The organism is Fibrobacter sp. UBA2449 (genome assembly GCF_002342555.1).
In the GTDB taxonomy this organism is placed as follows: domain Bacteria; phylum Fibrobacterota; class Fibrobacteria; order Fibrobacterales; family Fibrobacteraceae; genus Fibrobacter.
On sequence record NZ_DDQF01000005.1, the window covers coordinates 172211 to 219716 of the forward strand.

At 53.2% G+C, this 47506-nt stretch carries 46 protein-coding genes (1 of these 46 only partly in view); 17 read left to right on the plus strand and 29 right to left on the minus strand.

All coding sequences use genetic code 11. The features are described from left to right. Positions 1–1198: the 3' portion of a M23 family metallopeptidase gene (locus B4B27_RS02280; protein WP_290723257.1), read on the plus strand. It extends 800 nt beyond the left edge of the window; 1198 of the gene's 1998 nt are visible here — the last part of the coding sequence; its start codon lies beyond the left edge, outside the window; the stop codon is at positions 1196–1198. Between the two features lie 19 nt (positions 1199–1217). On the opposite strand, the gene B4B27_RS02285 is transcribed toward B4B27_RS02280, so the two are convergent. Further along, on the minus strand, positions 1218–1931 hold the full coding sequence (locus B4B27_RS02285; RefSeq protein WP_290723259.1) for a DUF2334 domain-containing protein: 714 nt from the start codon (positions 1929–1931) through the stop codon (positions 1218–1220). Positions 1932–1966: 35 nt separating this feature from the next. On the opposite strand from B4B27_RS02285, the gene B4B27_RS02290 reads away from it, so the two are divergent. From B4B27_RS02290 to htpG, 3 genes are all read left to right on the plus strand, one after another. Further along, on the plus strand, positions 1967–2815 hold the full coding sequence (locus tag B4B27_RS02290) for an undecaprenyl-diphosphate phosphatase (protein WP_290723261.1): 849 nt from the start codon (positions 1967–1969) through the stop codon (positions 2813–2815). A 6-nt stretch (positions 2816–2821) separates the two neighbouring features. Then, positions 2822–3586 carry a hypothetical protein gene (locus B4B27_RS02295; RefSeq protein ID WP_290723263.1) on the plus strand — a complete coding sequence of 255 codons (765 nt, stop codon included), beginning with the start codon at positions 2822–2824 and terminating at the stop codon, positions 3584–3586. A gap of 167 nt (positions 3587–3753) precedes the next feature. After that, positions 3754–5640 carry a molecular chaperone HtpG gene (gene htpG / locus B4B27_RS02300; protein WP_290723265.1) on the plus strand — a complete coding sequence of 629 codons (1887 nt, stop codon included), beginning with the start codon at positions 3754–3756 and terminating at the stop codon, positions 5638–5640. Between the two features lie 80 nt (positions 5641–5720). Here the strand turns inward: htpG and B4B27_RS02305 are convergent, their stop codons facing one another. Further along, on the minus strand, positions 5721–6188 hold the full coding sequence (locus B4B27_RS02305) for a hypothetical protein (protein ID WP_290723267.1): 468 nt from the start codon (positions 6186–6188) through the stop codon (positions 5721–5723). 107 nt (positions 6189–6295) lie between these two features. On the opposite strand from B4B27_RS02305, the gene B4B27_RS02310 reads away from it, so the two are divergent. The 6 genes from B4B27_RS02310 to B4B27_RS02335 all read left to right on the plus strand — a co-directional run bounded on the left by B4B27_RS02310 (position 6296) and on the right by B4B27_RS02335 (position 9888). Then, on the plus strand, positions 6296–6733 hold the full coding sequence (locus tag B4B27_RS02310; RefSeq protein WP_097035177.1) for a Fur family transcriptional regulator: 438 nt from the start codon (positions 6296–6298) through the stop codon (positions 6731–6733). Beyond that, positions 6726–6992: a hypothetical protein gene (locus tag B4B27_RS02315; protein WP_290723271.1), complete on the plus strand. Its 267-nt coding sequence runs from the start codon at positions 6726–6728 to the stop codon at positions 6990–6992. The genes B4B27_RS02310 and B4B27_RS02315 overlap by 8 nt, the downstream gene beginning before the upstream one ends. An 84-nt stretch (positions 6993–7076) precedes the next feature. Continuing rightward, positions 7077–8132: a metal ABC transporter substrate-binding protein gene (locus B4B27_RS02320; protein ID WP_290723272.1), complete on the plus strand. Its 1056-nt coding sequence runs from the start codon at positions 7077–7079 to the stop codon at positions 8130–8132. A 1-nt stretch (position 8133) separates the two neighbouring features. Further along, a complete protein-coding gene (locus B4B27_RS02325; protein WP_290723274.1) occupies positions 8134–8790 on the plus strand; it encodes a metal ABC transporter ATP-binding protein in 657 nt (218 codons plus the stop codon). A 50-nt stretch (positions 8791–8840) separates the two neighbouring features. Beyond that, positions 8841–9686, plus strand: a complete 846-nt coding sequence (locus tag B4B27_RS02330) for a metal ABC transporter permease (protein ID WP_290723276.1) — start codon at positions 8841–8843, stop codon at positions 9684–9686. Position 9687: 1 nt separating this feature from the next. Continuing rightward, positions 9688–9888: a hypothetical protein gene (locus B4B27_RS02335; RefSeq protein WP_290723278.1), complete on the plus strand. Its 201-nt coding sequence runs from the start codon at positions 9688–9690 to the stop codon at positions 9886–9888. Between the two features lie 232 nt (positions 9889–10120). Here the strand turns inward: B4B27_RS02335 and B4B27_RS02340 are convergent, their stop codons facing one another. The 16 genes from B4B27_RS02340 to cysT form a co-directional block, all read right to left on the minus strand. Beyond that, positions 10121–11605 (minus strand): DUF1846 domain-containing protein, encoded by a 1485-nt coding sequence (locus B4B27_RS02340; RefSeq protein WP_290723281.1) that lies wholly within the window; start codon positions 11603–11605, stop codon positions 10121–10123. Positions 11606–11830: 225 nt separating this feature from the next. Beyond that, complete coding sequence (locus tag B4B27_RS02345; RefSeq protein WP_290723284.1) at positions 11831–13444, minus strand: glycosyl hydrolase family 8; 1614 nt, start codon at positions 13442–13444, stop codon at positions 11831–11833. 209 nt (positions 13445–13653) lie between these two features. Continuing rightward, positions 13654–14064, minus strand: coding sequence for a M67 family metallopeptidase (locus B4B27_RS02350; protein WP_290723285.1), 411 nt, complete (start codon positions 14062–14064; stop codon positions 13654–13656). Between the two features lie 67 nt (positions 14065–14131). After that, positions 14132–14941, minus strand: coding sequence for a HesA/MoeB/ThiF family protein (locus B4B27_RS02355; protein WP_173448892.1), 810 nt, complete (start codon positions 14939–14941; stop codon positions 14132–14134). Next, positions 14941–15147: a sulfur carrier protein ThiS gene (gene thiS, locus B4B27_RS02360; protein ID WP_290723286.1), complete on the minus strand. Its 207-nt coding sequence runs from the start codon at positions 15145–15147 to the stop codon at positions 14941–14943. Before thiS ends, B4B27_RS02355 begins: the two co-directional genes overlap by 1 nt. Before the next feature lie 14 nt (positions 15148–15161). After that, on the minus strand, positions 15162–15407 hold the full coding sequence (locus tag B4B27_RS02365) for a sulfurtransferase TusA family protein (RefSeq protein ID WP_072810168.1): 246 nt from the start codon (positions 15405–15407) through the stop codon (positions 15162–15164). A 126-nt stretch (positions 15408–15533) separates the two neighbouring features. Then, entirely contained in the window at positions 15534–16493 is a 960-nt protein-coding gene (locus B4B27_RS02370; RefSeq protein ID WP_072810166.1) for a serine O-acetyltransferase, read from the minus strand. A 99-nt stretch (positions 16494–16592) separates the two neighbouring features. Beyond that, the gene (locus tag B4B27_RS02375) at positions 16593–18338 is read right to left on the minus strand and encodes a SufS family cysteine desulfurase (protein ID WP_290723291.1); all 1746 of its coding nucleotides are present in this window, start codon (positions 18336–18338) and stop codon (positions 16593–16595) included. Beyond that, on the minus strand, positions 18325–19290 hold the full coding sequence (locus tag B4B27_RS02380; RefSeq protein ID WP_072810161.1) for a family 2A encapsulin nanocompartment shell protein: 966 nt from the start codon (positions 19288–19290) through the stop codon (positions 18325–18327). The genes B4B27_RS02375 and B4B27_RS02380 overlap by 14 nt, the downstream gene beginning before the upstream one ends. A gap of 85 nt (positions 19291–19375) precedes the next feature. Next, entirely contained in the window at positions 19376–20854 is a 1479-nt protein-coding gene (locus B4B27_RS02385) for a ThiF family adenylyltransferase (protein WP_290723294.1), read from the minus strand. 119 nt (positions 20855–20973) lie between these two features. Next, positions 20974–21351, minus strand: a complete 378-nt coding sequence (locus B4B27_RS02390) for a M67 family metallopeptidase (RefSeq protein ID WP_290723296.1) — start codon at positions 21349–21351, stop codon at positions 20974–20976. 9 nt (positions 21352–21360) lie between these two features. Next, positions 21361–22218 (minus strand): 4Fe-4S binding protein, encoded by an 858-nt coding sequence (locus tag B4B27_RS02395; RefSeq protein WP_290723299.1) that lies wholly within the window; start codon positions 22216–22218, stop codon positions 21361–21363. Positions 22219–22267: 49 nt separating this feature from the next. Further along, positions 22268–23494 carry an O-acetylhomoserine aminocarboxypropyltransferase/cysteine synthase family protein gene (locus B4B27_RS02400; RefSeq protein ID WP_290723301.1) on the minus strand — a complete coding sequence of 409 codons (1227 nt, stop codon included), beginning with the start codon at positions 23492–23494 and terminating at the stop codon, positions 22268–22270. A gap of 122 nt (positions 23495–23616) precedes the next feature. Then, positions 23617–24675, minus strand: coding sequence for an ABC transporter ATP-binding protein (locus B4B27_RS02405; RefSeq protein WP_290723303.1), 1059 nt, complete (start codon positions 24673–24675; stop codon positions 23617–23619). 17 nt (positions 24676–24692) lie between these two features. After that, the gene (gene cysW, locus B4B27_RS02410; RefSeq protein ID WP_290723305.1) at positions 24693–25535 is read right to left on the minus strand and encodes a sulfate ABC transporter permease subunit CysW; all 843 of its coding nucleotides are present in this window, start codon (positions 25533–25535) and stop codon (positions 24693–24695) included. Next, on the minus strand, positions 25535–26365 hold the full coding sequence (cysT, locus tag B4B27_RS02415; RefSeq protein ID WP_073115760.1) for a sulfate ABC transporter permease subunit CysT: 831 nt from the start codon (positions 26363–26365) through the stop codon (positions 25535–25537). Before cysT ends, cysW begins: the two co-directional genes overlap by 1 nt. A gap of 143 nt (positions 26366–26508) precedes the next feature. Here cysT and B4B27_RS02420 point away from each other — a divergent pair, with 143 nt between their 5' ends. Beyond that, a complete protein-coding gene (locus B4B27_RS02420; RefSeq protein WP_290723309.1) occupies positions 26509–27084 on the plus strand; it encodes an HD domain-containing protein in 576 nt (191 codons plus the stop codon). Between the two features lie 115 nt (positions 27085–27199). Here B4B27_RS02420 and B4B27_RS02425 read toward each other — a convergent pair whose 3' ends face one another. Then, positions 27200–28249 carry a sulfate ABC transporter substrate-binding protein gene (locus B4B27_RS02425; RefSeq protein ID WP_290723311.1) on the minus strand — a complete coding sequence of 350 codons (1050 nt, stop codon included), beginning with the start codon at positions 28247–28249 and terminating at the stop codon, positions 27200–27202. A gap of 244 nt (positions 28250–28493) precedes the next feature. On the opposite strand from B4B27_RS02425, the gene B4B27_RS02430 reads away from it, so the two are divergent. From B4B27_RS02430 to bioB, 4 genes are read left to right on the plus strand one after another with little or no spacing between them, the layout of a single operon-like run. Continuing rightward, positions 28494–29033, plus strand: coding sequence for a DUF6803 family protein (locus B4B27_RS02430; RefSeq protein ID WP_290723313.1), 540 nt, complete (start codon positions 28494–28496; stop codon positions 29031–29033). Positions 29034–29057: 24 nt separating this feature from the next. Next, positions 29058–30065 carry a DsrE/DsrF/DrsH-like family protein gene (locus tag B4B27_RS02435; RefSeq protein WP_290723314.1) on the plus strand — a complete coding sequence of 336 codons (1008 nt, stop codon included), beginning with the start codon at positions 29058–29060 and terminating at the stop codon, positions 30063–30065. Positions 30066–30079: 14 nt separating this feature from the next. Next, positions 30080–31252 carry a MalY/PatB family protein gene (locus tag B4B27_RS02440; protein WP_290723316.1) on the plus strand — a complete coding sequence of 391 codons (1173 nt, stop codon included), beginning with the start codon at positions 30080–30082 and terminating at the stop codon, positions 31250–31252. 3 nt (positions 31253–31255) lie between these two features. Then, complete coding sequence (gene bioB / locus B4B27_RS02445; RefSeq protein WP_290723318.1) at positions 31256–32206, plus strand: biotin synthase BioB; 951 nt, start codon at positions 31256–31258, stop codon at positions 32204–32206. On the opposite strand, the gene pdxT is transcribed toward bioB, so the two are convergent. After that, on the minus strand, positions 32195–32797 hold the full coding sequence (gene pdxT / locus B4B27_RS02450) for a pyridoxal 5'-phosphate synthase glutaminase subunit PdxT (RefSeq protein WP_290723320.1): 603 nt from the start codon (positions 32795–32797) through the stop codon (positions 32195–32197). The two genes, bioB and pdxT, sit on opposite strands and share 12 nt — an antisense overlap. Further along, on the minus strand, positions 32797–33675 hold the full coding sequence (gene pdxS / locus B4B27_RS02455; protein ID WP_290723322.1) for a pyridoxal 5'-phosphate synthase lyase subunit PdxS: 879 nt from the start codon (positions 33673–33675) through the stop codon (positions 32797–32799). Before pdxS ends, pdxT begins: the two co-directional genes overlap by 1 nt. A 140-nt stretch (positions 33676–33815) precedes the next feature. Here pdxS and B4B27_RS02460 point away from each other — a divergent pair, with 140 nt between their 5' ends. Then, a complete protein-coding gene (locus B4B27_RS02460) occupies positions 33816–35240 on the plus strand; it encodes a PLP-dependent aminotransferase family protein (RefSeq protein ID WP_290723324.1) in 1425 nt (474 codons plus the stop codon). Positions 35241–35303: 63 nt separating this feature from the next. Here B4B27_RS02460 and metE read toward each other — a convergent pair whose 3' ends face one another. Next, a complete protein-coding gene (gene metE, locus B4B27_RS02465; RefSeq protein ID WP_290723326.1) occupies positions 35304–37571 on the minus strand; it encodes a 5-methyltetrahydropteroyltriglutamate--homocysteine S-methyltransferase in 2268 nt (755 codons plus the stop codon). A 156-nt stretch (positions 37572–37727) separates the two neighbouring features. On the opposite strand from metE, the gene B4B27_RS02470 reads away from it, so the two are divergent. Next, positions 37728–38633: a LysR family transcriptional regulator gene (locus B4B27_RS02470; protein ID WP_290723328.1), complete on the plus strand. Its 906-nt coding sequence runs from the start codon at positions 37728–37730 to the stop codon at positions 38631–38633. 51 nt (positions 38634–38684) lie between these two features. On the opposite strand, the gene B4B27_RS02475 is transcribed toward B4B27_RS02470, so the two are convergent. From B4B27_RS02475 to B4B27_RS02505, 7 genes are all read right to left on the minus strand, one after another. After that, positions 38685–39764 (minus strand): hypothetical protein, encoded by a 1080-nt coding sequence (locus B4B27_RS02475; protein ID WP_290723330.1) that lies wholly within the window; start codon positions 39762–39764, stop codon positions 38685–38687. 148 nt (positions 39765–39912) lie between these two features. After that, positions 39913–41598 (minus strand): sulfate adenylyltransferase subunit 1, encoded by a 1686-nt coding sequence (locus B4B27_RS02480; protein ID WP_290723332.1) that lies wholly within the window; start codon positions 41596–41598, stop codon positions 39913–39915. After that, entirely contained in the window at positions 41598–42497 is a 900-nt protein-coding gene (gene cysD / locus B4B27_RS02485; protein WP_290723334.1) for a sulfate adenylyltransferase subunit CysD, read from the minus strand. Before cysD ends, B4B27_RS02480 begins: the two co-directional genes overlap by 1 nt. 58 nt (positions 42498–42555) lie before the next feature. After that, the gene (locus tag B4B27_RS02490; protein ID WP_290723336.1) at positions 42556–42882 is read right to left on the minus strand and encodes a 4Fe-4S dicluster domain-containing protein; all 327 of its coding nucleotides are present in this window, start codon (positions 42880–42882) and stop codon (positions 42556–42558) included. Beyond that, on the minus strand, positions 42866–44650 hold the full coding sequence (locus B4B27_RS02495) for an adenylyl-sulfate reductase subunit alpha (protein WP_290723338.1): 1785 nt from the start codon (positions 44648–44650) through the stop codon (positions 42866–42868). Before B4B27_RS02495 ends, B4B27_RS02490 begins: the two co-directional genes overlap by 17 nt. A 262-nt stretch (positions 44651–44912) precedes the next feature. After that, on the minus strand, positions 44913–46391 hold the full coding sequence (gene ilvC / locus B4B27_RS02500) for a ketol-acid reductoisomerase (protein ID WP_097035145.1): 1479 nt from the start codon (positions 46389–46391) through the stop codon (positions 44913–44915). 390 nt (positions 46392–46781) lie between these two features. Continuing rightward, a partial coding sequence (locus B4B27_RS02505; RefSeq protein ID WP_290723341.1) for a fibrobacter succinogenes major paralogous domain-containing protein occupies positions 46782–47506 on the minus strand: 725 nt, incomplete at its 5' end.

The window sequence follows — 47506 nt, forward strand, 5'->3', positions numbered from 1 at the left end:
CGTACACATCGCCTTCAAGATTGCGGACTACAGCCGCGAGCCCAAGGAAAACCCGATGTCCATCCGCAGGCTCGAAGTGTTCCGCTACGACGAGAAGATGTTCAGCAAGGTCCAGGACACCATCCCCTTCAGCAAGCAGCTGCGCATCCGCGACGAGCTCCTGTGGGCGGAGGAAGCCGACACCGCCGGCGACTGGCACTACGTCAACGTCCCCTTCCCGCCGCAGTCCGAATACCGCATCGAGGTGGAAGACTACGCCGGCAACGTGACCACGAAGAAGTTCTCCATCCGCTCCCACTGCAAAGACAACTCCGAATTCCAGAAACAGAACTTCCAGAAGACACCCCTCATCACCTACCTTTCGAGGCCGGCGCTCGACCTCGGCCGCTGCGATTCGAGTTTCACCTTCGCGGCTCTCGACAAGAACGGCAACACGCTCAGCGAGAATCTCTGCAAGGTGTTCCCCCACAAGTTGACGTTCCTCGGAAAGATTGCGGCAACCTTCCCTGCCGCCACGAAGATCGCCTACTCCAACGGCAATAGCGAGAACACCATCTACATGACCACGCTAAACAAGGGAGCATCTTCCGCCAGCTGGACCGTCAAGGATGAAGATTTCGAAATCTCGCAGAAGGTGACCGGAATGGCCGTAAGGACGAACGACGGGACTCCCGTCCTCGCTTTCACGAAAAACATCACCGACAGCCTGAACTTCTACGAGTTCCACCCCAAGGGACTGCAGTTTACCGGCAAGTGGGAAGTCTGCATCGATGCGCATACGGCCCAGGCCCCGCTCTACTGGCTTGGAGAGACGAGCCGCAACTGGTTCATCTTCAGCAAGCAGACCTCCGGCAAGAAGCGTTGCGCCAGCATGAACGAGCTCCGCGACATCGCAACAATCGACAACCAGGATCCCCCCACGCTCGGGTTCCCCTACTGGGACAACATGATTATCGGGGGACTGCACCAGCCCGCTCTCAAGATTCCAGTCAACTTCAAATACGACGGAATCTCCGACGGGAACTCCATCACCGTAAAATCCGGCAAGAACTGGATCGCCGCCGAATACGACTCCGAACCGCGCGAGATTATCCTGGAAGGAGCGAGACTCCCGGACGAGGGTGAAAAGATTACCATCCAGATAGTCGACGAAGGCAGGCACAAGGCCACCTACACCGTGACCATTCCGGGCATGTAGCGGCTAGGGTTCGCCGCGGCTAGAGTTCGCTGTAAAGCGCAAGCTTGCGGTCGCTGCCGAGCGCCGCACGCACCAGGTCATAGACCTTGGCCTTACGGTCCGGGAAGTCGACCGGATGAAGCGCGATCCGCGGAAGCCCCACCGGCAGGTCCAGAATAAACTTGCCGAACCCGAAGGCCGTGTTCATCAAGGCATCGGGAATGCCCGCAAAACTCGTCACCGGCGAAAAATAGCGTTTGCCGTTGGCCTTCACCACCATGAACCTGTTCTCGTACAGCATACCCATGTTCCGGACCTGATGGGGCAGGAACCTGTTGCTGTACCAGGTGGGCGGGATAAAGGCGGCAGGCCTCTCGCCCCCCGCAAACAGTTGCTTCCATGCGGATTCCGCCTCGCGCAGGAGCCTCCCGGATTCGAACTCGCTAAGGCCGGCAAATTCCGCCTCGCCTCCCGTGAGGTTCATGCTCATGAGACCAAAATAGCTGCGGCCCTGGCTGAATTCGGCATTGTGCTTGTAACCGTGGAGCGAAAGTTCAAAGCCGTCAGCGACAAGGAGATGCAGCGCCTCCCGGAATTCAGCGACAGTCCGTTCGTCTGCTCCGTCCGTGCAGGGAATCACGAGGACGCTGAACGCACGTCCGCAAAGGTCTTTCAACGTTCCCAAGACCGGAACCACCGTCCGGAAATTCCAGACGCTCAAATCGTGAAAGCACAGGAGAAAACGTTTGCACATGTCGCTGAAGATAGCAAAATACTATATTTCCATCCATGATTGAATCCATCATCCTCGGCCTTTTGCAGGGCCTCGCCGAATTCCTCCCCATTTCCAGCTCCGGCCACCTCGTGCTGGGCCACGAACTCCTTGGCATGAACGAGGCGGGCATGTTCTTCGACATCATGCTCCACGCCGGGACGCTCCTTTCCATCTTCGTGGTGTTCCACAAGAAGATTACCGACATCATCGTGGGCTGCATCCGCCGTAATCCGGACCAGTTGCGCGAAGCAGGCTACATCATTCTAGCAAGCATCCCGACAGCGATGATCGGCCTCGGCTTCAAGGACTTGCTCGAAGGCCTTTTCGAGAACCCGCGCGCCGTGTGCGTGGCCGAACTCTTTACCGGCTTGCTCCTGTTTACCTCGCAGTGGGGCCCGACCGGCGCCAAGCATCCGGAGAGCGTTGGCGTCAAGATGAACTGGTGGCGCGCGCTCGTAACCGGTATCGTCCAGGGCATTGCCTGCATTCCGGGCATCAGCCGCAGCGGCTCGACCATCAGCGCCATGATGTTCATGGGCGTGAACCGCAAGTACGCCGGCGAATTCAGCTTCCTCATGAGTATCCCTGCCGTGGGTGGTGCAGCCCTCCTCGACGTCATCAAGTGGGCCAAATGCCAGAGCGCCGAGAAGGTCGCGCAGATGGCCCTCGAGAACCCGGAAAAGGCATTGAAGTGCGCCGACGCCGGCAGCTTCACTCCCGAACTTTTGGTAGGCATGCTGGTGTCCTTCATCTTCGGCATTATCGCCCTCAAGTGGCTCATGACCTTCTTGCAGAAGGGCAAGTTCCAGCACTTCGCCTGGTATGTGTGGGCCGTGGGTATTCTGGGGTTGATTTTCATCTAGGGCTACATGATTGTCTGTAAGAAATGCGGCGAGAAATACGAAGACGATATGCCGCGCTGCCTTTGGTGCGACGCTCCGAATCCGGAGCACCCGCTGAATAAAGCCAAAGTGGTCGCACCTTCCGTAGTCGTCACCACACAAGCAACGCCCCCCATGTCTGCCGTAACGTGCCCGGGCGTCACCGAACAATCTGCTGACGAGCCAGCCTCGCCTGTGCCAACCGATGCCAGCGAAGCAGATTCTAAGGCCGACAAGACTTTACCTGAATCGGGCGAAACCGTTGCCGTCATAGGGCCCGGGCAAGAACAGGACATCGCCATAGAGCAACAGTTCCGTCAAAAAGGCGTCCTGTGGAGTGTCATTCTGGCCGGGGTTTTCGTCTCGTGGCTATGCCACTACAAGTACCTTAAGAAAACCGACAAGTTTAGCACAAAGTTCTTTTTGCCCCTATTCGGCATTGAGTGCGTGTCCAAATCTTTATTCTACATGCTTTCAAAGGCTAATTATTCTGGATTAGCCTTCGGTCCCTTTTTATATGCCATCATTGTCATTATCGTCTGCCTGTTCTATTGGTTTTTCATCGGAAAACTCGGCCTCGTTCTACTCAAGAAAGCCGTTCCAAACTATGACCAAAAGGCTTTCAAAAAACGGGAACGCATCGGGATAGCTATCGGCATCCCCATCTTCGCTTTAGAATTTATCGCCGGATACCTTCAATACGGCACTGCCGCTAGAATGTTGGGAGTTTGGCTAGGCAACGCCCTCCGGTAGTTTTCCCACCATTTTTGGCACGGTTCTTGCATCTTCTATAGCGAAAACAAGGCAGGACCGTTGTTTTGTTTCATTTTGAAACATCTTGACAGTCTAAGCCGCTCGAAAATTAAACATAACGGAGATTCCCGCCTGCGCGGGAATGACAAAAAGGAAAAGGACGTAAAATGGCAACAGAGAAGATGGAATTCCAGACCGAAGTTCGCGACATGCTGAACTTGATGATCAACTCCCTTTACAGCAACAAGGAAATCTTCCTCCGCGAGCTCGTCTCGAACGCGGCGGACGCACTGGACAAGCGCCGTTTCCTCTCGCTCTCGAACGCAGACTTACTTCCGCAGGGCACGCAGCTCCGCATCGATATCTCGGTGAACAAGGAAGGCAAGCGCATCGTTGTCGAAGATAACGGTATCGGCATGAACAAGGAAGACTTGATCAACTGCCTGGGTACCATCGCCCGTAGCGGCACCAAGAACTTCATCAAGAATTTGAAGGAAGGCGACAAGGGCAGCGTCGATCTCATCGGCCAGTTCGGTGTGGGCTTCTACTCCGTGTTCATGGTCGCAAAGAAGGTCGAAGTGCTGACCTTGAAGGCCGGCGAAACTCAGGGTTACCTGTGGTCTTCCGAAGGCACGGGCGAATTTGAAATTTCTGAAGCCCCGCGCGACAAGGTGGGCACCAAGATTACCTTGTACCTGAAGGACGACGAAGACGCGGGCGACTTCGCCAGCGAATGGAAAATCAAGGACATCGTCCAGAAGTACAGCGGCTTCGTGAGCTACGGCATCTACTTCCACCCCGAAGCAACGAAGAACGACAAGGGCGAACTGGAAGAAAAGCCCGAAGAACGTTTGAACGAAAAGCAGGCCCTGTGGCGCCAGAGTGAAAAGGAAGTCACCGAGGAACAGTACAAGGACTTCTACAACGTCATCAGCCACGAAGCCGACGAACCGGCCGCATGGAGCCACAGCCACGCCGAAGGTTCCCAGGAATTCTGGAGCCTCGTGTACATTCCGTCGAAGGCTCCGTTCAACATTTGGCACAACGACGCGTTGCACGGCCTCAAGCTCTACGTGAAGAAAGTCTTTATCATGGACGACTGCAAGGATTTGCTGCCGCCTTGGCTCCGCTTTGTGCGCGGCGTGGTCGATAGCGAAGACTTGCCGCTGAACGTGTCCCGCGAAATCTTGCAGAACAACAAGATTATCACTAATATCCGCAAGCACGTGATCAAGAAGGTGCTCGACTCCCTGCAGAACATGGCCGATAAGGATGCCGCGAAGTACAACGCCTGGTGGCGCGAACTTGGCATGGTCTTGAAGGAAGGCTTCTACATGAACTGGGAACATCTTGACGAACTCAAGAAGTTGCTCCGTTTCGAAAGCACCAAGACCGAAGGCGACGCTCTCGTGGGCCTCGACGAATACGTAAAGCGCATGCCGGAAGGCCAGAAGGAAATCTACTACCTCATCGGCGACAAGAATGCCGTGAAGTCCAACCCGATGCTCGAAGCCTTCAAGGCGAAGGGCTACGAAGTGCTGCTCATGAGCGACGGCATCGACGAGTTCATGATGTCGAGCCTCACCGAATTCGGCGACAAGAAGTTCCACGACATCGCCCGCGGTGACGTGGACTTCGAAAAGACCGAAGACGAAAAGAAGGCCGAAGAAGCCAACAAGGGCATTTTCAAGGGCCTCTGCGAAAACTTGCAGAAGGTCTTGGACGAAGACATCAAGGAAGTCCGCGTGTCTAGCCGCTTGAAGGATAGCCCCTGCTGCCTCGTCACCAGCGAAGACGCCATGAGCGCCCAGATGGAACGCATGATGAAGGCAATGGGCCAGAAGAACTTGCCGAAGAGCAAGCGCATTCTGGAAATCAACCCGACGCACCCGATTTGCGAAATGCTCAAGAAGAAGGTCGAAGCGAAGGAAGATTTGGGTGACTGGCCGAAGGCCCTCTACGGTCAGGCATTGCTCGCCGAAGGCTCTCCGCTCCCGAACCCCGCTGAATACGTCAGTGCGATTACTAAACTGCTGACCGCCAGCGTGAAGTGACACAAGGCGCGAAGGATCTAACCCTGAACATTAAAAAGACCGCGATTCACTCGCGGCCTTTTTTCATTCTAAATTCATTTTCAGCCTAAGTCAAAAAAGATGGGAGCAAAGAACGCAATAACAAAAACAACAACTAGGATTACTACACCCAAAATAATTCCCTTGCGTTCACGGGGCTTATAGACTTCTGGCGCATATTCCGGGAGACATTCCTTTATTTTAGAAGCGCCTAATCTTCCCAAAATGAAAATGGAAACAAAAAACCAGACCATTCCCAAGATATCGTAGACATTCAAGGTTTCCGGAGATGTCATTTTAGAGCCAGCGGTTAGTGCCTTATCTACCATATTCGTCAGGATATTCCACCCAAGCATCGGCAAGAAAAAACTCTTTGCGCTCTTTTCCAGCTCCTTGCGATGGAAAAACCACGAAATAATCGGCCCGCCAAGAGCCATGCTCCACATAAATTTTCCCGCCGGATGCGCAACGGCTGCGGTTTCCGGCACAGGTTCCACGACAACAGTTTCCGGGACTTTGTCTTCGTTCATGTTTTACCTCTGTAAGTTTTTTTGAAATATACAAAAAAAAACAGGGTCGGAATGACGACTCTTTTCGTTGACACCGGGCCCATTTTTTGTTAAATTTGAATTTGCGAATGATTTGCAAATTAGAATACAAGACGAAAACGCGACAAGTCATCATGGACTTCATGGTCAAGAATCCTGACCGGATTTTCAAGGCCTCCGATATAGCCCAGGACCTGCGCTCCGTTTCCCTGAGCACCATCTACAGGAACCTCGCCCGTCTCGAAAAAGCGGGTATCGTCCAGATTGTCGGGGCCGAAGAGAACAAGGAACTCCAGTACCGCTACACTGGCCCGAGCAAGTGCCAGGAGAAAATGCACCTCGTGTGCAAGGAATGCGGCAAGTTTTTCCACCTGGAAGGCCCCGCACTCAAGATGCTGCAACTTTCGGTACAGCGCGTAAGCGGCTTTGAACTGGACCAGCAGCAGTCGGTTCTGCTCGGGCGCTGCGCCGGATGCTCCATAGCCGCGAAGAAACCCCTCCCGCGGAGGCGGATGCACCATGTTTAAGGCCCTGTTCGACAGGCTTCTGGTTATCTTGGCGTCGCTCTATGTGTCACGCCACCTGGAACACCATTGCCACGGCGAACATTGCCACGTCTGTCACCATATCCATCGCTGTCTGGAACTGATTACGGTCTGCATGGAAATGGTCGTCGCACCTTTTGAAATCGCGCTCTGCTGCGTGTTTTTCAGGCTCCCCCGCATCAAGGCTCTCGATACGTGCCGAGCCACCCTTGTTTCGCAAAAGGTCCTGTTGTTGAATTGAAGTGCGTCGCACCCAAGACGACGAGCGGTACAAAGCCGCATAACAACATCAACAACATTTGTCCATACGGACAAGGACCTTTATATGAAAAAAATTGCATCCATTGCAATACTGCTTTTTGCGTCGGTATTAATGCTGACCGCCTGCAACACGGAATCCGGGAAAAAAGATTCCGCACCGAAAAAGATTTCCGTCGTCGCGACCATCTACCCGCAGTACGACTGGTTGAAGAACGTGATCGGCGAGCATGCCGACGCGGTGGACCTGAAACTGCTCATCAAGAACGGCACCGACCTTCACAGCTACAAGCCCTCGGCACAGGACATCGCGACCATCGCCAAGGCCGACCTTGTCGTTTACGTGGGCGGCGAGTCTGACGAATGGATTGAGAAGGCTCTTGAGGTTACCCCGAAGGAAGGGCGCATCGCGTTGAACCTGATGAAGGCTCTCGGCGACCGCGTCAAGGAAGAAGAAGTCGCGGAGGGTATGCAGGTAGAGGAACATCACCATGAGCACGGCGAAGAAGCCGAAGAACATGAGCATGAACATCATGAGCATGCCGAAAAGCACGAAGACGAGCATCATCACCACGAAGAAGTCGAGAACGACGAGCACATCTGGCTTTCGCTGAAGAACGCTTGGATTTTGGTGAACGCGCTCGCCCAATCGCTTTCGAAGGTGGATTCCGCAAATTCGTCAATTTACACAGCGAACGCTATCCTCTACAACGCAAAACTCTGGGAAATGGACAAGGAATTTGCCACGGCTACTTCGGACGCCTCGCAAAAGACAGTCCTGTTCGGTGACCGATTCCCGTTTCGTTATCTGGTGGACGATTATGGCATTAAGTACTATGCCGCATTTGCCGGCTGTTCCGCCGAGAGCGAAGCGAGCTTTGAAACGGTTACGTTCCTTGCGGGGAAGATGGATTCTCTACAACTGCCCGCCATCTTCACGATTGACGGGAGCAACGGGAAAATCGCCCGAGCCATTCTCGAAGCAAGCAAGAACTCCAAGAACGCGCAGGTCTTGACGCTCAATTCGATGCAGTCGGTGACGGACGAACAGATAAAGGCCGGCGTCGATTACCTCTCCATCATGCGCGACAATCTGGAAGTATTGAAAAAGGCTTTAAAATAATATGAACGAAATAATCCCTCTGATCAAATGCCGCCAGCTGACGCTCGGCTACGGAAGCAAGGACCTGGTCCGCGACCTGGATTACGACGTGAATGTCGGGGACTACCTCTGCATCATCGGACGCAACGGTTCCGGCAAGACAACGTTCCTCCGTGGAATCGCAGGCTTGCTCAAGCCCAAGTCCGGAGATATCGAACTCTGCGAAGGGCTCAAGCGCAGTGAAATCGGTTACCTGCCGCAGATGACGCTAGTCCAGAGGGATTTTCCCGCATCGGTGGAAGAAATCGTTCTTTCCGCATTCCAGGGCAAGTTCCGCCTGCTGCCGTTTTATGGACGGGCCCAGCGGGAACGCGCCATGGAATGCATGGCGCTCACCCGCACCGAAAGCTTGCGCAAATCGTGCTTCCGCGAACTTTCGGGTGGCCAAAAGCAGCGCGTGCTTTTGGCCCGGGCCCTCTGCGCTGCCGATCGTTTATTGCTTCTCGACGAGCCCGTAACCGGCCTCGATCCCGAATCTACGGAAACAATGTACCGCGTCATCAATGACCTGCACAAGAAGGGCATGACCATCGTGATGGTCACGCACGACGTGGACTCCGCCCTGGACGATGCTACCCGCGTGATGAACTTCGACCAAATATCAGTTAAAGGAAGATAAAACCTCAAGTCAAGGAGATCCCCGCATTCGCGGGGATGACAATGTACGGTATGCCAATTGATACGCTTCTTTTCTACCTAGACTTTCCCTTCGTGCGCTACGCGATTGTCGTAGGCGTACTCGTATCGCTCTGTTCGTCACTGCTGGGCGTAACCCTCGTACTCAAGCGCTACTCCTATATCGGTGACGGCCTTTCACACGTTGCATTCGGCGCACTTGCCATTGCAGCAGTACTCAAGGTGACAAACAACATGCTCATCATCTTGCCGGCAACCATAGCCGTGGCTGTACTCCTGCTCTGCACCGGGAAAAACGCTCGCATCAAGGGTGATGCCGCCGTCGCCATGGTATCGGTCGGCGCGCTCGCCATCGGCTACCTGCTGATGAACATCTTTTCCACCTCGGCAAACATCTCGGGCGACGTGTGCACTACGCTTTTCGGTTCCACGTCCATCCTCACGCTGAAACTGGAAGAGGTCATCCTGTGCATCGTACTCTCTTGCATAGTCATCTTCTGCTTCGTCCTCTTCTACAACAAGATTTTCTCCATCACGTTCGACGAGAATTTCGCACGAGCCACGGGCGTCAACACTGCACTTTTCAACCTGCTGATTGCCGTCATCGTGGCAACGATTATCGTACTCGCCATGAACCTTGTGGGTGCGCTTTTGGTATCGGCCCTCGTGGTTTTCCCGGCACTTTCGGCCATGCGCGTATTCAAGAGCTTTTTCTCGGTAACGGTCGCTGCGGCCACCATATCCGTGATTTGCTCGCTTATCGGCATCGTAGTCGCTATTCTCGCCGGGACTCCCGTGGGTTCGACCATCGTGGCGGCGGATATCGTAGTTTTCGGTCTATTCTACCTGATAGGTATTGCACGAAACGGCGGTAACTAATTTGTCCAAATATTTCAAGAAAACAGCAATCGCATTCATTGCTGTGCTCCTGTTCGCACTGAACGCCTCCGCGAAGGAAGACCTGGGCGATTGGCCGAAGGCCCTCTACGGTCAGGCTCTGCTTGCCGAAGGTTCTCCGCTCCCGAACCCGGCTGAGTATGTGGCAGCAATTACGAAACTGCTGACGGCTAGTGTGAAGTAATTACGCGCAAAACGTCATTAAAGAAGGCCGCGAAATCGCGGCCTTCTTAATTTTTCGTATCGGATTTCAACAACATTTGTCAAAAAAAACTGGATAAGCGAGCAGAGCAAGGCCGCAACTCTTTTTAGCCAGAACGTTGGATAATCAAGCAAGACAAGGCGCGAGCCTCCGTAGCGTACTAAAGTACGCAAGGAGGCGAGCAACGCAGTATTGCGCCGATTAGCGAACGTTATTACCCGTGGTACAGATTGCCGGATTGGTAATTCGGTTCCGTCGTGAGGTTCACGCCCAGGCGGCGGAACACGCCCACATCGACCTGCGAGAGGATAACGCTGGAATGCACTTCGCAGTGGCGGAGTTCCGGCAGTTTCTCTAGGGCGATTTTCGCGTTGTAGTCCGTGAGGGCACAGACGGAAAGCGCCACGAGGGCCTCGTCCATGTGCAAGCGCGGGTTCTTGTGTCCGAGCTGTTTCGTCTTCAGATTCTGAATCGGCTCAATGACCATCGGCGAAAGCAGGCGCACTTCGTCGGGAATCTTCGCGAGGTGCTTGAGCGCATCGAGCAACATGGCAGAAGAAGCGCCCAACAGCGAAGAAGTCTTCGCCGAGATGATTGCACCGTCATTCAGCTGGATGGCAACCGCCGGGCCGCCAGTTATTTCAGCCTTTTCAACAGCAGCCGCAATCACGGGGCGGTCAACAGTGCTGATCTGCGCCTGCTCCATGATGAGTTCCTGCTTGTAAATCTGGTCCTTTTCCGCATTGCCCTTGCGCACATCGCAAAGCGTGTTGTAGTAACGGCGGATAATTTCCTGCTTGGCCGCCTCGCAAACGGCATCATCGTCGATAATGCAGTTGCCCGCCATGTTCACGCCCATGTCCGTGGGGCTCTTGTACGGAGATTCACCCAGAATGCGCGTAAACAGCGCGTTCAGCACCGGAAAAATTTCCACATCGCGGTTGTAGTTGATTGTAGTTTGTCCGTAAGCTTCCAAATGGAACGGGTCAATCATGTTCACGTCGTTCAGGTCAGCGGTCGCCGCCTCGTACGCGAGGTTCACCGGATGCTTGAGCGGGATGTTCCAGATGGGGAACGTCTCGAACTTCGCATAACCGGCCTTGATGCCACGCTTGTTCTCGTGATAAATCTGCGAGAGGCAGACGGCCATCTTTCCACTCCCGGGGCCGGGAGCCGTCACCACCACAAGTTCGCGCGTCGTTTCGACAAATTCGTTCTTGCCGTAGCCGTCATCGCTTACAACCAAAGGAATATTGCTCGGGTAACCCGCAATCGGGTAGTGGCGGTAAACCTTGAGTCCCAGTCCTTCAAGCTTCTTCTGGTAAGCAACGGCACTCGGCTGTTCCTGCCAGCGGGTCAGCACCACAGAGCTCACATAGAGGCCATAACCGCGGAACGCGTCAATCAGGCGGAGCACGTCCTGGTCGTAGGTAATGCCGAGGTCGCCGCGGACCTTGTTCTTTTCGATGTCACCCGCATTGATGGCGATAATGACTTCGGCCTTGTCCTTGATTTTTTCGAGCATGCGGATCTTACTGTCGGGCGCGAAGCCAGGCAACACGCGGGATGCGTGATGGTCATCAAACAGTTTTCCGCCAAATTCCAGGTAAAGTTTTCCACCGAACTTCGCGATGCGTTCGGCAATTTTTTCGGACTGCGTCTTGAGGTACGCTTCGTTATCAAAACCTACTTTAAACATCTTTTTCTACCAATTCAAATTAAAAATTCAACGTTCCAAAAATAAAAATTTTCAGCACGGCCGCAATCTGTTTTACGAAGTAAAAAACGCCTTTCCTAAAAATGTTTTCGGAAAATTTTTCTTTTTTCTAATTCGTTAAGTATCAAGAAATTAAGTCCTCCATCAAAAAAAAATCAGGGTCAGCGGCAAGCTCACCCCGATAGACAAGCAACAAACAACAAAATACTATTTCGCGATCTTGTGGACCTTGCCGCCGACGTTCACGAGCAGCACACCCCGAGCGCCGATGCGGATTTCCTGATTCACAGAAGTGATTTCCGAAGCCTTCAGCACACGGCCATTGAGGTCAGCAACAAAGAATTTCGTTCCGACCGCTGCGCCATCGATAAAGAGCGAGTTGCCGGACGCATGGACATTCACGTTGCCGAGAGAAGCCGTGGCAATCACCTTTTCCGGTTTCTTCACCGTCACCTCGTAGAGCTTGCACGATTCAAACGCGTGGAACGTGGTGTCGTTTTCATAACTTACGCCATTGTATTCACCTTCTGCCGTCTTTTTCTCGATCTCGGGCTTCTTCTTCCAAATCTTGAAGTTGCCGGTGAGATGGAGCATAGCGAGGTAATGCACCAGGCCGTCGTAGTAACGCTGGCTACCGACGATGGGCTTGGAATCCCAGGCCTTCTGCAGCACCTTCTTGACCAAATCCTTGTAGCCCTCTTCTTCAAGCAGGGCGTAGGTAGCAACCGCATTCGCGCCCGCCTGGCCGATGGTGAAATCGCCGTATCCATTGGTGCCGTCCCAGTTGAAGTGGCCGTGCCTGTAGCCGTCCTTCTCGAAGAAGTCGGTAATCACCTTCGCGATTTTCGTTTGGCGTTCCATATCCACGCCGAACAGGTAGCTGTCCATGCCGTAGTTCATGGGGCAACGGATGGCATCGAACGCATACTTCGTAGAATTGTCGCTAAAGGCGTAGTGCGGAGTCCCGTCGAAGTTGCTGTAGTCGCTACACAGGCCCGACTGCGGGTTTGCGGAATTGTAGATGTGGTCGCGGGTGGCCTTCGTCGCCTTTTTCCACTTGTCGGTGTTGGTGTCGGACCAGCGGCTGAACAGGTCCACGAATGCGGGCAAACTGTAAGAGGCGTCGCCCCAAGTGTTGTTGCCGTCGCTCGGCTGGAAGGTTGCAATGAAAGACTGTTCGCTGTACAGGGATTGACCGTTGCCTTTCCAGCAGGCCTTCAAGATGCTCTGTGCGTCCTTCATGTATTGAGCGTCGTCCCAGCGGTTTGCAGCAAACAAAAGCGCCATCATGAAGTAGATTTCGCCATCGGGAGCGTTGCCCCAGTCGCGCACGGAACCGTCGCGGTTAGCCTGCCAGGCGAAATAGCCGGAGCCGCCCGTGGCAGGGTCCTTCCACATGTGCTTCTTGGCCCAGTTCCAGAGTTTGCCGAACTGTTCCTTGTGGTTGGTCTGCACGGCAATCATCATGCCGTAGCTCATGCCCTCGGAGCGAATATCGTTGTTGTTTATATCGACAATATAGCCGCCGTCGTTGTCTTCGTAATACACGGTCTTGTCGTTCTGGCCGCCAAAGTAATGGTTCCAGAGTTCATCCAGCTTGTCCTGGATGTCCTTGTCCGTCTTGCCGAGGAACGTCTTGAACGGGCTCGTGTAATCGCCCGTATAGTAGGCGCCCGTAGATTGCGTGCCATCCTTTTCGCAGTCGGGGCCAAAGTAGGCTCCGCTATCGTCGAAGAATGTGCCGGTGTATATTGAATTTTCCGCCGCAATGGCCATAGAGGCACACAGCAGAGCTACCGAAAATACGGATAGGTTTTTCATTTTTCTCTCCAATCGGATTGTTTCAACCTATCCATAACAAACCCATGTATAATATAGATAAGGGAGGCCCGATTTCATCTACCGCACAGAAAAAGCCGTTGTTAGCCAAAACAACGCAAATTCGGCGTTTTTGCGTTAAAAAAAGCAAAAAAGTGCCTCCAGGGCAGGAATTTCGCATAAGCCCCGGAGGCACCGTTGTACGGAGATCTTTAGGCGATTACAAGCCCTTCGTTCGTGGCGGTATCGCCCTCGATGTGGAAAGAATTGAGCACCGGATGTTCGCGGTCCATGAGCGAAAGAATCAAGTAACTCGCCCTGCTATCGTAGGCAAGGCGCTTGTCTTCTTCCGACGGGCGCGAAGGGGATTCCGGATGGGAATGCCAGTTGCCCAGCGGCGAGAGGCCGTTTGCACGCATGTCCTTGATGGCGGCAAGCTGTTCCTTGGGGTCCAGCGAAAAATGCTCGTTCGAATGGTCGATATTCGTGAGCAGGTAGACCTTCTCGATATGCTTGTCGCTACCTTCGATGCGCCCCGCAATCAGCCCGCAGGCCTCTTCGGGGAGGTTCTTTTGGGCGTGCGCAAGGATTTTTTCATATTCAGATTTCGGTAATGTAATCATTTGAAATAATTCCTATGACCATCTATCGTCTTTCGTCTATAGGGCGAAGCCCGTTCTTTCGTCTAATTTAGTGTTTCAAGTCGCAGACCGCCTGCTCGTAGTCGATGAGCTGGGTGATGGTCGGGTGCGTGCCGCACACGGCGCAGTCTTCGGTATGCGTCGGCAGTTTCACCTTGCGGAATTCCATCGTGAGCGCATTGTAAGTGAGCAGGTAACCCGTGAGCAGGTTACCTACACCGAGAATGTACTTGACGGCTTCCATCGCCTGCAAGCTACCGATAACGCCGCCCATAGCGCCAATCACGCCCGCCTGCTTGCATGTCGGCACGGCATCTTTCGGAGGCGGCTCCTTGAACACGCAGCGGTAGCAGGGGCCCTGGCCCGGAACATACGTCATGAGCTGGCCCTGGAAGCGGATGATGCCCGCATGGGAGAAAGGTTTCTTCGCCATCACGCAAGCGTCGTTGATGAGGAACTTCGCCGGGAAATTATCCGTGCCGTCGATGATGAAATCGTAATCCTTGATGAGGTCAAGAATGTTTTCGCTCGTCACAAAGGTATGGTACGTAATCACCTTCACGTCGGGATTCATCGCTTCCATCGTCTCTTTCGCGGATTGCACCTTGGGCTTGCCCACATCCTGCGTAGCGTGGATAATCTGGCGCTGCAAATTAGAAAGATCGACCACGTCGGCATCGGCAATGCCGATGGTGCCCACGCCTGCTGCAGCAAGGTACATCGCCACGGGGGCCCCGAGGCCGCCAGCGCCAATCACGAGCACCTTTGCATTCAAAAGTTTCTTCTGGCCCTTCGCGCCCACCTCTTTCAAGATGATGTGGCGCGAATAGCGCTCCAGCTGTTCGTTAGTAAAAGCCATTAGCAGCCGCCTCCCATGAAGTAGAGAAACTCAACATTGTCACCATCCTTGAGCACAGCCTTGTCAAACGTTCCGCCCTCGACAAACGCCTCATTTACCGAAACCGTCACGTAAAGCGGGTTGTCAATTTTCTCGGCTTCAATCAGTTCTGCGACGGTGAGGCCATCCTTGTATTCTTTCTTGTTTCCTGCAACTGTAATAATCATTTTATACTCCTTGGTTAGTCGCCGACCTTCTTCACGATGAGCGTGTAGGTTCCGTCCTGGTTGTCGTCAAGTTTCAAGATTTCGTGTCCCTCTTCCTTGATGCTGCGCGGCACGTTCTGCACCGGTTCGCCGTCGTTCAGGCGGATAGAAAGGATTTGGCCTTCTTCCAGTTCCTCGAGGGCGACCTTCGCCTTCACGAAAGTAGTCGGGCACACGACATCGGTAATGTCGATGGTGTCGTCGATTTTTATTTCTGCCATTGTTGTTTCTCCGTACATTGATGTTTTAAATCTGGCCCAAATATAGAACGCGTTTTCGCACGCGTCCAATACATTGTTTTTATGCTGAATTATCAGTTTTTTCTATAGCAAGTTGCCATCTTATGATTATATAATGTAGTACCACTCCTCGCTCTGGGTAATTTCTTCCGTCTTGTGTTGCTTATCGGTAGAAACGTAGTCCATTTCGAGGCTCTTCATGCTCACGCGGGTATTGGGCGCGACAGAACTCGTGATGAATGCGCTGCCGCCGATAATCGCATTTTCGCCGACAACCGTATCGCCGCCTAGAATGGATGCATTCGCGTAAATGGTTACGTTGTCCTGAATTGTCGGATGACGTTTTTTGCCGGAGAGGCGCTGGCCCCCGCGCGTCGAGAGCGCACCGAGAGTCACGCCCTGATAAATTTTCACGTTATTGCCAATAACCGCAGTTTCGCCAATCACGATGCCCGTACCATGATCAATAAAGAAGTACTTGCCGATGGATGCACCCGGATGGATGTCAATTCCCGTCTTGGAATGCGCATACTCAGTCATGAGCCGCGGGAGAACCGGAACGTGCAAAAGGTAAAGTTCATGGGCAATGCGGAAAATCGTTGTCGCCATAAGGCCCGGATACGCAAGGATAATTTCGTCGAGGCACCCAGCGGCAGGATCGCCATCAAAAGCGGCATGCAAATCGGTTTCAAGACATTCGCGAATCCAAGGAATCTTCGCGAAAAATTCCTTGCAGATGCGGTAGCTTTCAATCTTGCGCTCGTCCGAAGTCATGGTACCACGGAGCTTGCAATAATCAAGCGCGATGGCCACCTGCTTGTGGAGGTGGTAAAAAGTATCTTCGATAATGACCGCGAAGCTATTCTTCGGGTTGTAAATTTTGTGCGAGCGGTCCCTGAAATGTCCGGGATAAACCACACGGATCAGGTTCTGCAAAATCGTCTGAATCTCGGCCTGGTCGGGTCGATTATAGATGTCAATGTTGTCGATATGCTTGCCGCGATTGTAATCGGCAAAAATCGTCTGGACAGCTTTTTCGACTTCTGATTCTTGGATAAGTTCGTGCATGTGTCAAATTTGTTGAAAGAGAATTACGGCGTTCACTTCGACAAGCTCAGTGAACTTGTTTAGGTCCCTGAGCCTGCCGAAGGGCCGTCTTTGTCTAACTTACGCGAACGTTTTCAACGCCCTCACGAGTGCGTCGATGTCGTCCGGAGAGTTGTACAGCGCAAGCGTCGGGCGAACGGTACTTTCGTAACCGAAATGCCTGAGCACAGGCTGTGCGCAGTGGTGACCTGTACGCACGGCAACACCGTAGGCGTCAAGCCTCTTGCCCACTTCTTCGTCGGAATAACCATCGAGCTTGAAGGCGAGAGCAGAAGCCTTGTTGAGTGCCGTACCTACAAGGTGCAGACCCTTGACGGTCTTAAGTTCCTTGAGGCCATACTGCAGCAGTTCATGTTCCCAGCGGAACACGCAGGGCATCCCGATTTCGGAGAGGTACTGGAGGGCTGCACCGAGGCCAACAGCGTCGGCGATGCTTCCGGTTCCCGCTTCGAACTTGTTCGGAATTCCGTTGTAGATGGTGCGTTCGAACGTGACGTCGGCAATCATGTTGCCGCCACCGTGATACGGGCGGGCCGCTTCGAGCAATTCCTTCTTGCCGTAAACGACGCCGATACCGGTCGGAGCAAACACCTTGTGTCCGGAGAACACGAAGAAGTCTGCGTCGAGGGCGGAAACGTTCACCGGAATGTGCGCGATGGACTGCGCACCGTCAATGAGGATTCTCACGCCGTGCCTGTGGGCGATGGCAATGAGTTCCTCGATCGGTGTCACGGTGCCGAGCACGTTCGAAACGTGAGTCACGGAGACGAACTTGGTGCGCTTCGTGAATAGCGCCTCGTAATCGTGCAGCTTGAGCTGGCCGGTGGAATCGCAGGGGATCACCTTGATGATTGCGCCTGTTTCTTCGGCAATGAGCTGCCATGGCACGATGTTGGCGTGGTGTTCCAAGATGGAGACGATGATTTCGTCGCCCGGCTGGAGCGTCGGCTTTACGTAGGCGTTAGCCACCAGATTGATTGCCTCGGTGGTACCGCGGACGAAAACGATTTCCTGCGAAGACGGGGCCCCGATAAAGTCGCGCACGATGTTGCGGGCGTTTTCGTAGGCATCCGTCGATGCAGCCGCAAGCGTATGGGCGCCACGGTGCACGTTGGAGTTTTCGTTTTCGTAGTAGTACTTGAGACGGTCAATCACCACCTGCGGGCGCTGCGTCGTAGCACCGTTATCGAGCCAAACGAGCGGATGCCCGTTTACCTGTTTCGAAAGAATCGGGAAGTCGGCGCGAATCTGTGCAAGCGTCTTGGAACCGATGCGGATCGATTCGTTGCGGGAATTGGAGCCGCTGTTAGCGTTGCCGGCCTTGTTCACGGAATCGCCGCCGAGAGATGTAGGAGCGTCTATCGGTCGAGCGTTCTGTGCAGCCTGCGTTTTGGACACGACCTTCGGAGAGTATCCTTGAGCCGGTGCGGGGGCCGCCGGGACATCGCCAAACTGCGACACAAATTCCGCTTCGGGAACCGCAGGGGCTTCCACGGAGTTGAGCCAGGCATCGGTGGAATTGCCGCCATAAGCGAACGGAGCCGAAGAAGTCGGCTGGTCGCCATAGGTCGCAAACGGATGTTCCCAGTCGAATGCGGGAGTCTGGTTGATGGCAGCTGCCCCTTGGGCGGCGCTCACTCCCTGAGCCGCCGAAGCGTTCTGCACTTCAGGTGCCGCGGGAGTTGCAGCATAAGCACTGTCCGTCAGGTCGGGAAAGTACTCATTTGCCAACTGCTCCAGTTCAGCCGCATTGGGAACTCCGGCGAGCTCTTCCAGCGATCTGGTATCTGGATTATTCGTAATCATAGTATTCGCCAACCTCTACGTCTTCGAGAACTGCAATGGCGTCGTCGGCAAGGATAGCCGCAGAGCAGTACAGGGAAAGCAGGTAAGATGCAACACCCTTGTTGTCAATGCCGCGGAAGCGCACGGAAAGGCCACGAGAGTGTTCATTCTTGAGACCGGCCTGGAAGAGGCCAATCACGCCGCGCTTGGCTTCGCCAGTACGCACGAGCAGGATGTTGGTCTTGCCGCCCTGGGACTTCGGATTCTTCACGCCGTCCACGAGAAGCTTGTCGGTCGGAACGAGAGGAATGCCGCGCCAGGTGAGGAACTTGCCACCGGCGATATCGACAACAACAGGCGGCACGCCACGGCGGGTGCATTCGCGTTCGAAAGCGGCAATGGCACGCGGGTGAGCGAGGAAGAAGGACGGTTCCTTCCAGACCTTCGAAATGAGTTCGTCGAGATCGTCCGGAGTCGGGCGGCCGTCGGCACGGAGCGGCTGGATGCGCTGGGAATCGGCCACGTTCTTCAGCAGGCCGTAATCATCGTTGTTGATGAGCTGGCTTTCCTGACGTTCGCGGAGAGATTCGATAGCGAGACCGAGCTGTTCCTGAACCTGGTCATACGGAGAGCTGTAAACATCTTCGATGGCCGTGTTCACGTTGATGATCGTGGAGATAGAATTCAGCTTGTATTCACGCGGCTCGGTTTCGTATTCGACGTAGCCTTCCGGAATAATGTCGGTTTTCTTGGTCTGGCTGCAAAGAACATCGAGCGGGGTTTCGCCTTCCACGACCTTGTTCACGCGGAACAGGCCCGTTTCGAGACCCTTGAATTCAAGGAACTTGGTGAGCCACTTGGGAGTCAGCGCACCAAATTGCGGCTTGGTCTTGGTGACGTTCGCCAGGTTGTAGGCAGCCTTTGCGCCAAGCGCATTGATGCCGGTTTTCTTTTCTGTAGCTTCATTTGCCATAGTGGTTTACCTCTTGGGTTTGAGTTAAGTGTTGCTTTTTTACAAATTTCCCTATCTGTTCAGTAGGTTTTGAATGAAAAAAATTTTATAGCCATGCCCCTTCGTGCGAGAACATGATATCCTTCATGGCATCGACGCCGCCCTTCAGGTTGTAAAGCGGCCCCGTGTAGCCCGCCTCGCGCAAGGTGTTGATGGCGAGAATACTGCGTTTGCCCTGCTTGCAGATGAAAACCGTATCCTTGTTCGGGTCCAGTTCTTTGTGCCTGCGGGCCAGCTGCCCGATGGGAATCACGATGGCGTTCGGGAAGCGCAAAATCGCGCGTTCATGCGGCTCACGCACATCCACGATAGTCATCGGGTCGCCATTGTCAATCTTCTTCGCGAGTTCTTCAGGAGTAAAGCCCTCCACCGGAATTTCGTTTTCGGTCTTGAGCCCACAAAGTTCATCGTAATCGATTTCCTCGACATCGGTAATCGTCGGGTTGCTCCCGCAAATAGGGCAGTTCCTGTTGCGCTCCACCTTCAAGATTCGCGAAGTCAGGTACAGGCTATCGACATGCAAAAGTTTTCCGTTCAGGTGTTCGCCAATACCGAGAATCAGCTTGAGCGCTTCGTTGGCCTGGATGCTCCCCACAATACCCGGAAGCGGGCTAATCGCGCCGCCTTCGGAACAGGAAGGAATGAGCCCTGCCGGCGGAGGCGACGGGAATTGGCAACGGTAGCACGGGCCGCCATCCAGATTGAAAATGCCCACCTGGCCTTCGAACTGGTAAATCGCGCCGAACACGACGGGAATGCCGTGCAGCGCGCAGGCATCGTTAATCAGGTAGCGCGCCTTGTAGTTGTCGGAGCAGTCGACCACCAAATCGTAACCGTCAATCTGTTCCAGAATATTCGAAGAATCGAGCTGCACCTTTTCGGCGATAAGTTCGATATTCTTGTTGATATTCTTTACTTTGTCCTTAACGGAAGCAACTTTCGGGCGTTTGATATCGCGGGAACCGTGAAGTACCTGGCTCTGCAGGTTTTCGAGCGAAACCTCGTTGAAATCGATGACCTTGATGGTCCCGACACCCGCCGCGGCTAGGTACTGGATTACAGGCGATCCGAGCGCGCCCGCACCCGCGACAACGACCTTTGCCGCCTTGATGCGCTTCTGGCCTTTCACGCCGATTTCCTTAAGCATCAGGTGCTTGCCGAAGCGTTCCACCTCGCTGTCATCGAAGGCGACTTCCTTGCGCCTCTCGTCCGAAATCAGGCTTTCGACCGCAGCGCTCTGCGTTTCTTCAACAGGTGCACCACCCGCAATCGCAGGCAGCAGCAAGATTTCCGTATCTTCGGGCAGGGGCGTTTCCCAGAGGGTTTCCACCGTCAGGTTCTTGCCGTTGACATAAATCTGGATAAAATTCCGTAATTTTCCACCATCATCGTAAAGGACGTTCTTGGCATCCGGATACATGTCCAAAAGGATGGCGAGAGCCTTCCTGACCGTACTCGCGGGAATTTCAATCCGCGCATTCCTACCAAAAAAATTTCTAAGGGTAGCCGAGATGTATATTTTCACTTTTTCCTCCGTACAAAAAAAAGTGGCTTTTTGAACAAAATAATCAACAGGATTATTTCAACGCGAAATATAGAACCGAATTTTGCCTATGTCCAATACTTAATTTTTATGCAGAATTATCAGTTTTTCTTATAACGCCTATAACTTCTGATGTCGGCAACACCCTCTCTTGTCACGGAAATTATCACGTAAACAAGCCCTGGGACCATATTTTCGACATCTTCCCTGGACGGGATCGCCTCATAATCGGGGTGCGAGTGGTAAAAACCGACGATTTCAAGCCCGCTTCCCTCGATTTCCCGCTCCACCTGGTAAAGAAAGAGAGGGTCCGCCTCGAAATGCGTCCCTCTCCCCTCTCCCTGAATCCGGTTAGGCAAAGCACGTATTTCCGTCACCTCGAACTTGCCGTCCGGGGCGTTTTTCCCGAGCAAAATCCCGCAACATTCATGTGGATAACTTTGCCGGGCCTCTTCTGCAATACGTTGCTGCCAGCTCATTTCTTAACGCTAGACACTCGCTTCCAGGATTTTCTTCGCAAACACGTCGCGACCGATGCGGTCGATGGTGTACTTGAAGCGTTCGCCGGGTTTCGCGTTCTCGGCAAAGAACGTGATGGCCGCATCGCAGATGTCCAGCAGCTTTTGCTTGTCCTCGACAAAGGGGATAATCGTTTCGCCCTTGTTGATGTTGTTGCCGAAAAGCCCGCCAAAGGACACGATGTAGCCGTGGGTATCTTCCCAGGCATCCGTCGGGCAAGACTTGTAGCAGCGACCGCAGAAGTTGCACTGCGATTCGTCGAAGATGACCTTCTTGTTTTCGACCTTGATGGCACCCTTGCGGCAAGTCTTTGCGCAGAGCCCGCAGCCGATGCACTTGTCCTCAATCCACTTGACCTTGATGGCCCCCTTGATGCCCACGTCGTTTTCTTCGGCCTTGAGGCAGTTGTTCTGGCAGCCGGTCACGCCGAACTTGAACTTGTGCGGGAGTTCGCGTGCAAAATAACGGTCGTCCAGTTCCTTTGCAAGCGCGTAGGTGTCGATACACCCGCTGGGGCAAACGGCTTCGCCCTGGCATGCCGTAATGGTACGCACGCGGGGGCCGCAAACGCCCGGTTCCACGCCGCCTTCGGCCAGGGCAGCCTTCACGTCTTCCACGTTTTCGAGCTTGATGAACGGGATTTCGACGCTCTGCCTGGAGGTCAAATGGGCGTAACCTTCGCCGTACTTGTCGGCGACTTCCGCGATTTTAGCGAGCTGGGTAGCGGTCAGGTTTCCGCCCACGACGCGCACCCGCAGCGAGAAGTTGTTCTTCTGCTTCTGGCGCATCCAACCGCCCTTTTTAAGAGTTGCATAATCCGTTGCCATATTTTTGTGTCTCCGTTTTTTTCATGCCCGAGAAGGCGGGCATCTCCGTTTAAATCTTCTTAATCGCTTGTTCGAAATCTTCCTTCAGATCCTCGATATTCTCGATACCGATGCTCACGCGGATAGTCCCTTCGAAAATCCCCGCATGTTCCTTCTGTTCCTTGGAACTGTGCGTAAAGATGGTGCTTTCCGGGTGTATCACCAGCGTGCGGATATCGCCGATATTGGTCGCGATGGTCGCGTACTTGAGCCCATTAATCAGCTTGAACGCTCGTTCCTTCGTGCCCGCGTCAATCGTGAGGATTGCGCCTCCCCTGCCGCCAAGTTGCTTCTGCACCAGGTCGTAATAGGGGCTGCTTTTGAGGGCCGGATAGTTGACAGAAACGCCATCAAAACCCTGCAAAAATTCCGAGAGTTGCAGCGCATTGCTGCACAGGCGATCCATGCGCAGCCCGAGAGTCTCGAGCCCGAGCGAATTGAGGAAAGATGTTTGGGGAGCAACGCAGCAACCCACGTTGCGCCAGATTCCGTTGCGCAGTTTCGCAATGTAGGCGAACTTGCCAAAACGTTTGTATTCTTCAAGGCCCTTGTAGCGGGCGTAATCCCAGGGGAAGTTCCCGCTATCGACAATGAGGCCGCTAATCGCAGAACCGCTGCCGTTAATATACTTCGAAGACGAATGCACCACGATATCCGCGCCGAAATCGAAGGGATGCACAAGATACGGGGTCGCCGTCGTGCTATCGACAATGAACGGGACGCCGCCTTCGTGGGCGGCATCCGCCACGGCCTTCAAATCAACGACGTTCAGTTTCGGGTTCCCGATAAGTTCGGTAAACACCGCCTTTGTCCTTTCGTTCAGCTGTTCGCGGACACTTTCAGCCGTCACTTCGGTAACAAAGCGAGTCGTGATGCCGAACGCCTCAAGGTCATGGAACAGGTCGATAGTGCCGCCAAAGAGCCCGGCGCTCGCAATCACCTCGTCGCCCGCGTGCAAAATATTCAAAAGCGAGATAGTCACCGCCGCCATGCCCGAAGAGCACGCCACCGCGCCGATTCCCTTCTCAAGCGACGCGATTCGTCGTTCAAAAGAATCGTTCGTGGGGTTCGCGATGCGCGTATACGCAAAACCCGGAGCCTTGTTGTTGAACACGGCTTCGAGTTTTTCAGCAGAATCCTGTGAAAAGGCGCTCACCTGGTAAATCGGCGCAAGCGTAGAACCGCTACATCGATCACTACCAAAATTCTGGTGCAATAAAGCAGTATTAAATTCCATTCAGCATGTCTCCGTACAATTTTTATCCGCAGCCAAATATAGAACGGTATTTCAACCCCGTCCAATACTTAATTTTTATGCGGAATTATCAGTTTTTTCTATAACGAAGCCGCATCCGTTCGTTAAATCACCACCACCGGCTCACGCAGCGACTTGTTCTCGAGTAGTGTCGCGGTATCTCCCTGGGTCACGAACATGCGATAGATGAACACGTCCACCTTCTCGCCCACCTCGATTCTCGGCTGATCGAAGGAGCGCCGCGCCGTAAGCAAGACCCCGTTCACGCGGACGCGCAGTTCGATACCGTAACCGCGGAAATCCACTTCTTCCACGACGCCTTCTTCTGCAGAATTCTTGTACTTCTGCACTTCTGTTTTCTTGGTCACCTTCACAAATTCCGGGCGCACAATCGCATTCTCCGCATTTTCGAGGATGTCGAAGCGACGGAAATTACTATAGTCCTTGAAAATGCTAGGTTGCCCGAAGAACGATGCCGTAAAGGCGGTTTTCGGGTTGCTGTAGACCTCGTAAGGCGTGCCCACCTGCTCAATGCGGCCCCTGTTCGTGATGATGATTTCGTCGGCCACCTCAATGGCTTCGTCCTGGTCGTGGGTCACGAAAATGCTGGTAACACCGAGTTTCTGGATCATGCCCTTGAGCCAGCTGCGCAATTCCTGTCGCACTTTCGCGTCAATAGCCGCAAAGGGTTCATCGAGCAGAAGGAGCTGCGGGTTGGGAGCAAGTGCACGGGCAAAAGCCACGCGCTGGCGCTGCCCGCCCGAAAGTTCGCTTGGGTAACGTTTCTCGAGCCCGGAAAGGCCCACCAGTTCCAAGAGTTCGTGGACGCGTTCCTTGATTTCATTCGCGGGCTTTTTCGCAATCTTCAAACCGAAGGCCACGTTATCAAAGACCGTCATGTAACGGAACAGGGCGTAACTCTGGAACACGAACCCGATACCGCGCTTGCTCGCGGGCACATCGTTGATGACCTTCCCGTCGATGATGATTTCGCCACTATCCGGGTTCTCGAGCCCTGCAATCATGCGAAGAATCGTCGTCTTGCCCGAACCGCTTGGGCCCAGAAGGCCAATGAGTTTCCCCTTCTCGATGCCGACAGTCACATCGTCCGAGGCCTTGAAATTTCCGAAATGCTTGTTGATATGTTTGAGTTCGACGTACATAAAATCTCCTTTCAAGGCTATTTCTTTCTTCCCTTATGTTCAATGACGCTTCTTGCAACCAGAATGAGAATGGCAAGCATCACCAGTATCGACGCCACCGCAAACGCGGGCACGTACTGGAACTCGTTAAAAAGGATTTCCACATGGAGCGGGAGCGTGTTCGTCTTACCGCGCAAGTGGCCCGAAATGACAGACACCGCACCGAATTCGCCCATGGCACGGGCCGCACAAAGCACGACGCCGTAAAGGAACGCCCACTTGATATGCGGGAAGGTGATGCGCCTAAAGATCGTAAAGCCCTTCGCACCCATCAACGCCGCGGCCTCTTCCTCGTCGGTTCCCTGCGATTCCAGCACCGGAATCAGTTCGCGCGAAATGAACGGGAAAGTCACGAAAATCGTTGCAAGCACGATTCCCGGCACAGCAAAGACAATCTTGATGTCCCAATCCTGCAACAGCGGGAAAATCGGGCTCTGACGGCCAAACGTGAGCAAGAAAATGAGACCCGCAATAATCGGCGAAACCGTCACCGGCAAGTCAATGAGCGTCGCGAGAATCTTTTTCCCCTTGAACTTGAACTTCGTGAGGCTCCATGCGGCACACAGCCCAAATACCGTATTGATGGCGACCGCAAAGAACGAAGCCTCTAGCGTAAGGAGTATCGCCTTGATGGTGTAATCGTCGCTAACCGCCTTGCTGTACACCGCAAAGCCCTGCTTAAAGGCCTCGGTAATAACCGTAATCAGCGGGAGAATAAGCATCAGGAAGACGAAAAGCAGGCTTATGCCAATCAGCGAATACCTGACCAGCTTAGAACCCTTCGTATCGCGATGTAGCCCGCTCTGCGTAACTGCACTCATTAGCTACCTCCCTTGAGAATCTTGGCGTTCCTGTTCTGCACCACGTTCACCAGGAACAGTGTGATGAACGACGCCACCAGCATCACGAGGGCGATTGTCGTCGCGCTGGAATAGTCGTATTCCTGAAGTTCCGACATGATAATGAGCGGTGCGATTTCGGTTTCGAAGGGCATGTTGCCAGCGATAAACACGACGCTACCGTATTCGCCTAGGCAGCGCCCGAAAGCGAGCCCGAAACCCGTAAAGATGGCGGGAATCAGTTCCGGCAATATTACCTTCCAGAAAATCCGCGTGCGACTTGCGCCCAGCACACCCGCGGCCTCTTCGTAGGCGGGATCCAGTTTTTCGAGCACCGGCTGCACCGCGCGAACCACGAACGGGATGCCGATAAACACCAGCGCCACCGTAATGCCGATGCGCGTGAACGCAATCTTGATGCCGAAATTCGCGAAAAAGCCGCCTATAAGGCCCGTATCCGCAGTGAGCGCCGTAAGCGCGATGCCCGCCACCGCCGTAGGGAGCGCAAACGGGAGTTCTATGGTTCCGTCCACGATGCGCTTGAGCGGGAACGTGTAACGCACCAGCACCCAGGCGAGAACCACGCCCATCACCGCGTTGATAAGCGATGCGATAAAAGCCGTCAAGAAACTCACTTTAAAACTGGACAGCACGCGCGGCCGCGTGATGACATCGATAATCTCGCTCGCGCTCATCTGGGCCGAAAACACAACCAGCGAAGCAAGCGGAATCAACACCACCACGCTCAAAATCGCCAGGGTCACCCCTGTTGTAAGGCCGAAGCCCGGTATGACAACACTCTTTCTTTTCATAAGTGTCGCCAAATATAGAACGGGATTTCACGCGTGTCCAATACTTAATAATTATGCTGAATTATCAATTTTTTCTATAACAAACAGGGTGTAACCGACATGCGAAAATATTTATATTACCACTGAAAATTTGGAGGCATTAGATGAGCTTGACACTTGAACGCGCAAAAGAAATCAATAAGGGCCACGTAACCGAAGAATCGCTGGTCATCCATTCCCTCAACGTATGCTACGCCATGGGCGCCATGGCCAAACACTTCGGCGAAGACGTTGAACATTGGCAGGCTGTAGGCTACCTACACGATTACGACTACCAAGAATTCCCCGAAGAGCACCTGCAGCACACCGAAAAGGAACTGCTCGCGCAGGGCGTCTCCGAAGAAGACGTGCGTGCCATTTTGGCGCACGGTTTTGAAATCGTGAACCAGGTGGAACCCAAGACCAACATGGAAAAGAGCCTGTTCACCGTGGACGAACTCACCGGAATCATCCAGGCCTGCGCGAGAATGCGCCCCAACGGCATCCTGGACCTCGAAGTGAAAAGCTTCGTGAAGAAGTTCAAGGACAAGAAATTCGCCGCCAAATGCAACCGTGACTACATTCTGAAAGGCTGTGCCCTGCTCGGCATGGACGTGAAAGACGTCGCCGCCATCTGCATCGAGGGCATGCGTGAACACGCCGCCGAAATCGGATTGGCGGGGAACGCCGGGGCTCAATAAAGGAATAAAACTTAAAATATCAAAAAATCCCCGCTACGGAGAGCAGGGATTTTCGCTATGACAATTTGGCTCTAGATTCTATCGCCTCTTCGAGGCTCCAGAATGACAACCTGGCTTACTTCTTTTCGTAAATCTGGTCAAAGATGCCGCCGTTGGAGAAGTGCGTTCCCTGCGCCTTGTCCCAACCGCCGAAGTGCTCGATAGAAATCAAGTTCACGTTCTGGTCGAATTCCTTGTACTGGTCGAGAATGGCCTTGTTGGAGGGGCGGTAATGGTTCTTCGCTGCAATGTGCTGGCCGTCGTCGCTGTAGAGGTAGTTTAGGTACTCGGTGGCAAGTTCGCGGGTGCCGCGTTTGTCGACCACCTTGTCCACGATGGCAACGGAAGGTTCAGCCAGAATGCTGATGCTCGGGATTACGATTTCGTAGTCGTTCGGGTAGTCCTTGAGCGCGAGGAAGGCTTCGTTTTCCCATGCGAGAAGCACGTCGCCCTGGCCGTTTTCGATAAAGGTGGTGGTAGAGCCGCGTGCACCGGAAGCGAGCACGAGCACGTTCTGGAACAGTTTCTTGATGAAGTCCTTGACCTTGGCTTCGTCGTTATTGTACTGCTTTTCGGCCCATGCCCAGGCGGCAAGGTAGTTCCAGCGTGCGCCACCGGAAGTTTTCGGGTTCGGCGTAATGATGCCAACGCCCGGCTTCACGAGATCGCCCCAGTCCTTCAGGTTCTTCGGGTTGCCCTTGCGGACCAGGAATACGATGGTGGATGTGTACGGGGAACTGTTCAGCGGGAATTCCTTGACCCAGCCGTCTTCGATGAGGCCCGCGTCGCGCACGGCATTCACGTCGAATTCAAGGGCGAGCGTCACCACGTCGGCTTCGAGACCGTTGGCCACTTCCAGGGCCTGCTTGCCGGAACCGCCGTGAGATTGCGTGATTTCCACTTCGCCACCGGTCTTTTCTTTCCAGTGCTTCTTGAACACTTCGTTGTAGTTGGCGTAGAGTTCGCGGGTCGGGTCGTAAGACACGTTGGTGAGCGTCTGCTTTTCGACCTTCTTGGCGGATGCTTCGCTCTTCTGTTCGTCAGAAGAAGAGCATGCGCTAAACCCGATAGTTCCCGCAATCAGGAGACTTGCCGCAACGGCGGACTTGACAAAATTCCGATTCATTCTTATACCTCGCTTGTTTATTGTTTTTGTTTGTTGTTTTTTTGTGCGCCGAAATATAGAACCCGTTTTTGCCATTGTCCAATACTTAATTCTTATGCGGTAATATCGGATTTTTTTATAAGTGCCGAACGCAAAATAGCCTTTTGCTATCGGCAGGTATAAGAAAATAGTATAACGCCAGATATTGTGCCGCAAAAAACCGATTTGTATTTTATAGTATCACCCCAAAATTCAAGAGGTCAATATGTATTCTACCCACTATATGGATTTGCTCATGCAAAATTCCCCGTGGAACCTAATTTACTTTATGGCAATCCCGGTAGTGCTTGCCGAAACGGTCGCCATTACGGAACTGCTCTTGCCTTTTGCGGATAAACGAAGTAACCTAGTAAAAAAGATAAACCGTGTCTGCGGAATTTTGGGCGGAATCTCCTTTGCTATCATCGCCATTTACTTTATTCCAAATATCGTCGTGCCGCTTGCATCTAACGGTGAATTTCGCACCTGGGTCGACGCCGTTGCCATCGGTTCCTACGTGATTGCCGCCGTCCCCATGATTTTGCTGGCTTTGCTCAATGTGCGCATATTGTGGCGAAAGGCTAGCGAAGCGCGACGTTCACTTATCCGCATTCTGCTGTTGGCGGCGTTCCTCGTATTCTCTCATATCGCCATGATTTTTGGCATGGTGGATCCGGGTATTGCCGGCTACTCTCCCGACAAGGCCGTTCCTGCGGTATCAACCCCTGCGGTAGAGATGGACCACCATCATCACCACCATCACTAAACACTTTTATACACGACAAAGAAAATGTCCGAAGTCAAAAAATTCCTTGCAAAAGATTTCTACACGGTCGATGCTCAAAATTCGACACTGCTCGATGTCCGCGAACCCAGCGAATCCATCGTACGCCCTGTAAATGGTGCGCTGCAGGTTCCGTTCTTTGAACTGTCCAAGAAGATTGACAGCATCCCGAAGGACAAGCCCGTTTACGTGTTCTGTTCTACGGGAGACCGTTCCGAAGAGGTCGCCGAAATCCTCGCCGACCGCGATTACGACGTGTACAATGTGGAAGGCGGGCTTGACGCCGTCCCGAAAATTCACTATGTGGATGCCAAGGGCCTCAAGTGCCCAGGCCCAATCGTGAAGGTGGACGAAGCGGTCAAAAGTGTATCCGTCGGCGAAGAAGTCCAGGTGGAAGCGACCGAGAAAGCGTTCTTTTCGGATGTGGATGTCTGGTGCCAGCGAACCGGCAATGAATTGAAATCGCTTTCCGAAAAAGACGGCGTAATCTATGCGACCATCGTAAAGCGTGACGCGCCCCAATCTCTCGAAAAAAGGGATTTTGAGCATGGCAAGACGTTTGTCGTTTTCAGCGGCGATTTGGACAAGGCGATAGCCTCTTTCATTATGGCGAACGGAGCTGCCGCCATGGGACGCCCGGTTACCATGTTCTTCACCTTCTGGGGAGTAAGCATTTTGCGCAGGCCCGAAAAGGTGCGCGTCAAGAAATCGCTCATCGGAAAAATGTTTGGATTCATGATGCCCCGCGGTTCCAAGAAACTCGGACTTTCGCGCATGAACTTTGGCGGAATCGGCGCAAAGATGATTCGCGCGGTCATGAAGCAGAACGGCGTTTCTTCGCTAGAAGAACTGATTGAAAGCGCAAGGCAGAAGGGCGTGAAGTTTGTCGCCTGCCAGATGTCGATGGAACTCATGGGAATCACAGCCGAAGAGTTGATTGACGGCGTGGAACTTGGCGGTGTTGCGACCATGCTCGGTTCCACTGAAAAATCCGACTTGACCTATTTTATTTAGGCGAAGCATGCATTATGTATGATTTCGATACCGTCACTGACCGTCGAAATGACGATTCTATAAAATGGAAAGTCGCCGAAAACGAGTTGCCCATGTGGGTGGCGGATATGGATTTCCGGACTGCGCCCGAAATTCTGGAGGCTCTCCGAAATCGCCTGGAACTTGGCATCTTTGGTTATACGGACATTCCCGATTCGTGGCATAAAGCCTACATTGACTGGTGGGAAAGACGGCACGGCCTTAAAATGGAAAAGGAGGGCCTGTTCTTTTCAACGGGTGTCGTCTATTCCATCTCGGCAATTCTCAAGCATCTGGCGGCCGCAAACGAAAAGGTCGTGGTGCAGTCGCCTGTTTACAACAACTTCTATAACTGCATAGAGGATGCTGGCCTTCGCGTTGCAGAAAATCTCCTCCTGTACAAGGGCGGAACCTACTCCATTGATTTTGCGGACTTGGAAGAAAAGTTCTCTGACCCGCAAACAAGCCTGATGATTCTTTGCAATCCCCATAATCCGATTAGTAAAATCTGGAACGCTGAGGATCTCGCAAGAATTGGAGAACTTGCAAAAAAATATAGCGTGACCGTTATCGCGGATGAAATTCATTGCGACATCACGAGACCGGGAACACGCTATACGCCTTTTGCCGCCGTGTCGGAGGCATGCCGCGAGGTGAGCATAACCTGCATCGCCCCGACAAAGACTTTCAACTTGGCCGGGCTCCATACATCGGCAGTGTATGTACCGAATCCTGCTTTGCGGAACTCCGTGCGCCGGGCATTACATGCGGACAAGTTGACCGCACCCAATTCCTTTGCAACGGTGGCAGCAATCGCTGCTTTTGAGCAAGGTGAGAACTGGCTTGAAAAACTTCGGGAATATCTCTTTGAAAATCAAAGACTGGTTGAAAATTTCCTAGCCAACGAACTCCCGGAAATTTCAGCCGTGAAAGGAGACGCCACCTATCTCGTGTGGCTAGATATTTCATCGTTGCAAGAAACGGGGAGAAATTTCGCCGCTTATTTAAGGCGAAAAACAGGCCTGTTCCTTATCGGAGGCGATGCCTATGGTTCTGGCGGAGAACATTTTTTGAGAATGAACATCGCCTGCCCCAGAAGCATTTGCCTTGACGGGTTAAATCGCCTTAAGCAGGGCGTAAAATCCTTTGAAACTGAAAATTTAGGATAAATTATGTCTTTGACACGAGAAGAAGCTCTTGAAATTTTGAACGCGAACGCGGATTCCTTACCGAACTTGATTGAACAGGCGTACCAATTGCGTACAAAATACAAGGGAAATCGCGTAAGCATCCAGTTGCTCACCAATGTCCGCAGCGGAAATTGCACACAGAACTGCGCCTATTGCGCCCAGTCGCGGGATTCCGAAGCCCCGATTGAAAAGTACCGCTATGTAGAGGATAAAAAACTCTATGGCGACAACGACCTCGTCGACGAAATGCATTTGGCGAGGCACTGCATCGGGCTCAGCGGCATCCGTTTTGCGGACGATGACATCGAAAAACTTGCCGAACGCATCCGCAAGATGAAAAAGAACGACACGCAAATCTGTTGCTCCATCGGGTTCCTGACCGAAAAGCAGGCGCTGATTCTTAAGGAAGCGGGCCTCAACCGCATCAACCACAACCTGAACAGCAGCCGTCGTTTTTACCCGAGCATCTGCACGACGCACACTTACCAGGAACGCATCGACAACCTGAAAATGCTGAAGGGTCTCGGCTTTGAAATTTGCTCCGGCGGCATCATCGGCATGGGCGAAACGCCCGAAGATGTGGTGGATATGCTTTTCGAACTGCTCGAAATCAATCCCGACTCGGTACCCATCAATTTCTTGCTGCCAGTAGAAGGCACGCGCCTTGCTACCCGCGACATTTCAACTCTCACGCCCGAATACTGCATCAAGGTGCTTTGCCTGGCTCGCCTGATGCTCCCGAAATCGGACATCCGCTGTGCCGCCGGCCGCGAAGTGTATTTCAAGGGGCACGAAAAGACGCTTTTCAAGGTGGCCGATTCCATATTCGCGTCGGGCTACCTCACCGAAGGCGGCCAGAGTCTCGAAGAGACCTTCCGCACCATCGAGGCGGCTGGCTTCACCTGGCAAGTGGAAAGTGAATCATCCCACTAACTTCAAGAAATACCGGTGAATGCTCGTGTCGCTATTGAGTTCTGGATGGAACGAAAGCGCAATCTGGTTCTTGTAGCGAACGGCAACGATTTGCTCGAGAGCATCTGCAGTATTCGAACTTGCCGTACGCGAAAGGACTTCGACGCCATCGCCGACCGATTCAAAGAAGGGCGCGCGAATAAAGGTCTGCGGGACCTTTCCGACGTGCGCGACTTCGTTTTCCGTAAAGAAACTGCCAAGCTGCCTTCCGTAAGCATTCCTGCGAATAATGGCGGGGAGTGTCGCGAAATGCGCCTTGTTTTCGCCTGCAATTTTTTCGGCAAGGAGGATTGCGCCGGCGCATGTTGCAAGTACGGGCAGGCCTTCGACAATCTTTTTTCGAAGAGGCTCGAAAAGCCCTAAGTCGTGGAGCAGTTTTCCTTGCACGGTACTTTCTCCACCGGGGAGTACGAGACCGTCTAAATGTCGGTTCAAGTCGCGTAACTGCCTGATTTCAAATACTTCGGCGCCCAACGATTTGAGGATGCGTTCATGTTCAATGAACGCCCCCTGCACCGCGAGTACGCCAATTTGCGGTTTGTTAATTCCCATTACTTTCCCCTTTCGGCCATCAGCAGCGCGATTTCCTGTTCGTTGATACCGACCATGGCTTCACCCAAGTCTTCAGAGAGTTTGGCGATAAGCTTTGCATCGGTGTAATTGGTAACTGCCTGCACAATGGCTGCGGCACGCTTGGCGGGGTTGCCGGACTTGAAGATTCCGGAGCCTACGAAAACGCCTTCGGCACCGAGCTGCATCATGAGGGCGGCATCGGCGGGGGTGGCAACACCACCGGCAGCGAAGTTCACCACGGGGAGTTTCTTGTTGTCGTGAACGAAGCGCACCAAATCGTACGACACCTGGAGTTCCTTGGCACGGTTATAGAGCTCGTCTTCGCGCATGCTCGAAATGCGGGCGATTTCCTGGTTCATCAGGCGCATGTGTCGTACGGCCTGGACGATGTCGCCCGTACCCGGCTCGCCCTTGGTACGGATCATCGATGCGCCTTCTTCGATACGGCGCAGCGCTTCGCCCAAATCCTTCGCGCCGCAAACGAACGGCACATCAAATTCTCGCTTATTGATGTGGAAAATGTCGTCGGCAGGAGAAAGCACTTCGCTTTCGTCAATGTAGTCAATCTCGATAGCCTGCAAAATTTGCGCTTCGGCAAAATGACCGATACGGCATTTGGCCATGACGGGGATAGAGACTGCATCCTGAATCCCCTTGATCATCTTGGGGTCGCTCATGCGCGATACACCGCCCGCGGCACGGATGTCGGCAGGAATGCGTTCCAGGGCCATCACGGCGGCAGCACCTGCAGCTTCGGCGATTTTGGCCTGTTCGGGAGTTGTCACATCCATAATGACACCGCCCTTGAGCATCTGGGCAAGATTCTTATTGAGTTCGTAACGATTCTGGTCAGACATGTAAATCTCCTTGGTTGTGGAATGGTTTATTTTCAGGCTGTAATTTAAAACATTCGCTTGACCTGCACAATATTCAGTTTTTTACTATTTTTATAAGGTCAGTTAAATATCAGATTAACAATACTAATAAGGTCAGTTTCATGTTCACTTACGATATGTCCAAGGCGGGAGCTAACAGCCTCTACCATTACCTTTACCAATGCATCAAAAAAGATATCGTAAGCGGAAACGTCCTTGCCGAAGAGCAACTCCCTTCCAAACGCAACCTCGCGCAGAATCTCGGCATTAGCGTCGTGACCGTTGAAAACGCTTACGCCCAGCTCCTCGCCGAAGGCTACATTTACTCGCTCCCTAAAAAAGGCTTCTTTGTTGCAGACATCAACGCAACGGCGGAACCTTGTGCTCAACGCAAACGCAAGATGCCGCGTACCCGCAGGCTCCGCGCAGAACTCACCGACGAGTCAGAACATATCAACCCGAAATACATTGCCGACTTTGCAAGTAACGGTTCCGATATCGAGGCGTTCCCCTTTACCACTTGGGCAAAAATCACTCGCGAGGTCCTTTGCGAAAGGCAAAATGATTTGTTGCAAGTTTCTCCGGGAATGGGCGCGCTAGAACTTCGCCGAGCCATCGCTCGCATGCTCCGCGAATTCAGAAATATCCAGGTATCGCCCGAACAGATTGTCATTGGTGCCGGGACCGATTACCTTTACGGCTTGCTAGTACAATTGCTTGGATTTGACAAGTGCTATGGCGTAGAAGACCCTGGTTGGAGCAAAATATCGAAGCTGTATAGCCAATACGGCGTCAAAGTTCGTCACGTCCCTATTCTGAACGATAACTTTGTGGACTCGGTCGCCGATTTCGGCGTTGACGTGATGCATATTTCCCCTGCCCATCATTTTCCGACAGGAAAGGTGATGCCCATTGGCGAGCGTTACCGCCTGCTCAGCTGGGCTACTGAATCGCCGAGACGCTACATTGTAGAAGATGATTATGACAGCGAATTTCGCATGACGGGAAAGCCTATTCCTGCGTTGCAAAACATCGATGTTTCTGAGAAGGTGATTTACCTGAATACATTCTCCAAAACGATGACATCTGCGATTAGGCTTAGTTATATGGTGCTCCCGCCGCATCTTGTCGAAAAATTTCATCAGAAACTTTCGTTCTACTCTTGTTCCGTATCGAATCTGGACCAGTACGTCATGGCTAAATTCATCGACTTGGGGTATTACGAGACTCACATCAACCGCATGCGTAACCTTTACCGCGCCAAGCGCGACGCGCTGCTATCGGCAATAAGAAAAAGCAGGCTTTCAAGCGTTGTTCGCATTTATGAAGAAGATGCCGGTCTGCACTTTATTTTGGAAGCGTCGATAAAATGTTCTGATTCCGATTTTTGCAGACAGCTGCGCCAAAAAGGCGTTAACATCAAGGCCCTTTCGGAATACTATTTCGAAGCGCAGCCCTCTGTGCACAAGTTCGTCATTAACTATTCCTCGGTGGATAAGAGGAATGTGCAAAAGGCGGTGCAGGCTTTCGCATTGCTCTGTAAGTAAAGAACGCCCCCGGCGTTTAATAACGTCGAGGACGTGTTTTGCGAGTCGAGATGCAAAAGCGACTTACTTTTCGTTGCGCAATTTCTTTGCTGCCGCCACGAGATTCTTGAGGCTTGCCGTGGTTTCGATTTCGCCGCGGGTCTTGAGGCCACAATCGGGGTTCACCCACACGTTCTGCTGCGGGACCTTCGCGATGATCTTGTGGAGAGCGTCGACGATTTCCTGTTCCGAGGGAACGCGCGGAGAGTGAATGTCGTACACGCCCGGGCCCACCTGCGTTTCGAACTTGGCTTCGTTCAGGGCGTCAAGCAGCTTGAGGTCAGAACGGCTCGCTTCGAACGTGATCACATCGGCATCCATGTTATCGATGTCGCGCACGATGTCGTTGAATTCGCTATAGCACATGTGCGTGTGGATCTGCGTTTCGGGCTTGACCTTCGCATGCACCAGGCGGAATGCCGGAATGGCCCAGTCGAGGTATTCCTTGTGCCAGTCGCTCTTGCGGAGCGGCAACTTTTCGCGAAGAGCAGCTTCGTCAATCTGGATAATGCGAATCCCGTTCTTTTCGAGGTCAAGGACTTCGTCGCGGATAGCGAAGCCGATTTCTTGCGCTTGCACCTTCAGCGAAACGTCTTCGCGCGGGAACGACCAGTTGAGAATCGTCACCGGGCCCGTGAGCATGCCTTTTACCGGTTTCTTGGTGCAACTCTGGGCGTATACAGACCATTCGACCGTAATCGGGGCGCTGCGACTCACGTCGCCCCAAACTACAGGAGGTTTCACGCAACGGGTGCCGTAGCTCTGCACCCAGGCATTCTGCGTAAACACGAATCCGTCAATCTTGGAACCGAAATATTCCACCATGTCGTTGCGTTCGAATTCGCCGTGCACAATCACGTCGAGGCCGATTTCTTCTTGCAATTTGATGCATTCTGCAATCTTCTTCTGGTTGAACGCAACGTACTGTTCCTTGGAGATTTCGCCCTTGCGGAAAGCGGCGCGGTTCGCGCGGACTTCAGCCGTCTGCGGGAATGATCCGATTGTGGTCGTGGGGAATGCGGGCAACCTGAATTCTTCTTTCTGCACGCCACGACGTTCAAGGCGGCTCGGCTTGCGTTCAAAGTCTGCGGCGGTGAGGGCGCCCAGTTCAGCCTGCACCTTGGCGTTCGCCTGCACACGCGGCGTTGCAAACAAGGCCTTATTCTTTTCGAGAGCGGCAGCATCACCGCTTGCGATTTCGGCAAGTTCCGCAAGCTTTTCTTCGGCAAAGGCAAAGTGACGGAGTGTCTCGGCGGGGAGTTTCTGTTCGGCAGCGACCGTGTACGGCACATGCAACAGCGAGCAAGAAGTTCCGACCGCCACGTTTTCGGCACCGACAGCACTCACGATTTCGGCGAGCAGAGCATTCTTCTGTGCAAAATCAGCGCGCCAGATATTCTTGCCGTTCACGACGCCCGCGAGCAGGAGCGTATTTTTCGGGAAACCGGACTTGACCAGTTCCAGCGACTTGAGACCTTCCACAAAGTCAAGACCGATGGCATCGAAGCCGAGGGCAACCACATCCTGGTACACATCGCGGATATCGCCAAAATAAGTCTGCAAGGCAACCTTGAGGCCTGCGGCACGCACCTTCTTGAGGAGTTCCACATAAATAGACTTGAAAAGTTCCTTTTCTTCGGCGGTCACGTCAAACACCAAAGCGGGTTCGGCGAAACTGATCCATTCGGCACCGGCAGCGGCGAGCAATTCGGCGACCTTCACGTAAGCAGCGACTGCAGAGGCAACAAAATCCTTGGCCTTCTTTTGGCCGTTGTAGCGGGCCAAGCGGAGGAACGTGTAGGCGCCAATCAAAGTCGGCACGGTCTGGATTCCAGCAGCCTTTGCTTCGTTGTATTCCTGCACCGGTTTGGAATCATTCACTTTGAATTCAGAAGCGTCGTCGATTTCTGGAACAATGTAGTGGTAGTTCGTGTTGAACCACTTCTTCATGGGGAGGGCTTTCACGTCGCCCTTTTCACCCTGGTAACCGTGAGCGGCTGCGAAATACTTTTCGAGTACGCTCAAGTCGAGGTCTTTATAACGTTCCGGAACAATGCCGAACAAGAATGCGGTATCGAGAACGTTATCGTAGAACGAGAAATCGTTCGAGGGAATAAAGTCGATGCCGGCGGCCTTCTGCTTTGCCCAACCGTACTGACGGATTTCTTTGGCGACGTTCTGGAGCTCCGCTTCGGAGATTTCGCCCTTGAAGAATTTTTCGCTTGCAAACTTGAGTTCGCGGGCCTTGCCGATGCGCGGGAAACCGATTACAGATGTTTTTTTATTGCTCATAGTGTTTTACCTACCTTTTTGTTTGTTTTTCGATTACGCCGCCAAATATATCTCCTTTTTCATCATCGGTAAAATACTATTTTTTACACATTCACCATAGATTAAAACTATGGTGCAAACAAAAGCAAATCAAATAACCGACTATAAGAAAGGTCTATGACTTTACAACAACTTAAATACGCCATCGCCATCGCCGACACGCGCAACATTACCGAAGCATCGAAGCGGGTATTCATATCGCAGCCGAGCCTTACGGCAGCTATCCACGAGCTCGAAGAAGAAATGGGCGTTACCATCTTTAACCGCTCCAATAAAGGAGTCTCGATCACTAACGAGGGCGACGAATTCCTTTCTTACGCAAGGCAAGTTTTGGAACAAGCGACCCTGATGGAAGACCGCTACAAAGGCGGCAAAGGCGGTAACACCATCTTTTCCGTGAGCTGCCAGCACTACTCTTTTGCCGTCAACGCATTCGTCGACGTCATTCGAAAATTCGGCGGTCCGAGCTACGATTTTACGCTTCGGGAAACACAAACTAACGAAATTATTGACGATATTGCCAAGCTAAAAAGCGAAATTGGCGTACTTTATTTGAGCGACAAGAACGAAAAAGTCATCAAAAAACTTATTCAAAAGAACAATTTGGTCTTTGAGCCGCTCTTTGCGACCCCACTGCATGTGTTTATGTCGTCCAGGAACCCTCTCGCTCGAAAAGAAAAAATCACACTGGAGGACTTAAAACCGTACCCATACCTGACCTACGAACAGGGCGATTTCAATTCGTTCTACTTCGCCGAAGAACCTCTAACCGCCATTGATTTCGACTGTCCACGCAATATCAAGGTTCGCGACCGCGCGACGCTTTTCAACCTGCTCATCGGTTTGAATGGCTACACCATTTGCTCGGGCGTCATTAGCCACAAGCTCAACGGCCGGAACATTATCGCGCGGCACCTTGACGTTCGCGACAAGATGACCATCGGCTACGTAATGCGTAAAGGCGTAACGCCATCGCGCTACGCCAAAGCCTACATTGCAGCCCTTTTAAGGCATTGCAAATAAAAAAAGGCCCCCGGCGCGGGTTACGCCAGGGGCAGGTTTTTGGAGATGTAATTACTGGATGCTTGCGGTAAAGCGGGCAGCAATGGCAACATCAGAGAGCTCCTTTTCGCTGTAGGCGCTCAACTGAATCTTGCTGTGCTTGCCGAATTTCTTGATGAGGCTCACCGTCCACGCGAGTTCATCGGCACCGGCCTGGATTTCATCGCGGTCGCCAACGTATTCAAGTTCCGCATAGAGGCTATTCAAGATGCCCGCAGTCGGGATTTCCACACCCACGAAGAACGGAACATAGTCACTACCCTGAGCGTATTCAGACTTGATGCCGTTCGGAGCCGAGAGGTTTTCGCCGTCACCCGTGGTGATGTAGGCAACTTCGCCGTAGAGGCCGAGATTCTTCGCGAAATAGTAGCTTGCGCGGCCTGCAATGCGGTGCGAGACTTCTGCCGTATGCTGGATCGGGTCGAGAAGGTTTCCACGGTAGGCGGCGCTGATTTTCGCATCGCCGAGTTTCACGGTTTCTTCGGCGCGGAGGTAACCGGTATCAAACTTGTTGTCGTAAGTACCGAGCAACAGGCTGAAGCTAGAAATTCCCTTGTCAAAGCCGAAGCCGAGAGCGTCGTGCTGGTAATCGCGGGCAAGGAATCCGCGCTTGTTCAGGTGCACGTCCACGTAGGTACCGAAGTTACCGGCAACAGTCCAGTCCGTACGGAAGCGACCGAATTGCGCACTGAAATCGCCGAAATCGGTGTTCCACTTGTACTTGGCGTAGTAGGTATCGGCGCTGATCTTGTCGAAGCTGAAGTTCTTGCCGTCACCATCCTTGACCTTGTTGCCAAAGGTCGGAGAGAAGATGCGAATGTTGATTACCGCCTCGAAATCGCCGGAAGTGTACTTTCCGCCGATGTTTGCACGCAAGAAGGAATTGTCGAGCGTATTGTCAGCATCGTTATCGTAAACGGCCTTGATGGCCTGCGCCTGCACGTTTCCGGTGAGTTTGAAAGCGGGTTCCTCTTTCGCTTTTTCGGGCGCGGCAGCTTCTGCTTTCGGGGCTTCCTGGGCGAAAACGTTGGAGGCGAAAAGGGAAGTCGTAATGACCGCAGCGGCGGCGAGCTTTGCAAAATTCTGGTTCATTCTTAAACTCCTTGGTTATGGTTATTGTTTTGTTTTTTTGTGCGCACAAATATAGAAGGCGTTTTTTACCTTGTCCAATACTTTAATTTTATGCGGAGTTATCGTTTTTTGCTATAAAAAAAAGGTCCCCGCTAGGGGACCTTATATTTTACTTTATCACAACCTTCCTGTACGTGTCAAAAACTGTCCACTTCTTGAAGAATTCCTCGCGGCCAATTTCACCCGCTTCGGCGTATTCGCGAAGCAAGCGAGACACATCCTCGTCGGAGTAGACCTTGATTTCAAAGCCGCGCCCGTTAATGACCGGGAAGCCATCGTAAAGGTATGCGCCCGCTTCCGTGATTTCGGAAATGTGCCTATCGCGCACCTTCACGGTCACACTGTCACGCAAGATGATGATGTCGAAATCGTCGGGATAGCGGTAGCTCTCCCCCACTGTCGGGATTTCATCACCCACGGTGTAGTGCTGTCTTACGGGCTGTTGCTTCACCACGGAGAGTGTCGCCGTATCGTAGAAAAACTCTTCAAAGATTTCTCCGCGACCATGGCGTTCGCCCTGCACGAATTCAGCCTTTTCGCCTGCGGCAATCTGCCTTTCGAATAGGCCTTCCACAACGCCACATGCCGATGTCGCATGGGTCACGCGGTCAATCAGAATGAGTTCACCCAGAGTTTTGTGCTTCTCGAAAAGGTCAACAACAATGGCTTCGGCAAATACAATCTCTACGACGGCGATTCCGTTCTTTTCAAGCGTTTCAGCGGTCTGGTGCGCACCCGTATTCACGTCAATCGCATACTCGATTTTAGTGAGCACGCCGGGAATCGTCTTCGTCCCGAGTTTTACAAGGAAGTCCTTGCCGAGCGAAAGCGGTTCGTCGTCCATCCACAGGAGCGACGCCCTGATTTTCTTGTAGCTGCCGATGTCCACGTCTTTCGCCAGCACGCAACCTCTGGACACGTCCACCTCGCGATCAAGCGATATGGTGACAGGTTCGCCAACGTGAGCCTCTTCCACATTCCTGTCGCCGCGCAGGATTCCCTTGACAGTCGCCTTCTCGTTGCTCGGGAGACTCGTGACCGTATCGCCCACGCGAATTTTGCCCGCTTCGATTTGTCCCTGGAACCCGCGGAAAGTACGATCCGGACGGCATACGCGCTGCACGGGCAGGTAAAAGCCCGCTTCGGTTTGCACATCGTCGATGTCGATGGTTTCAAGGTAATCTAAGAGGGCCTTGCCCGAGTACCAAGCGATGTTCTTGGATTTCACCGTCACGTTGTCGCCTTCGGTGGCCGAAAGCGGAATCACGTAAACGCTGTGGAGCGAAAGTTCAGTCGCAAGTTCGTTGATTTGCGCGAGAATCTCTTCGAAACGTTCCTTGCTGTAGCCCACAAGATCCATCTTGTTGACCGCAAAGACAAAGTAACGGATGCCCATGAGCTTGCAGATGCGGGCGTGACGGCGAGTCTGTACCAGCACGCCCTGCGAGGCATCCACGAGAATCACGGAGAGGTCTGCAAACGAGGCGCCCACCGCCATGTTGCGGGTGTATTCCTCGTGCCCCGGGGTGTCAGCCACAATAAAGCTGCGGCGATCCGTCGTGAAATAGCGATACGCCACATCGATGGTAATGCCCTGTTCGCGTTCGGCCATCAAGCCGTCCAGCAAAAGGGAATAGTCAATCTTTCCACTGCGGCTACCCACCTTGCTGTCAAGCTCCAGCGCCTTTTCCTGGTCGGCGTAAAGCAGCTTAGAATCGTAAAGGATATGGCCGATGAGCGTCGACTTTCCGTCATCCACGCTGCCGCATGTAATAAATTTCAACAAGCCTTTCATTAGAAATATCCCTCCCTCTTGCGGCGTTCCATGCTGCCCGCGGCTTCGTTATCAATCACGCGGGAAGTGCGTTCCGAGGATACCGCGCTCAAGGTTTCGTCAATGATTTCGTCAAGCGTGATGGCGGTCGATTCAATGCCGCCCGTGAGCGGGTAGCAACCCAGCGTGCGGAAACGCACCGACTTGATTTCGGGCGTTTCGCCATCCCGCAGGGGGAATCGCTCATCGTCCACCATGATGATGTTGCCATCGCGTACCACGACCGGGCGCGGGGCCGCAAAGTACAACGGGACGATGTCAATCTTTTCGCGCTTGATGTACTGCCAGATATCCTTTTCGGTCCAGTTCGAAATCGGGAAAACGCGGATGCTTTCGCCCTTGTTTATTTTCGTGTTGTAAAGTTTCCACATTTCGGGGCGCTGGTTTTTCGGATCCCAAGCGTGCGCGGAATTGCGGAACGAAAAGATGCGTTCCTTCGCGCGAGACTTTTCCTCGTCACGGCGCCCGCCACCAAAAGCCGCGGTAAAGCCATACTTGTTGAGTGCCTGCTTCAAGGCCTGCGTCTTCATGATATCGGTATAGGCGGCACCGTGGTCAAACGGGTTGATGCCCTGCTTGACGCCGTCTTGGTTGATGTACTCGATCATCTCGATACCGAGCTTTTGCGCCGTGCGGTCGCGAAACTCAATCATCTCGCGGAACTTCCACGTGGTGTTCACGTGCAAGAACGGGAAAGGCGGCTTTTCGGGGTAGAAGGCCTTCATGGCCAAATGCAGCATGACGGAACTGTCCTTGCCGATAGAGTAGAGCATCACCGGCTTCTCGCATTCTGCAGCAACTTCGCGGATGATGTAGATGGCTTCGGCTTCCAGCTCGTCGAGATGTGATAATTCGCTCAAATTTAATCTCCATTAAGGTTCCGAGCCAAGCCCGGAATGACGATTGTTGTGAATTCTTTTAATACTTATTTGATTCCTTGGGGTCGATATCGATAGTCTTGACGCTTCCGTCGTTCAGTTCAAAAAACCACCGCACGATATCGTTCTTTTCGCCCTTGACTTTTTCGGTATGCACCTTGCAGCCCTTGCCACCGATGTCTTCGCCGAGAAAGAATCGGATGGCGTGAACGGGACATTCCTTGATGCACGAGGTGCAACCCCAGCAGTCCTTAGGGTACTTGATAAACGCTTTCTTGTTCTCGTTTATCTTGATTAACGTGCCGGGGCAAACGTCGTGGCAGCGCCTGCAACCAATGCACTTGCCTTGATCAATGCTGATGCTCATAGTTCCTTTGCCCTTCTGCAGTGAGTTCGCGCAAGATGATTTTAATTTGTCCGTTTTCGAGACGGGAATTCACGTACTTGCGGAATCCCGCATCATCTTTTTCGGGATAGTCGGTGTTTTCGGCAAAACTGTGCCAACGGGTTTCGTGACGTGCGGCCAGGTGCGCAATCACGCTCTTGCAAACCGTGAGGCGCTCCTTGAGTTCGTAGATGTACATGACCTCTTGCAAGTCGTCTGCATGCAGGTCGCCCACACGGGCCTCGATTTTCTCGATTTCCTTGCGGGCAATTGCTAGCTGATTTTCGCTATAACGATAGCCCGTCTTGATACCGCCTGCATAAGCGTCCATAGCTGCCTGCATTTCTTCTTCAAGACTTTCAACGGTGTCCGTGCCGTTCTTGTTATTGAGGAATTTCTCGACTTCTGCGACATGTTGCTCCACGTCATCCTTGATAGTTGCTTCAGCATGCTCAGCAACCTTAAATTGCACGTCAGGTCCCTGAGCTGGTTGATGAGTTTGTCGAATCAGCCGAAGGGCCGACAAACTCTCTATATACTCCACCGAGCTTTTCGCTGCAATCTCACCTTCGGCAAGCGCGCCCGTCACATACTTTTGCGGGGCACCACCGGCAACATCGCCCGCGGCATAAAGTCCTTCGATTGTCGTGGCGCGCTTGGTATCGACCCAGTAACCGCTTGCGGTGTGGCCGCCCACGATGTAAGGCTCCGTTCCTTCGATTTCCACATTTGCCTTCGACGGCGTGTCGTTTTCGATCCAGCGAATCGTCTGCGACGGAGCCATGTTCAGGTAAGCCTTCAAAAGCGATTCTTCCTGTTCAGGCGTAATCCCGACAGTGCGCAAATAGCACGGCCCGCGGCCTTCCAGATTTTCGGCCACCGTCCCGTAAACGCGTTCCGAAGTAGAAATCCCGTACTTGGTCTCGTAAACTTCTCCAAGCGCATTCACCTGCTTCGCACCCACGCCCTGCGCAAGCGTTCCCGTCGGGGCAATCGTGTCCTTGCAACGGAGCGCAATAAAACGCATCTCGAAAGTCGTCATCTCGGCACCGTGACGGATGCCCATCGCATAGCCCGCACCCGTATTGAACGGCGGATACCACATCTTGTGCCGCGAAAATCCCGGATTGTTCGGGCGGTAAAGCCCGGCGGCACCGCCCGTCGCGACAATCACGGCACGCGCCTCGATTGCGTAAAAAGTATCGTTCTCTATCCCAAAACCGAACGCGCCGTCAATCCTGTTGTCGTGAACGGAAAAATCGAAAATGTTCACGTGGTTCAGCACCTGAACGTTCGGGGCCTTCGCGACAGCCGTCGCCAAAATCGGCTTGATGTTCTCGCCGTTGATTTTGATGTTGCGGTTCCCGCGCGTCACATACTTGCCGTCTTTGTCCTTCAAGATGACTAGACCGAGTCTTTCCAGATGAGCCGTGACCTCGTTGAACTTCTCGGAGATGGAATAGAGCAAATCCTCGCGCACGATTCCGTCGGCGTCCTTCTTCGCGTATTCCACGTAATCCCTGGGCGTGCGACCCTCGGTAATGTAGGCATTCAGCGCGTTCACGCCCGCCGCGAGGCAGCCGCTCCGCTTGATGTTCGCCTTCTCGACGACTAGAATTTTGAGGCCAGCGCCTTTATTTTCCGCGGCATTTTTTCCCGCGGCATTTGACGCGGCAGTAATAGCCGCATAACAGCCGGCCGTTCCGCCGCCTATAATCAACAAATCCGTTTTAAGCCGTTCTATCTTCACAGCATCTCCGTACAACTTTTGGTGCTGCCAAATATAGAACGCGATTTTCACCCCGTCCAATACAATGTTTTTATGCGGAGCTATCGAATTTTTCTATAAGAAAAGCCCATCGGGCGTTCCCGACAGGCTTGAAAATGTTCATCCGCGACAATCACATATACTCTTTTTCCGAAAGCTTGGATAAGCGAGTATAGCGAGGCCGCAGACCCCGAAGCTGTACAACTAGTACAGCGAGAGGGTCGAGAACGAAGCTAGACGAAGCTTAGACAACTTTCGTCATGCCGGACATGCGTTCGCGCAGCCAAGCACCGACTTCTTCCACCGGATGCTGACGGATGTTCTTGTTCACCTTGATCAGCTCTTCGTTATCCACAGCGGTGGTCTTGCCTTCACCGTAGATAGCGCCGATGTCGTCCTTCTTCACTTCGTTCTTCATGAAGTCGGCGAGCAGAGGCACGCACTTGTTGGCGAACAGGTAGCAACCGTATTCAGCGGTGTCGCTGATCACGCGGTTCATTTCGTACAACTTCTTACGAGCGATGAGGTTCGCGATAAGCGGAGTCTCGTGGAGAGATTCGTAGTAGGCGCTCATCGGCTTGATGCCCACGGAGCACATGGTTTCGAAAGCGAGTTCCACACCGGCCTTGATCATGGCGGTCATGAGAACGCCGCGGTCGAAGTATTCCTGTTCGGTGATGACCTTGTCGGTAGCTTCGACCTTTTCGAATTCGAGCTCGCCCGTTTCGCCACGCCACTTGAGCAAATCCTTGTCGCCGGCTTCCCAGTCGACCATCATGGTGCTGGAGAACTTGCCAGAGATGATGTTGTCCTGGTGTTCGCAGTAGAGCGGCTTCATGATCTTCTTCATCTTTTCGGCGAGTTCCGTGGCGCGGATCTTGGCCGGGTTGGAGAGACGGTCCATCATGTTGGTGATGCCACCGTGCTTCAGGGCTTCGGAAATGGTTTCCCAGCCGTACTGGAGCAGCTTGACCGCGTAAGCCGGTTCAACGCCGAATTCCTTCACCATCTTGTCGTAGCAGAGGATGGTGCCGGTCTGGAGCATACCGCAAAGGATGGTCTGTTCGCCCATGAGGTCAGACTTCACTTCGGCAACGAAAGAGCTTTCGAGAACGCCCGGACGGTCGGCATGGAGGCCAGCGGCGTAAGCCTTGGCGTAGTCCCAACCCTTACCTTCGGGGTCGTTTTCCGGGTGCACGGCGATAAGGCAGGGCATACCGAAACCGCGAACGTATTCGCTACGGACTTCGGAACCCGGGCCCTTCGGGGCGACCATGATCACGGTGATGTCCTTACGGATTTCCTGGCCTTCTTCCACGATGTTGAAGCCGTGGCTGTAAGAGAGGGCGGCGCCCTTCTTCATGAGCTTCATGATGGCCGGAATCACGTTGTGGTGCTGCTTGTCCGGTGTGAGGTTGCAAACGAGGTCTGCATCCGGAATCATTTCTTCGTAGGTACCGACCTTGAAGCCGTTTTCAGTAGCGTTCTTCCAGGACTGGCGCTTCTGTTCGATGGCTTCCTTGCGGAGCGTGTAAGAGACGTCGAGGCCGCTATCGCGCAGGTCAAGACCCTGATGGAGACCCTGGGCACCGCAACCGACGAACACGATCTTCTTGCCCTTGAGGGCTTCAACACCACGGCTGAATTCAGAATGTTCCATGAAACGGCAGTGGCCAATTTCTTCGAGTTGGCGACGCATAGGGATAGAATTGAAATAATTCATTTTTTGAACCTCTGTTAAATAAAATTGTTCCGGCGGAAAATGTAGTTAAAAAAACGGCCGCAAAGAGTTCCGATTTAACAGAAAATGTAAGCAAAAACGCCCCAAAAACGTCATTCTGGAGCCAAAGGCGATAGAATCCACTACAAAAGGGGGAAGCCTCCCCCTGTCTGCAGCCTAGCCTTCTTGTCACCCTGGAGCGCAGCGATAGGGTCCAAGGCTAGTCTTCCATACACCCCCTCTGCGGGCTTCAGTCGCCAGCCCGCAACGCCCCGGCATTTCTCGCCTACAGTCATGCTGACGAAGGTCAGCATCAGCTTTTCAAGTCTTTCCGACCAAACAAAAAAGAACCCGTTCACAACAAATGAACGAATTCAAAATCCAGGACAAAAATCAGTCCTTTACGCAACGAACAGAATGCCCGCCGTCCTTACTGTTGATGCCCAGGTACGCGACGTCGTAGTTGTAGTACAAGCGCATGTAGTACGCGTAGTTGCTATTGTACTCCGTAGAACTCCAGAAGTACGCGTCGTAGCCCTCGTTGTCGTAATACCCACCGTTGTACCTGTAGCCGGCAGGCAACGCCGAGAACCCGAAAGAATCCGTACCGTTGCCGCTTTCGCCTTCATCTTCATTCCAGCCGCTAGTGGACTTGAGAGCCGTACCGGCTGTGAAACTGCCGCCCACGGCCGTGAACAGCGTGTTCCATTCCGTGGTGTCCGGTAGGTGCCAGCCCTCGGGGCAAATGCCGCGTATAGTACCGGTTGGTGAGCATTCCGAACCATAGCCGCAACCCTTGCCATTTGTGGTCCATGTGCCGACGCTGTCCATGGCTGCCGCCCAGGCGTACAGGCGACCGTACTTGGCACAGTTGGAGGGATCATCATTATAGCACCAGCTAGTGGAATCGGAGGTGTAACCGCTATAGCTATAGGGAACGCCGGTGTAGGCATAGTTCAGGTTCTCTGCCATCCAGGTCTGGGTGCCGATGGTCACCGTCTTGTAGGTCTGGCCGTCGCGGGAGTCGGTCAGGGTACCGTAATTGCAATCACCCCCCGGCAATGCGCTACAGGGAGACGCCTCGCCTGTAGCACCGCTCGACTTCGGCGTGACGCTGG

What these genes read in the sequence shown, in the direction of transcription:
- B4B27_RS02325 (WP_290723274.1), top strand. Translation starts at nt 8,134, where the DNA reads ATGAACGAAATAATCCCTCTGATCAAATGCCGCCAGCTGACGCTCGGC.
- B4B27_RS02460 (WP_290723324.1), top strand. Translation starts at nt 33,816, where the DNA reads ATGTTCACTTACGATATGTCCAAGGCGGGAGCTAACAGCCTCTACCAT.
- pdxT (WP_290723320.1), bottom strand. Translation starts at nt 32,797, where the DNA reads ATGGGAATTAACAAACCGCAAATTGGCGTACTCGCGGTGCAGGGGGCG.
- B4B27_RS02475 (WP_290723330.1), bottom strand. Translation starts at nt 39,764, where the DNA reads ATGAACCAGAATTTTGCAAAGCTCGCCGCCGCTGCGGTCATTACGACT.
- B4B27_RS02405 (WP_290723303.1), bottom strand. Translation starts at nt 24,675, where the DNA reads ATGTACGTCGAACTCAAACATATCAACAAGCATTTCGGAAATTTCAAG.
- B4B27_RS02365 (WP_072810168.1), bottom strand. Translation starts at nt 15,407, where the DNA reads ATGGCAGAAATAAAAATCGACGACACCATCGACATTACCGATGTCGTG.
- B4B27_RS02380 (WP_072810161.1), bottom strand. Translation starts at nt 19,290, where the DNA reads ATGGCAAATGAAGCTACAGAAAAGAAAACCGGCATCAATGCGCTTGGC.
- metE (WP_290723326.1), bottom strand. Translation starts at nt 37,571, where the DNA reads ATGAGCAATAAAAAAACATCTGTAATCGGTTTCCCGCGCATCGGCAAG.
- B4B27_RS02330 (WP_290723276.1), top strand. Translation starts at nt 8,841, where the DNA reads ATGCCAATTGATACGCTTCTTTTCTACCTAGACTTTCCCTTCGTGCGC.
- B4B27_RS02390 (WP_290723296.1), bottom strand. Translation starts at nt 21,351, where the DNA reads ATGAGCTGGCAGCAACGTATTGCAGAAGAGGCCCGGCAAAGTTATCCA.
- B4B27_RS02320 (WP_290723272.1), top strand. Translation starts at nt 7,077, where the DNA reads ATGAAAAAAATTGCATCCATTGCAATACTGCTTTTTGCGTCGGTATTA.
- B4B27_RS02425 (WP_290723311.1), bottom strand. Translation starts at nt 28,249, where the DNA reads ATGAATCGGAATTTTGTCAAGTCCGCCGTTGCGGCAAGTCTCCTGATT.
- B4B27_RS02400 (WP_290723301.1), bottom strand. Translation starts at nt 23,494, where the DNA reads ATGGAATTTAATACTGCTTTATTGCACCAGAATTTTGGTAGTGATCGA.
- B4B27_RS02420 (WP_290723309.1), top strand. Translation starts at nt 26,509, where the DNA reads ATGAGCTTGACACTTGAACGCGCAAAAGAAATCAATAAGGGCCACGTA.
- cysW (WP_290723305.1), bottom strand. Translation starts at nt 25,535, where the DNA reads ATGAGTGCAGTTACGCAGAGCGGGCTACATCGCGATACGAAGGGTTCT.
- cysT (WP_073115760.1), bottom strand. Translation starts at nt 26,365, where the DNA reads ATGAAAAGAAAGAGTGTTGTCATACCGGGCTTCGGCCTTACAACAGGG.
- B4B27_RS02370 (WP_072810166.1), bottom strand. Translation starts at nt 16,493, where the DNA reads ATGCACGAACTTATCCAAGAATCAGAAGTCGAAAAAGCTGTCCAGACG.
- B4B27_RS02375 (WP_290723291.1), bottom strand. Translation starts at nt 18,338, where the DNA reads ATGATTACGAATAATCCAGATACCAGATCGCTGGAAGAGCTCGCCGGA.
- B4B27_RS02355 (WP_173448892.1), bottom strand. Translation starts at nt 14,941, where the DNA reads ATGGCTTTTACTAACGAACAGCTGGAGCGCTATTCGCGCCACATCATC.
- B4B27_RS02480 (WP_290723332.1), bottom strand. Translation starts at nt 41,598, where the DNA reads ATGAAAGGCTTGTTGAAATTTATTACATGCGGCAGCGTGGATGACGGA.
- B4B27_RS02395 (WP_290723299.1), bottom strand. Translation starts at nt 22,218, where the DNA reads ATGGCAACGGATTATGCAACTCTTAAAAAGGGCGGTTGGATGCGCCAG.
- pdxS (WP_290723322.1), bottom strand. Translation starts at nt 33,675, where the DNA reads ATGTCTGACCAGAATCGTTACGAACTCAATAAGAATCTTGCCCAGATG.
- B4B27_RS02295 (WP_290723263.1), top strand. Translation starts at nt 2,822, where the DNA reads ATGATTGTCTGTAAGAAATGCGGCGAGAAATACGAAGACGATATGCCG.
- B4B27_RS02310 (WP_097035177.1), top strand. Translation starts at nt 6,296, where the DNA reads ATGATTTGCAAATTAGAATACAAGACGAAAACGCGACAAGTCATCATG.
- B4B27_RS02435 (WP_290723314.1), top strand. Translation starts at nt 29,058, where the DNA reads ATGTCCGAAGTCAAAAAATTCCTTGCAAAAGATTTCTACACGGTCGAT.
- B4B27_RS02350 (WP_290723285.1), bottom strand. Translation starts at nt 14,064, where the DNA reads ATGATTACATTACCGAAATCTGAATATGAAAAAATCCTTGCGCACGCC.
- B4B27_RS02345 (WP_290723284.1), bottom strand. Translation starts at nt 13,444, where the DNA reads ATGAAAAACCTATCCGTATTTTCGGTAGCTCTGCTGTGTGCCTCTATG.
- B4B27_RS02315 (WP_290723271.1), top strand. Translation starts at nt 6,726, where the DNA reads ATGTTTAAGGCCCTGTTCGACAGGCTTCTGGTTATCTTGGCGTCGCTC.
- B4B27_RS02305 (WP_290723267.1), bottom strand. Translation starts at nt 6,188, where the DNA reads ATGAACGAAGACAAAGTCCCGGAAACTGTTGTCGTGGAACCTGTGCCG.
- B4B27_RS02340 (WP_290723281.1), bottom strand. Translation starts at nt 11,605, where the DNA reads ATGTTTAAAGTAGGTTTTGATAACGAAGCGTACCTCAAGACGCAGTCC.
- htpG (WP_290723265.1), top strand. Translation starts at nt 3,754, where the DNA reads ATGGCAACAGAGAAGATGGAATTCCAGACCGAAGTTCGCGACATGCTG.
- B4B27_RS02440 (WP_290723316.1), top strand. Translation starts at nt 30,080, where the DNA reads ATGTATGATTTCGATACCGTCACTGACCGTCGAAATGACGATTCTATA.
- B4B27_RS02285 (WP_290723259.1), bottom strand. Translation starts at nt 1,931, where the DNA reads ATGTGCAAACGTTTTCTCCTGTGCTTTCACGATTTGAGCGTCTGGAAT.
- thiS (WP_290723286.1), bottom strand. Translation starts at nt 15,147, where the DNA reads ATGATTATTACAGTTGCAGGAAACAAGAAAGAATACAAGGATGGCCTC.
- B4B27_RS02430 (WP_290723313.1), top strand. Translation starts at nt 28,494, where the DNA reads ATGTATTCTACCCACTATATGGATTTGCTCATGCAAAATTCCCCGTGG.
- B4B27_RS02490 (WP_290723336.1), bottom strand. Translation starts at nt 42,882, where the DNA reads ATGAGCATCAGCATTGATCAAGGCAAGTGCATTGGTTGCAGGCGCTGC.
- B4B27_RS02470 (WP_290723328.1), top strand. Translation starts at nt 37,728, where the DNA reads ATGACTTTACAACAACTTAAATACGCCATCGCCATCGCCGACACGCGC.
- ilvC (WP_097035145.1), bottom strand. Translation starts at nt 46,391, where the DNA reads ATGAATTATTTCAATTCTATCCCTATGCGTCGCCAACTCGAAGAAATT.
- bioB (WP_290723318.1), top strand. Translation starts at nt 31,256, where the DNA reads ATGTCTTTGACACGAGAAGAAGCTCTTGAAATTTTGAACGCGAACGCG.
- B4B27_RS02290 (WP_290723261.1), top strand. Translation starts at nt 1,967, where the DNA reads ATGATTGAATCCATCATCCTCGGCCTTTTGCAGGGCCTCGCCGAATTC.